This window comes from Pseudomonas sp. RV120224-01b (genome assembly GCF_003208145.1).
Taxonomy (GTDB): domain Bacteria; phylum Pseudomonadota; class Gammaproteobacteria; order Pseudomonadales; family Pseudomonadaceae; genus Aquipseudomonas; species Aquipseudomonas monteilii.
The window spans coordinates 514,789-569,895 of record NZ_QKMQ01000001.1; the positions used below are offsets into that span (position 1 = coordinate 514,789).

At 61.1% G+C, this 55,107-nt stretch carries 61 protein-coding genes (2 of these 61 cut by a window edge); 41 read left to right on the forward strand and 20 right to left on the reverse strand.

The window, feature by feature from the left end:
* Positions 1-1,992, reverse strand: the 5' portion of a protein-coding gene (mfd, locus tag N436_RS02365; protein ID WP_110740319.1) for a transcription-repair coupling factor. 1,458 nt of this gene lie to the left of the window's left edge; 1,992 of the gene's 3,450 nt are visible here — the first part of the coding sequence; it begins with the start codon at positions 1,990-1,992; its stop codon lies beyond the left edge, outside the window.
* A gap of 167 nt (positions 1,993-2,159) precedes the next feature.
* Here mfd and N436_RS02370 point away from each other — a divergent pair, with 167 nt between their 5' ends.
* The 3 genes from N436_RS02370 (at position 2,160) to sthA (ending at position 6,357) form a co-directional block, all read left to right on the forward strand.
* Positions 2,160-3,623 (forward strand): glyceraldehyde-3-phosphate dehydrogenase, encoded by a 1,464-nt coding sequence (locus N436_RS02370; RefSeq protein WP_016714907.1) that lies wholly within the window; start codon positions 2,160-2,162, stop codon positions 3,621-3,623.
* A gap of 136 nt (positions 3,624-3,759) precedes the next feature.
* Entirely contained in the window at positions 3,760-4,758 is a 999-nt protein-coding gene (locus N436_RS02375) for an FAD:protein FMN transferase (protein WP_110740320.1), read from the forward strand.
* Between the two features lie 204 nt (positions 4,759-4,962).
* A complete protein-coding gene (sthA, locus tag N436_RS02380) occupies positions 4,963-6,357 on the forward strand; it encodes a Si-specific NAD(P)(+) transhydrogenase (RefSeq protein ID WP_105945223.1) in 1,395 nt (464 codons plus the stop codon).
* A 48-nt stretch (positions 6,358-6,405) separates the two neighbouring features.
* On the opposite strand, the gene N436_RS02385 is transcribed toward sthA, so the two are convergent.
* Positions 6,406-7,122 (reverse strand): glycerophosphodiester phosphodiesterase, encoded by a 717-nt coding sequence (locus N436_RS02385; RefSeq protein WP_019096214.1) that lies wholly within the window; start codon positions 7,120-7,122, stop codon positions 6,406-6,408.
* 31 nt (positions 7,123-7,153) lie between these two features.
* Positions 7,154-7,738, reverse strand: a complete 585-nt coding sequence (locus N436_RS02390) for a PilZ domain-containing protein (RefSeq protein WP_110740321.1) — start codon at positions 7,736-7,738, stop codon at positions 7,154-7,156.
* Positions 7,739-7,831: 93 nt separating this feature from the next.
* Between N436_RS02390 and N436_RS02395 the strand changes: the two genes are divergently transcribed.
* The 3 genes from N436_RS02395 to N436_RS02405 all read left to right on the forward strand — a co-directional run bounded on the left by N436_RS02395 (position 7,832) and on the right by N436_RS02405 (position 11,076).
* Positions 7,832-9,082: a lipoprotein-releasing ABC transporter permease subunit gene (locus tag N436_RS02395; protein WP_060500413.1), complete on the forward strand. Its 1,251-nt coding sequence runs from the start codon at positions 7,832-7,834 to the stop codon at positions 9,080-9,082.
* Between the two features lie 7 nt (positions 9,083-9,089).
* Positions 9,090-9,773: a lipoprotein-releasing ABC transporter ATP-binding protein LolD gene (lolD, locus tag N436_RS02400; protein ID WP_177410864.1), complete on the forward strand. Its 684-nt coding sequence runs from the start codon at positions 9,090-9,092 to the stop codon at positions 9,771-9,773.
* Positions 9,774-9,834: 61 nt separating this feature from the next.
* Positions 9,835-11,076, forward strand: a complete 1,242-nt coding sequence (locus N436_RS02405) for a lipoprotein-releasing ABC transporter permease subunit (RefSeq protein ID WP_025754455.1) — start codon at positions 9,835-9,837, stop codon at positions 11,074-11,076.
* Positions 11,077-11,116: 40 nt separating this feature from the next.
* Here N436_RS02405 and N436_RS02410 read toward each other — a convergent pair whose 3' ends face one another.
* Together N436_RS02410 and cinR are read right to left on the reverse strand one after the other, a co-directional pair.
* Positions 11,117-12,469, reverse strand: coding sequence for a heavy metal sensor histidine kinase (locus N436_RS02410; protein ID WP_110740323.1), 1,353 nt, complete (start codon positions 12,467-12,469; stop codon positions 11,117-11,119).
* Complete coding sequence (gene cinR, locus N436_RS02415) at positions 12,466-13,146, reverse strand: two-component system response regulator CinR (protein WP_110740324.1); 681 nt, start codon at positions 13,144-13,146, stop codon at positions 12,466-12,468. The genes N436_RS02410 and cinR overlap by 4 nt, the downstream gene beginning before the upstream one ends.
* A gap of 160 nt (positions 13,147-13,306) precedes the next feature.
* Here cinR and N436_RS02420 point away from each other — a divergent pair, with 160 nt between their 5' ends.
* Together N436_RS02420 and queF are read left to right on the forward strand one after the other, a co-directional pair.
* Positions 13,307-13,816: a plastocyanin/azurin family copper-binding protein gene (locus tag N436_RS02420; RefSeq protein WP_105945218.1), complete on the forward strand. Its 510-nt coding sequence runs from the start codon at positions 13,307-13,309 to the stop codon at positions 13,814-13,816.
* A gap of 68 nt (positions 13,817-13,884) precedes the next feature.
* Entirely contained in the window at positions 13,885-14,715 is an 831-nt protein-coding gene (queF, locus tag N436_RS02425) for an NADPH-dependent 7-cyano-7-deazaguanine reductase QueF (protein ID WP_105945217.1), read from the forward strand.
* 143 nt (positions 14,716-14,858) lie between these two features.
* On the opposite strand, the gene N436_RS02435 is transcribed toward queF, so the two are convergent.
* Positions 14,859-15,122 carry a DUF4404 family protein gene (locus N436_RS02435; protein WP_003248815.1) on the reverse strand — a complete coding sequence of 88 codons (264 nt, stop codon included), beginning with the start codon at positions 15,120-15,122 and terminating at the stop codon, positions 14,859-14,861.
* Positions 15,123-15,244: 122 nt separating this feature from the next.
* Positions 15,245-15,811, reverse strand: a complete 567-nt coding sequence (locus N436_RS02440; RefSeq protein ID WP_110740325.1) for a phosphonoacetaldehyde phosphonohydrolase-related protein — start codon at positions 15,809-15,811, stop codon at positions 15,245-15,247.
* A gap of 201 nt (positions 15,812-16,012) precedes the next feature.
* On the opposite strand from N436_RS02440, the gene N436_RS02445 reads away from it, so the two are divergent.
* On the forward strand, positions 16,013-16,720 hold the full coding sequence (locus tag N436_RS02445) for a VacJ family lipoprotein (protein ID WP_110740326.1): 708 nt from the start codon (positions 16,013-16,015) through the stop codon (positions 16,718-16,720).
* A gap of 34 nt (positions 16,721-16,754) precedes the next feature.
* Here the strand turns inward: N436_RS02445 and N436_RS02450 are convergent, their stop codons facing one another.
* Complete coding sequence (locus N436_RS02450) at positions 16,755-17,054, reverse strand: PilZ domain-containing protein (RefSeq protein ID WP_060500429.1); 300 nt, start codon at positions 17,052-17,054, stop codon at positions 16,755-16,757.
* Between the two features lie 281 nt (positions 17,055-17,335).
* On the opposite strand from N436_RS02450, the gene rssB reads away from it, so the two are divergent.
* Entirely contained in the window at positions 17,336-18,517 is a 1,182-nt protein-coding gene (gene rssB, locus N436_RS02455; protein WP_104835474.1) for a two-component system response regulator RssB, read from the forward strand.
* Complete coding sequence (gene rssC, locus N436_RS02460) at positions 18,514-18,996, forward strand: anti-sigma factor antagonist RssC (protein ID WP_019096598.1); 483 nt, start codon at positions 18,514-18,516, stop codon at positions 18,994-18,996. The genes rssB and rssC overlap by 4 nt, the downstream gene beginning before the upstream one ends.
* A gap of 12 nt (positions 18,997-19,008) precedes the next feature.
* On the opposite strand, the gene N436_RS02465 is transcribed toward rssC, so the two are convergent.
* From N436_RS02465 to dusA, 3 genes are all read right to left on the reverse strand, one after another.
* A complete protein-coding gene (locus N436_RS02465; protein WP_110740327.1) occupies positions 19,009-20,859 on the reverse strand; it encodes an alkaline phosphatase D family protein in 1,851 nt (616 codons plus the stop codon).
* Between the two features lie 144 nt (positions 20,860-21,003).
* On the reverse strand, positions 21,004-21,930 hold the full coding sequence (gene tal / locus N436_RS02470) for a transaldolase (RefSeq protein ID WP_110740328.1): 927 nt from the start codon (positions 21,928-21,930) through the stop codon (positions 21,004-21,006).
* 170 nt (positions 21,931-22,100) lie between these two features.
* Positions 22,101-23,111 (reverse strand): tRNA dihydrouridine(20/20a) synthase DusA, encoded by a 1,011-nt coding sequence (gene dusA / locus N436_RS02475; RefSeq protein WP_110740329.1) that lies wholly within the window; start codon positions 23,109-23,111, stop codon positions 22,101-22,103.
* A 101-nt stretch (positions 23,112-23,212) separates the two neighbouring features.
* Between dusA and N436_RS02480 the strand changes: the two genes are divergently transcribed.
* Positions 23,213-24,334, forward strand: a complete 1,122-nt coding sequence (locus tag N436_RS02480) for a site-specific integrase (protein ID WP_110740416.1) — start codon at positions 23,213-23,215, stop codon at positions 24,332-24,334.
* Positions 24,335-24,764: 430 nt separating this feature from the next.
* On the opposite strand, the gene N436_RS02485 is transcribed toward N436_RS02480, so the two are convergent.
* The 8 genes from N436_RS02485 to N436_RS02520 all read right to left on the reverse strand — a co-directional run bounded on the left by N436_RS02485 (position 24,765) and on the right by N436_RS02520 (position 30,621).
* Positions 24,765-25,664 carry a DUF4435 domain-containing protein gene (locus tag N436_RS02485; RefSeq protein WP_110740330.1) on the reverse strand — a complete coding sequence of 300 codons (900 nt, stop codon included), beginning with the start codon at positions 25,662-25,664 and terminating at the stop codon, positions 24,765-24,767.
* A complete protein-coding gene (locus N436_RS02490) occupies positions 25,665-26,984 on the reverse strand; it encodes an AAA family ATPase (RefSeq protein WP_110740331.1) in 1,320 nt (439 codons plus the stop codon).
* A 651-nt stretch (positions 26,985-27,635) separates the two neighbouring features.
* Positions 27,636-27,899: a pyocin activator PrtN family protein gene (locus N436_RS02495; protein WP_110740332.1), complete on the reverse strand. Its 264-nt coding sequence runs from the start codon at positions 27,897-27,899 to the stop codon at positions 27,636-27,638.
* The gene (locus N436_RS28655) at positions 27,896-28,279 is read right to left on the reverse strand and encodes a hypothetical protein (protein WP_256589872.1); all 384 of its coding nucleotides are present in this window, start codon (positions 28,277-28,279) and stop codon (positions 27,896-27,898) included. The genes N436_RS02495 and N436_RS28655 overlap by 4 nt, the downstream gene beginning before the upstream one ends.
* Entirely contained in the window at positions 28,276-28,773 is a 498-nt protein-coding gene (locus N436_RS02505; protein ID WP_110740333.1) for a hypothetical protein, read from the reverse strand. The genes N436_RS28655 and N436_RS02505 overlap by 4 nt, the downstream gene beginning before the upstream one ends.
* Positions 28,774-28,857: 84 nt before the next feature.
* Positions 28,858-29,106: a pyocin activator PrtN family protein gene (locus tag N436_RS02510; RefSeq protein WP_110740334.1), complete on the reverse strand. Its 249-nt coding sequence runs from the start codon at positions 29,104-29,106 to the stop codon at positions 28,858-28,860.
* Positions 29,103-29,612: a hypothetical protein gene (locus N436_RS02515; RefSeq protein ID WP_110740335.1), complete on the reverse strand. Its 510-nt coding sequence runs from the start codon at positions 29,610-29,612 to the stop codon at positions 29,103-29,105. The genes N436_RS02510 and N436_RS02515 overlap by 4 nt, the downstream gene beginning before the upstream one ends.
* A gap of 304 nt (positions 29,613-29,916) precedes the next feature.
* Complete coding sequence (locus N436_RS02520; protein ID WP_110740336.1) at positions 29,917-30,621, reverse strand: LexA family transcriptional regulator; 705 nt, start codon at positions 30,619-30,621, stop codon at positions 29,917-29,919.
* 97 nt (positions 30,622-30,718) lie between these two features.
* On the opposite strand from N436_RS02520, the gene N436_RS02525 reads away from it, so the two are divergent.
* From N436_RS02525 to N436_RS02550, 6 genes are all read left to right on the forward strand, one after another.
* Entirely contained in the window at positions 30,719-30,943 is a 225-nt protein-coding gene (locus N436_RS02525) for a YdaS family helix-turn-helix protein (RefSeq protein WP_016485750.1), read from the forward strand.
* 124 nt (positions 30,944-31,067) lie between these two features.
* Positions 31,068-31,556 (forward strand): phage regulatory CII family protein, encoded by a 489-nt coding sequence (locus N436_RS02530; protein WP_061203477.1) that lies wholly within the window; start codon positions 31,068-31,070, stop codon positions 31,554-31,556.
* Position 31,557: 1 nt separating this feature from the next.
* Entirely contained in the window at positions 31,558-31,761 is a 204-nt protein-coding gene (locus N436_RS02535) for a TraR/DksA C4-type zinc finger protein (protein WP_061203592.1), read from the forward strand.
* The gene (locus N436_RS02540; protein ID WP_110740337.1) at positions 31,758-34,511 is read left to right on the forward strand and encodes a bifunctional DNA primase/polymerase; all 2,754 of its coding nucleotides are present in this window, start codon (positions 31,758-31,760) and stop codon (positions 34,509-34,511) included. Before N436_RS02535 ends, N436_RS02540 begins: the two co-directional genes overlap by 4 nt.
* Before the next feature lie 370 nt (positions 34,512-34,881).
* Positions 34,882-35,385, forward strand: coding sequence for a hypothetical protein (locus tag N436_RS02545; RefSeq protein WP_371920891.1), 504 nt, complete (start codon positions 34,882-34,884; stop codon positions 35,383-35,385).
* A 206-nt stretch (positions 35,386-35,591) separates the two neighbouring features.
* Positions 35,592-35,939: a phage holin family protein gene (locus N436_RS02550; RefSeq protein ID WP_110740339.1), complete on the forward strand. Its 348-nt coding sequence runs from the start codon at positions 35,592-35,594 to the stop codon at positions 35,937-35,939.
* A 22-nt stretch (positions 35,940-35,961) separates the two neighbouring features.
* On the opposite strand, the gene N436_RS02555 is transcribed toward N436_RS02550, so the two are convergent.
* Positions 35,962-36,405 (reverse strand): hypothetical protein, encoded by a 444-nt coding sequence (locus tag N436_RS02555; RefSeq protein WP_110740340.1) that lies wholly within the window; start codon positions 36,403-36,405, stop codon positions 35,962-35,964.
* 401 nt (positions 36,406-36,806) lie between these two features.
* Here N436_RS02555 and N436_RS02560 point away from each other — a divergent pair, with 401 nt between their 5' ends.
* The 23 genes from N436_RS02560 to N436_RS02670 form a co-directional block, all read left to right on the forward strand.
* The gene (locus N436_RS02560; RefSeq protein WP_110740341.1) at positions 36,807-37,328 is read left to right on the forward strand and encodes a terminase small subunit; all 522 of its coding nucleotides are present in this window, start codon (positions 36,807-36,809) and stop codon (positions 37,326-37,328) included.
* Positions 37,329-37,371: 43 nt separating this feature from the next.
* Positions 37,372-39,258, forward strand: coding sequence for a phage terminase large subunit family protein (locus N436_RS02565; protein WP_177410865.1), 1,887 nt, complete (start codon positions 37,372-37,374; stop codon positions 39,256-39,258).
* A 12-nt stretch (positions 39,259-39,270) separates the two neighbouring features.
* Entirely contained in the window at positions 39,271-39,486 is a 216-nt protein-coding gene (locus N436_RS02570) for a hypothetical protein (RefSeq protein WP_085625556.1), read from the forward strand.
* 2 nt (positions 39,487-39,488) lie between these two features.
* Positions 39,489-41,096 (forward strand): phage portal protein, encoded by a 1,608-nt coding sequence (locus N436_RS02575; RefSeq protein ID WP_110740343.1) that lies wholly within the window; start codon positions 39,489-39,491, stop codon positions 41,094-41,096.
* A 2-nt stretch (positions 41,097-41,098) separates the two neighbouring features.
* On the forward strand, positions 41,099-42,319 hold the full coding sequence (locus N436_RS02580; RefSeq protein ID WP_110740344.1) for a S49 family peptidase: 1,221 nt from the start codon (positions 41,099-41,101) through the stop codon (positions 42,317-42,319).
* Between the two features lie 14 nt (positions 42,320-42,333).
* On the forward strand, positions 42,334-42,684 hold the full coding sequence (locus N436_RS02585) for a head decoration protein (protein WP_110740345.1): 351 nt from the start codon (positions 42,334-42,336) through the stop codon (positions 42,682-42,684).
* Between the two features lie 11 nt (positions 42,685-42,695).
* Entirely contained in the window at positions 42,696-43,724 is a 1,029-nt protein-coding gene (locus tag N436_RS02590; RefSeq protein ID WP_110740346.1) for a major capsid protein, read from the forward strand.
* Between the two features lies 1 nt (position 43,725).
* The gene (locus N436_RS02595) at positions 43,726-43,908 is read left to right on the forward strand and encodes a hypothetical protein (RefSeq protein ID WP_110740347.1); all 183 of its coding nucleotides are present in this window, start codon (positions 43,726-43,728) and stop codon (positions 43,906-43,908) included.
* Positions 43,909-43,910: 2 nt separating this feature from the next.
* Positions 43,911-44,234, forward strand: a complete 324-nt coding sequence (locus N436_RS02600; protein ID WP_110740348.1) for a hypothetical protein — start codon at positions 43,911-43,913, stop codon at positions 44,232-44,234.
* The gene (locus tag N436_RS02605; protein ID WP_110740349.1) at positions 44,231-44,899 is read left to right on the forward strand and encodes a hypothetical protein; all 669 of its coding nucleotides are present in this window, start codon (positions 44,231-44,233) and stop codon (positions 44,897-44,899) included. Before N436_RS02600 ends, N436_RS02605 begins: the two co-directional genes overlap by 4 nt.
* Positions 44,892-45,422, forward strand: coding sequence for a hypothetical protein (locus tag N436_RS02610; protein WP_110740350.1), 531 nt, complete (start codon positions 44,892-44,894; stop codon positions 45,420-45,422). Before N436_RS02605 ends, N436_RS02610 begins: the two co-directional genes overlap by 8 nt.
* On the forward strand, positions 45,419-46,021 hold the full coding sequence (locus tag N436_RS02615; protein ID WP_110740351.1) for a phage baseplate assembly protein V: 603 nt from the start codon (positions 45,419-45,421) through the stop codon (positions 46,019-46,021). The genes N436_RS02610 and N436_RS02615 overlap by 4 nt, the downstream gene beginning before the upstream one ends.
* 42 nt (positions 46,022-46,063) lie before the next feature.
* Positions 46,064-46,345: a hypothetical protein gene (locus N436_RS02620; RefSeq protein WP_110740352.1), complete on the forward strand. Its 282-nt coding sequence runs from the start codon at positions 46,064-46,066 to the stop codon at positions 46,343-46,345.
* A 2-nt stretch (positions 46,346-46,347) separates the two neighbouring features.
* Positions 46,348-46,674 (forward strand): GPW/gp25 family protein, encoded by a 327-nt coding sequence (locus N436_RS02625; protein ID WP_110740353.1) that lies wholly within the window; start codon positions 46,348-46,350, stop codon positions 46,672-46,674.
* The gene (locus N436_RS02630) at positions 46,671-47,651 is read left to right on the forward strand and encodes a baseplate J/gp47 family protein (protein ID WP_110740354.1); all 981 of its coding nucleotides are present in this window, start codon (positions 46,671-46,673) and stop codon (positions 47,649-47,651) included. The genes N436_RS02625 and N436_RS02630 overlap by 4 nt, the downstream gene beginning before the upstream one ends.
* Positions 47,648-48,370, forward strand: coding sequence for a phage tail protein I (locus tag N436_RS02635; RefSeq protein ID WP_110740355.1), 723 nt, complete (start codon positions 47,648-47,650; stop codon positions 48,368-48,370). Before N436_RS02630 ends, N436_RS02635 begins: the two co-directional genes overlap by 4 nt.
* Entirely contained in the window at positions 48,367-49,053 is a 687-nt protein-coding gene (locus N436_RS02640) for a phage tail protein (protein WP_110740356.1), read from the forward strand. The genes N436_RS02635 and N436_RS02640 overlap by 4 nt, the downstream gene beginning before the upstream one ends.
* A 4-nt stretch (positions 49,054-49,057) precedes the next feature.
* Positions 49,058-49,789: a hypothetical protein gene (locus N436_RS02645; RefSeq protein ID WP_070087225.1), complete on the forward strand. Its 732-nt coding sequence runs from the start codon at positions 49,058-49,060 to the stop codon at positions 49,787-49,789.
* 7 nt (positions 49,790-49,796) lie between these two features.
* A complete protein-coding gene (locus tag N436_RS02650) occupies positions 49,797-50,252 on the forward strand; it encodes a hypothetical protein (RefSeq protein WP_110740357.1) in 456 nt (151 codons plus the stop codon).
* A gap of 94 nt (positions 50,253-50,346) precedes the next feature.
* Positions 50,347-51,525 (forward strand): phage tail sheath family protein, encoded by a 1,179-nt coding sequence (locus N436_RS02655; RefSeq protein ID WP_110740358.1) that lies wholly within the window; start codon positions 50,347-50,349, stop codon positions 51,523-51,525.
* Positions 51,526-51,537: 12 nt separating this feature from the next.
* A complete protein-coding gene (locus N436_RS02660) occupies positions 51,538-52,047 on the forward strand; it encodes a phage major tail tube protein (protein ID WP_070087228.1) in 510 nt (169 codons plus the stop codon).
* A gap of 48 nt (positions 52,048-52,095) precedes the next feature.
* Positions 52,096-52,392, forward strand: coding sequence for a phage tail assembly protein (locus N436_RS02665; protein ID WP_110740359.1), 297 nt, complete (start codon positions 52,096-52,098; stop codon positions 52,390-52,392).
* Positions 52,393-52,523: 131 nt separating this feature from the next.
* Positions 52,524-55,107 carry the 5' portion of a phage tail tape measure protein gene (locus N436_RS02670; RefSeq protein ID WP_256589873.1) on the forward strand. It continues 1,697 nt past the right edge of the window, so 2,584 of the gene's 4,281 nt are visible here — the first part of the coding sequence; the start codon lies at positions 52,524-52,526; its stop codon lies off the right edge, out of view.

Sequence of the window (55,107 nt, forward strand, 5' to 3'; positions counted from 1 at the left end):
GGCGAGCAGGGTGGTGGGCACCAGCACGGCCACCTGGCGGCCGCTGTGCACGGCGATGAACGCGGCGCGCATGGCCACTTCGGTTTTGCCGAAGCCCACATCACCGCACACCAGGCGGTCCATCGGCTTGGGTGCCAGCATGTCGGCACGCACGGCTTCGATGGCGGCTTGCTGGTCCGGGGTTTCTTCGAACGGGAAGCCGGCGCTGAAGGTGGCGTAGTCGGCAGACGGGTCGGCAAACGCATAACCCTTGCGCGCAGCGCGGCGGGCATAGATGTCGAGCAGCTCGGCGGCCACGTCGCGCACCTGTTCGGCGGCCTTGCGCTTGGCTTTCTGCCAGGCCTCCGAGCCCAGCCGGTGCAGCGGCGCCAGCGCGTCGTCGCTACCGGTGTAGCGGGCGATCAGGTGCAGGTTGGCCACCGGCACATACAGTTTGGCGTTCTCGGCGTATTCCAGGGTAAGGAACTCGGCGGCCTGGCCGTCGATTTCCAGGGTGGCCAGGCCCAGGTAGCGGCCCACGCCGTGGTCGATGTGCACCACTGGCGCGCCTTCGCGCAGCTCGGTGAGGTTCTTGATGACGGCGTCGTTGGCGGTTTCGCCACGCTTGTCGCGGCGTCGGCGCTGCATCACCCGCTGGCCGAACAGCGGGCTTTCGGCCACCAGGGCCAGGCCTGGATCGTCCAGCACCAGGCCGTCGTCCAGCGGGGCAATGGTGATTGCCAGTCGCTCGCTGCCGGTAATGAAATCGTCCCAGCCGTCGACGGTATGCGGGCGCAGCTTCAGCCGGTCGAGCAGCTCCAGCAACACTTCGCGGCGGCCCGCCGATTCGGCGGTGAACAGCACGCGGCCGGGGAACTGGTCGAGAAAGTTGGCCAGTTCGGCCAGCGGCTGGTTGGCCTTGGCCTCGATGGCCAGGTTGGGCAGGGCGCGTGCCGGGAAGCGCTCGCGGCCCGCGCCCGGGTCGACGTCTTCGCTGCTGACCACCACCCGTGGCCATTGCTTGAGCCGGGCGAAGCAGTCTTCCACCGGCAGGAACAGCTCGGCCGGTGGCAGCAGTGGCCGGCTCAGGTCGCCGCGACGGTCTTCATAACGCCCGCGCACGTCGTTCCAGAAATGTTCGGCGGCCTGTTCCACGCCGGGCAAGGAGAACACCTGGGTGTCGGCTGGCAGGTAGTCGAACAGGGTCGAGGTTTCTTCGAAGAACAGCGGCAGGTAGTACTCGATGCCGGCGGGGATGATGCCGCTGGCCAGGTCCTGGAAGATGGCGCTGCGGCGGAAGTCGACGTCGAAGCGCTCACGGAAGCGCGCCTTGAAGCGGGTCACTTCCTCTTTCTGCATCGGGAACTCGCGTGCCGGCAGCAGGCGCACCGAATCCACCTTGTCGATCGAGCGCTGGGTCTCGGGGTCGAAGGTGCGCAGTGTCTCGATCTCGTCATCGAACAGGTCGATACGGTAGGGCAGTTTGCTGCCCATCGGGAACAGGTCGATCAGCGCACCACGCACGGCGAACTCGCCATGCTCGTACACGGTGTCGACGCAGCGATAGCCGCTGGCCTCCAGGCGCGTGCGCATCTGCTCGACGTCGATGGTCTGCCCCACATCCAGCACCAGGCTGCTGCCCAGCAGGAAGCGCGTGGGCGCCAGGCGGTGCAGGGCGGTGGTGACCGGCACCACGAGGATGCCGTGGCTCAGCTCCGGCAGGCGGTACAGGCTGGCGATGCGCTGGGAAATGATGTCCTGGTGTGGCGAGAACAGGTCGTAGGGCAGGGTTTCCCAATCGGGAAACGGCAACACCGGCAGGTCCGGGGCAAAGAAGCGCAGCTCCTGTTCCAGACGGTCGGCGGCCTGGCTGTCGGCCGTCAGCAGCAGGGTGAAGCGGCCAGCACTGCTGGCGGCCTCGGCGATGGCAAGGCTGAGGGCGGCACCGGGCAGGTTGCCCCAGGTTTGTTTGCCGGCCGTGGCCGACATTTGCGGTAGGCGCAGAACTGACACGGGAGATTGCACTCCAAGCGTTGCGGCAAAGAGACCGATTGTACCGGTGCCAGTGCCGCCTGTCAGGCTTGAAAGGGCATGAACGCTGGCTTGCGTGACTGCGACAGGCGCTCATTGCCGGTTCCGCGTTGGGGCGTCATAATGTAGCCCCTTTTTTCTGTCCCTACATGTGGAAGGTTCCCGTGACTCAGAAGCCCGACCAGTGTCTTGGTGAGTGGATTGATCGTGAAGCCCTGGCTGAAGCGATGATCCCGCTTATCGGTCAGCTCTACCGCAACAACAACGTGGTGAGCTCGATTTATGGCCGCAGCCTGATCAACCGTTCGGTTATCTCGATCCTCAAGGCGCACCGCTTTGCGCGTCATCGTCAAGCCGACGAAACCGAACTGTCCGTCCACGAGACATTCCCACTGCTCAAGGCCATGAGCGAGCTGAAACTGGGCGCCGCTTCGGTCGACCTGGGCAAGCTGGCCAACAAGTTCAAGCAGGAAGGCAATGGCCGCACTGCCGAGCAGTTCGTCCGTGAAGAGCTGGCTGACGTGGTTGGCCAGCAGAACGCTTCGGCCCGTAAAGGCACCGACGTTGTCCTGTACGGCTTCGGCCGTATCGGCCGCCTGCTGGCGCGTATCCTGATCGAGAAGACCGGTGGTGGCGACGGCCTGCGCCTGCGTGCCATCGTCGTGCGCAAAGGCGCCGAAAACGACCTGGTCAAGCGTGCCAGCCTGCTGCGCCGTGACTCGGTTCACGGCCCGTTCGATGGCACCATCACCATCGACGAAGCCAACAACACCATCACCGCCAACGGCAACCTGATCCAGGTTATCTATGCCAAGAGCCCGAGCGAAGTCGACTACACCCAGTACGGCATCGACAACGCGCTGATCGTCGACAACACCGGCGTATGGCGTGACGCTGACGGCCTGGGCCAGCACCTGGCCTGCCCGGGCGCTGCCCGTGTGATCCTCACCGCACCTGGCAAGGGCGCGCTGAAGAACATCGTGCACGGCATCAACCACGGTGACATCGCCGCCGATGACAAGATCATCTCGGCAGCTTCCTGCACCACCAACGCCATCGTGCCGGTGCTCAAGGCCATCAACGACCAGTACGGCATCGTCAACGGCCACGTCGAAACCGTTCACTCGTTCACCAACGACCAGAACCTGATCGACAACTTCCACAAGGGCAGCCGCCGTGGCCGTGCCGCGCCGCTGAACATGGTCATCACCGAAACCGGCGCCGCCACTGCTGCCGCCAAGGCACTGCCAGTGCTGAAGGGCAAGCTGACCGGCAACGCCATTCGCGTACCGACGCCGAACGTTTCGATGGCCATCCTGAACCTGAACCTGGAAAAGGCCACCTCGCGCGACGAGATCAACGAGTACCTGCGCCAGACCGCCATGCACTCGGAGCTGCACAAGCAGATCGACTACGTCAGCTCGCAGGAAGTGGTTTCGACCGACTTCGTCGGCTCGCGCCACGCCGGTGTGGTTGACGCTGAAGCCACCATCGCCAACGACAACCGCGTTGTTCTGTACGTCTGGTACGACAACGAATTCGGTTACAGCTGCCAGGTGGTTCGCGTGATGGAAGAGATGGCCGGTGTGAACCCGCCAGCGTTTCCACGCTAATGCGCTTGTAAGGCAATGAAAAAACGGGAACCTTCGGGTTCCCGTTTTTTTTGCCTGATGAACTGATCGGGCATTTAATGTGTCTGTACTGGCCTCATCGCCGGCAAGTCAGTGCAGGCAACCGAGAACCTGAACCTTGCGCACAGCTCTATTGTTCACCCTCATGCTGCTCACCGGCTGCAACCAGGGCCCCACCCTGGAGCGCCTGGGTGGCCCGACCATGGGCAGCAGTTACAGCATCCAGTACGTCCGTGAGCCCGGCGGCCCGGCGCCGGAACAGGTGCAAGCAGCGGTCGAAACCATCCTGGGCGACATCGACCAGCACTATTCGACCTACCGCGCAGACTCCGTCGTCAGCCTGTTCAACCAGTTGCCCGCCAACCAGTGCCTGGCCCTGCCGCCCGACATGCTCGAACTGGTCAACCTTGGCCAGCACCTGGCCGAGCAGAGCGATGGCGCCTTCGACCTCACTGTCGAGCCCCTGCTCGACCTGTGGGGCTTTGGCCCTCAGGCCCGCCACGAGCAGGTGCCGGACCCGCAAGCCCTGGCCCAGGTGCGCCAGCGCGTGGGCTACCGGCACTTGCACATCAAAGGCCCGGCCCTGTGCAAGGATGCCCCGGTGCAGCTCGACTTCAACAGCATTGCCGCCGGCCATGCCGTCGACCTGATTGCCGCTCGCCTGCAAGCCATGGGCGTAACCCGCTTTGTCGCCGAGGCCACTGGCGAGCTCAAGGCGGTCGGCCGCAAACCCGATGGCAGCCCATGGCGCATCGCCCTGGAACTGCCCCGTGAAGACCGCCAGATTGCCCGGCAGATCATCCCGGTCAATGGCCTTTCAGTATCAACCTCGGGTGACTATCGGCACTATTTCGAGCAGAATGGCCGGCGCTATTCGCACGCCTTCGATGCCCGCCTGGGGCGCCCGGTGCAACATGACCTGGCCGCCGTCACCGTGCTGCACGCGTCGGCGCTGCAGGCCGACGGTTATTCGACGCTGCTGCTGATCCTTGGCCCTGAGCGTGGCTGGGATTTTGCCATGGCGCATGGCCTGGCTGCGGTATTGGTGACTCGGGCCGAGGGTGGCTTCGTCTCCCGAGCTACGCCCGCATTCGAACGGGCGGTGAAAGGCGATTGAAAGCGCAGGCAGGGATGATTGCCGCCAGGGAATGGGTAAACCATATGTAGTGCGGGCGAAATTGGCCTACGACGCGACCAAGGGTTAATGTGCGCGGCGTTCACGCTTGATTAGACTGCACCCGAATTTTCTCATGACGCCCCGGCGGCATGATCGCGCCCCGCGAGCGACCGTGGCTTGCGGGCCAGTTCTGAAGGAGTACGCATGGCTGTCTACAACTACGACGTAGTGGTGCTGGGTTCCGGCCCGGCCGGTGAAGGCGCGGCAATGAACGCCGCCAAAGCAGGGCGCAAGGTAGCGATGGTCGATGACCGTCGCCAGGTCGGTGGCAACTGCACCCACCTGGGTACCATCCCGTCCAAGGCACTGCGTCACTCGGTGCGGCAGATCATGCAGTTCAACACCAACCCGATGTTCCGTGCCATCGGTGAGCCACGCTGGTTCTCGTTCCCGGACGTGCTGAAAAGCGCCGAGAAGGTGATTGCCAAGCAGGTGGCATCGCGCACGGGCTACTACGCCCGTAACCGCGTTGACGTGTTCTTCGGCACCGGCAGCTTTGCCGACGAGCAAACCGTCGAAGTGGTGTGCCCGAACGGCGTGGTGGAAAAACTCAACGCCAAGCACATCATCATCGCCACTGGTTCGCGCCCATATCGCCCGGCCGACATCGACTTCCACCACCCGCGTGTGTACGACAGCGACACCATCCTCAGCCTCAGCCACACCCCGCGCAAGCTGATCGTGTACGGCGCCGGCGTGATCGGTTGCGAATACGCCTCGATCTTCAGCGGCCTGGGCGTGTTGGTAGAGCTGGTGGACAACCGTGGCCAGCTGCTGAGCTTCCTGGATTCGGAAATTTCCCAGGCGCTGAGCTACCACTTCAGCAACAACAACATCACCGTGCGCCACAACGAAGAGTATGAGCGCGTCGAAGGCCTGGACAACGGGGTGGTCCTGCACCTGAAGTCGGGCAAGAAGATCAAGGCCGACGCCTTGCTGTGGTGCAACGGCCGTACCGGCAACACCGACAAGCTGGGCCTGGAAAACATCGGCATCAAGGTTAACAGCCGTGGCCAGATCGAGGTCGACGAGGCCTACCGCACCAGCGTGCCGAACATCTACGGTGCAGGCGACGTGATCGGCTGGCCAAGCCTGGCCAGTGCCGCCCATGACCAGGGCCGTTCGGCGGCTGGCAGCATCGTCGACAATGGCAGCTGGCGCTTCGTCAATGACGTGCCGACCGGCATCTACACCATTCCGGAGATCAGCTCGATCGGCAAGAACGAGCAGGAGCTGACCCAGGCCAAGGTGCCGTACGAAGTGGGCAAGGCCTTCTTCAAGGGCATGGCGCGTGCGCAGATCGCCGGCGAGCCGCAGGGCATGCTGAAGATCCTGTTCCACCGCGAAACCCTGGAAATCCTCGGCGTGCACTGCTTCGGCTACCAGGCTTCGGAAATTGTCCACATCGGCCAGGCCATCATGAACCAGCCGGGCGAGCTGAATAACCTGAAGTACTTCGTCAACACCACGTTCAACTACCCGACCATGGCCGAAGCCTATCGGGTAGCTGCCTACGACGGCCTGAACCGGCTTTTTTGAGCGGCTCCGACCGGTGGCCTGAGCCGGTCGGAGAGACCGATTTCAACCCTACCCGAGGGTGGTCTTGGCCAAACCGGGAAAGTCTGTAATCAGGCTGTCCACGCCAAAGTCAGCGAGCCGGCGCATCAGTGCCGGTTCGTTGACCGTCCACACCGACACGTGCAAGCCCTGGCCCTGTGCTTTGAGCAGGCGCTCGGGGGTGCACAGTGTCCAGTTCAGGGCCAGCATCTCGCAGCCGTAGTTCTGTGCCACCTTCAACGGGTCGAGCCAGGCGTATTCGGCTACCAGCCCGCGTTTCACGTCCGGCACCAGTTCCTGGGCTGCGCCCAATACTTCGCGTGAGCTGGAGGTGATGGTGACCTTGTCCAGCAGGCCGTATTGCTGGGCCAGTTCGCGGATCGCCAGCACGGTGGTGGCGGCTCGGGTGCGCGAAGCGCTCTTGACTTCCAGCTGCCAGTGCTCGAACGGGCACTTCTCGAACAGCTCTTCCAGTTTTGGAATAGGGCAGGGCTGCACATGGCCCGGGCCGCCTTTGCGTGCGTCGATCTTCACCAGGTCGGCGGCCGGGTGCTCGACCACCTTGCCGCGTTTGCCGGTGGTGCGCTTGAGGGTAGGGTCGTGGATCACCATCAGCTCGTTGTCGGCCGACAGGTGCAGGTCCAGCTCGCAGCGGGTGACGCCGTGGGACAGGCACTGGCGAAAGCTGGTCAGGGTGTTCTCGGGTGCTTCGCCCTTGGCGCCGCGATGGCCGTAGATCAGGGTCACGTTCGTTCCTTCAAATCAGGGGGAAATGGGCTCAGGAGGCGGGGTCGTTCTGTTCCAGCTGCTGGCGCCGTTGTTGTTGCTGGCGCTGCAGGATGTAGCGGGCCAGCAGTTGACGCTGGGCGTCGGTCATGTCGGTAAACTCGGTGCCGACCTCGAAGCCGCCCTCCGGGCGCGGGTCGCAATGGGTGACCTTGCCGCGCAGCAGCAGGCCATGAGCACGCGGCATCAGCACCATTTTCACTTTTACCCGGGTGCCGGGATCAATCTGCGTGGCCTGGGCGAATTCGATACCGCCTTCGGAGATGACCACCGGCAGCGGCTGGCCGACTTCGCCAAGCAGGGTTTGCGCAACCACCGCGCTAAGCAGGTCGAGGCGCTTGTTCTGCGCCCGCAGGAAGGCAGCGAGGGTGCGGTCCTTGTCACTCAGCTGGCGCAGCAGGTGCTGCGACTCGAAGTCGGACAGATGCAGTTCGCTGAGCAGGTTGAACAGCGGGGAATCATCTTGCAACACATCTGGGTCGAGGGCTTCGGCCGCGCTGAGGGGGCTTATTTGAAGTGCGATCCGATCTTCGATGCGGTAGTATTCGCGGCGATCTTCTTCGTCTAATGTCGTCATGGCGAACCCAAGGTAGCGGCGGTGGTCCGAGTGTAAAGCCGCCGTAGGCGCCTCGCCACAAGGACGTTCCCTTTCATCCGAACAAGCCCCGACATGTTCAGACCTCTTTTCGCATTCATCGGTACGCGTTATACCCGTGCCAAACGCCGTAATCACTTCGTCTCGTTCATTTCCCTGACCTCGATGATCGGCCTCGCCCTGGGCGTGGTGGTGATGATCGTGGTGCTGTCGGTGATGAACGGTTTCGACCACGAGATGCGCACCCGCGTGCTCGGCATGGTCCCGCATGCCACGCTGGAGAGCGGCCAGCCCATTACCGACTGGCCTGCCCTTGCCCAACAAGTAAAGCAGAATCCGCAGGTGGTGGCGGTAGCGCCCTTCACCCAGATGCAGGGCCTGCTGACCCATGACGGCAAGGTGCAGAAGGTGCTGCTCAACGGCATCGACCCGGCCCGCGAGCGCGAGGTGTCGATTATCGACAACTTCATCTTGCAAGGCCGCCTCGACCAGCTGGCGCCGGGCGAGTGGGGCATCATGATCGGCGACAAGGCTGCGGCCAAGCTGGGTGTGGCCATTGGCGACAAACTCACCTTCGTCGCCCCGGAAGTCAGCGTGACGCCTGCCGGCATGTTCCCGCGCATGAAGCGCTTCACCGTGGTGGGCACCTTTCATGTGGGCGCGGGCGAGATCGACGGCTATCTGGGCCTGACCAACATCAGCGACCTGTCCCGCCTGCACCGCTGGAAGCCCGACCAGGTACAGGGCCTGCGCCTGAAATTCGACGACCTGTTCCAGGCGCCACGGGTGGCCTGGAGCATTGCCCAGCAGCTGGGTGACCAGGAGTACTACAGCCGCGACTGGACCCGCACCCACGGCAACCTGTACCAGGCCATCCGCATGGAAAAGGCCATGATCGGCCTGCTGTTGCTGCTGATCGTCGCGGTGGCGGCGTTCAACATCATTTCCACGCTGGTAATGGTGGTGAACGACAAGCGTGGTGACATTGCCATCCTGCGCACACTGGGCGCCACGCCCGGGCAGATCATGCTCATCTTCATGGTCCAGGGCACGGTAATCGGGGTGATCGGTACCCTGATCGGCGCCGTGGTCGGGATTGTTGCCGCGCTGAACGTGAGTGCGGCGATCGCCGGCATCGAGAAACTGATCGGGCACAAGTTCCTCAACGCCGACGTGTACTTCATCGATTACCTGCCCTCGCAGATCCAGGCCCAGGACGTGTACATGGTCTGCGGTGCGGCGCTGGTCCTGAGTTTCTTCGCCACCCTGTACCCGGCCTGGCGTGCGGCCCGCACCCAGCCTGCAGAGGCGCTACGTTATGAGTGAGTCGCGCATGAGTGATAAAGCCGTTCTGAGTTGCCGCAACCTGGGCAAGTCCTACGACGAGGGCCCGGAGTCGGTGCAGGTGCTGTCCGGGCTCAACCTGGAGCTGCACGCCGGCGAGCGGGTGGCCATTGTCGGCAGCTCCGGTTCGGGCAAGAGTACCTTGCTCAACCTGCTGGGCGGCCTCGACCGGCCGACCCAGGGCAGCGTCTGGCTGGCCGGCGAAGAGCTGTCGGCGCTGGGCGAGCGCGCCCGTGGCCTGCTGCGCAACCGTGAGCTGGGCTTTGTCTACCAGTTCCACCACCTGTTGCCAGAGTTCACCGCCATCGAGAACGTGTGCATGCCGCTGCTGATCGGCCGCACGCCCATCCCCGAGGCCCGTGAGCGCGCCGAGGCGCTGCTCAAGCGCGTGGGCCTGGGCCATCGCCTGAACCACAAGCCGGCCGAGCTGTCCGGCGGTGAGCGCCAGCGTGTGGCGATTGCCCGGGCCCTGGTCAACCGCCCTGGCCTGGTGATGCTCGACGAGCCGACCGGCAACCTCGACCACCATACCGCCCAGGGCATCCAGGAGCTGATGCAGGAGCTGTCCAGCGCCTCGCGCACGGCGTTCCTGGTGGTGACCCACGACCTCAAGCTGGCGCGGCAGATGGACCGTGTATTGAAGCTCGACGACGGCCACCTGGTGGCCATCTGATCGACTGCCCGGGGTGGCAGGTGCCGCCCCGTTTTCCTGTTTTCACTGGGTGATTCCGTACATGTTCAGACCCTTGCCCATTTTCATCGGCGCGCGCTACACCCGAGCCAAGCGTCGCAACCACTTCATCTCGTTCATTTCGATGACCTCGATGATCGGCCTGTCGCTGGGTGTGCTGGCGATGATCGTGGTGTTGTCGGTGATGAACGGCTTCCAGCGTGAAATGAGCGCGCGCATTCTTGGCCTGGTGCCGCATGCCGCCATCCTGGGCGTGCAGCCGATGGACGACTGGCACAAGGTGGCCGACGCAGCCCTGCAGAACCCGGCGGTGATGGCGGCCGCGCCGATTACCGAAATGGAAGGCATGCTGTCGTACAAGGGGGCGATGCAGCCGATCCAGGTGGGCGGTATCGACCCGGCCGAAGAGGGCAAGGTCTCTATCGTTGGCCAGCACATCGTGCAGGGCCGCTTGCAGGACCTGCAGCCGGGTGAGTTCGGCGTGGTCATCGGCGAGCTGACGGCGCGCCGCTTCCGCCTGAACACCGGCGACAAGCTGACCCTGATCGTGCCGGAAATCAGCAAGGAGCCGGGCGGCATTACCCCGCGTATGCAACGCCTGACCGTGGTCGGTATTTTCAAGGTGGGCGCCGAGCTGGATGGTTCGCAGGCTTACATCCACGTGGCTGATGCCGGTGAGATGCAGCGCTGGGCGCCGGGCCAGGTGCAGGGCGTGCGGTTGAAACTGCATGACCTGTATGCCGCGCCGCAGGTGTCCAAGGCCATCGCTGCCGGGCTGGGCGATGCCTACCGCGCCGATGACTGGTCGCACACCCAGGGCAGCCTGTTCAGCGCCATGAAGATGGAAAAGACCATGATCGGCCTGTTGCTGATGATGATCATCGCGGTGGCCGCGTTCAACATCATCGCCACCCTGGTGATGGTGGTGAACGACAAGGGGCCGGACATTGCCATCCTGCGTACCCTGGGCGCCACGCCGGCGCAGATCATGGGCACGTTCATGGTTCAGGGCAGCCTGATCGGCATTGTCGGCACGTTGATTGGTGGCGTGCTGGGGGTGATTGCGGCGTTCAATGTCAGCCAGATCGTTGGATGGCTGGAGCGGGTGAGCGGGCAGCACATCTTTACGTCGGATGTGTACTTTGTCAGCAGCTTGCCGTCGCAGTTGCAGTGGGGCGATGTGGCGATCATCTGCACTGCGGGGTTGGTGATGAGCTTTTTGGCGACCATTTACCCGGCATATCGGGCATCGCAGGTGCAGCCGGCGATTGGCCTGGCGGTTTGATGTTTACCTGAGAGTCTGGGGCTGCGAAGCAGCCCCAATTTCACTGATTCTGAGTGAATTCGATCAAAAACCGCGTCCACCCAGCCTCGCATTCCGCCCGGATGCACCCGCCATGGGCCTGCACGATCGACCGGGTAATCGCCAAACCCAATCCCGCATGCTCGCTGCTGCCTTCCCGCCGCGCAGGGTCGACCCGGTAGAAGCGGTCGAACAACCGTGGTAGCGCCGCAGGGTCGATAGCCTGCCCGGTATTGGCCACGCAGATTGTAGGCCCCGGCTCCAGCGTCACCCTTATCTGCCCGCCCGCCGGCGTAAAGCGCATGGCGTTATCCAGCAAGTTGGACAACGCTCGCCGCAGCATATGCCGGTCGCCCTGCAGCACCGCCTCACCCTCGCGCAGCATCTGCACACCGCTGTCCTCGGCCAGCGGCGCGTAGTACTCCAGCAGCGCATCCACTTCATCATGCAACGCCAGCGGCGCCTGCCCCGGCACCAGCAGGCCGTGATCGGCCTTGGCCAGAAACAGCATGTCGTTGATCATTTGCGCCATCCACTGCAGCTCTTCCAGGTTGCCATGCAGCGCCTCGCGGTACTCCTCCAGGCTGCGTGGGCGGGTGAGGGTGACCTGGGTGTGGGTCAGCAGGTTGGACAGGGGGGTGCGCAGTTCGTGGGCGATGTCGGCTGAAAACGCCGACAGGCGCTGGAAGGCATCGTCCAGGCGTTGCAGCATGGCGTTCATGCTGGTGGCCAGCTCGGCCAGCTCTTCGGGCATCTGCGCCACCGGCAAGCGGGTGGTGAGCGAACGTGCCGACACGCCGGCGGCCACCTGGCCCATCTGCCGCAAAGGGCGTAGCCCACTGCGTGCGGCCCAGGCGCCGAGCAGCGCGGTGGCCAGCGCCGACAGGCCGACGGTTAGCCAGATCAACCGTTGCATGCCTTGCAGGAAGTGCTGGTGGTGGGTGATGTCGAGGTAAAGGGTGAGTTGCGGCGACGGTGTTGTGCCTTGTGCCAGGTGCACGGCCAGGCTGCGGTAGTCGGTACCTTGCGCGTGCAGGGTAGCGAGCCCGGCAGGCCGTGGTGCCTGTGGCAGCCCTGTGCGGCTTTCGAACCAGGTGGTGCCGTCGTTGCCGCTGATGCGCAAGGCCAGGTCGGCCTGGTGGCTCAGCTCATCGTGCAGGGCAGGCAGGCGGGCCTGTAAATCTTCCGGCGTGCTGATGCCGGCCAGTTGTGTGCGGAACAGCGACAGGCGCGAGTCCAGCAATTGTTGGTCCAGCTCGACGAAATGCTGCTCGCTGGCCTTGCTGAACAACAGGCCGGCGCCAAGCGAGACGGCTGCTGTGCAGGCGGCGAACAACAGGGCCAAACGGCTGCCGAGGGAAAGCCTGCGCATCAATCTGCACGCTCTTCGAGTACATACCCCATGCCGCGTACGGTGTGGATGAGCTTGTTGGGGTGCGGGTCGTCAATCTTCAGGCGCAAGCGGCGGATCGCCACCTCGATCACGTTGGTGTCGCTGTCGAAGTTCATGTCCCATACCTGCGAGGCAATCAGCGATTTTGGCAGCACCTCGCCCTGGCGGCGCATCAACAGTTCGAGCAAGGCGAACTCCTTGGCGGTCAGGTCGATGCGCTGGCCGGCGCGCTCGGCGCGGCGTCGGATCAGGTCCAGGCGCAGGTCGGCCAGGTTCAGGGTGGTGTCCTGTCCGGGGTGGGTGCCACGGCGCAGCAGGGTGCGCACCCGGGCCAGCAGCTCGGAAAAGGCAAAGGGCTTGACCAGGTAATCGTCGGCGCCCAGCTCCAGGCCGTGCACCCGGTCTTCGACGGCGTCGCGTGCGGTGAGGAACAGTACCGGCGTGTCCAGGCCGGCCTGGCGCACCGCTTGCAGGATTTGCCAGCCATCCCGGCCGGGCAGCATCACGTCGAGGATCAGCAGGTCATGGTCACCGGTCAGCGCCAGAAACTGGCCGGTTTCGCCATCGGTGGCCAGTTCGGTGGCGAAGCCGGCTTCGCTCAGGCCCTGGCTCAGGTACTGGCCGGTGCGGGCCTGGTCTTCGACGATCAGCAATTTCATTGGGTAGCTTGCCTCCAGCAAGGGCCGGGTGATGCTTGAAATGATACGTGACTATCCCGGCCGTCACTCAAGCTGACAAAGTTGTAATCTCCCTGTCAGGTTGCCGCCAGCCGTCCCTGACTAAGGTGGCCTCATACTGTTGTGCATTCCCGGAGTCATCATGAAACACCTGTTTATCGCCGCCACCCTTGCCTTGGTCAGCCTGCCGGCCTTTTCTGGCGAGGCGCAAACCTTCGCCTTCGGCGAGCCGGCCCCGGCGGCCAAAGCCACCCGCACGGTGGATGTGGTGCTCAAAGACATTGCCTTCGAGCCCAAGAGCCTGCAGGTAAAAGCCGGTGAGACGGTGCGCTTCGTGCTGGTCAACGAGGGCAAGCTGCCGCACGAGTTCAACCTGGGTGACAAGGCCATGCATGCCGAGCACCAGAAAGAGATGGTCGCCATGCAAGGCAAGATGTTCACCCAGGCCATGAACCATGAAGGCATGGATCACAGCCAGATGATGGATCACGGTGGCGGCCATGGTCACGGTGGTGGCAATACCGTGCTGGTAATGCCCGGCCAACGCGCCGAGCTGACCTGGACCTTCCGCCAGTCGGCGCCCATCGAGTTTGCCTGCAACGTACCAGGGCATTACCAGGCCGGTATGGTCGGGGCCTTGACCATCGAGTGACTTGCCCTGCAAGGCGGGGTGCAAAACCGGTAAACTAGGGGCAATTTCGAACCTCTAGGTCAGTTTCCATGCATCCCGCTGCCGAACACTCCCCGCTGGGCAAATCCAGCGAATACATTGCCACCTACTCCCCGGAGCAGCTGTTCCCGATCCCGCGTACTGCCAAGTGGGCCGAGCTGGGCGTCACCGCGCAGACCTTGCCCTGGCAGGGCGTGGACTACTGGAACTGTTTTGAGTTGAGCTGGCTGCTGCCGTCGGGCAAGCCTGTGGTGGCGATCGGCGAGTTCGCCATTCCGGCTGATTCGCCGAACATCATCGAATCCAAGTCGTTCAAGCTGTACCTCAACTCGCTGAACCAGACGGTGTTCGCCTCGCTGGGCGAGTTGCAGGCGTGCCTGGAGAAAGACCTGTCCGCTGCTGCTGGCAAGCCGGTGGGCGTGAAGGTGCGGACCTTGGCCGAGGTCGAGGCCCAGGGTGTGGTGGCTTTGCCGGGGCTGTGCATCGATGCGCTGGATGTGGCCATCAGCAACTACGAGCAGCCGCAGCCAGAACTGCTGCGCTGCAACCCGGAGCGGGTGGTGGAAGAAACCTTGCACAGCCACCTGCTGAAGTCCAACTGCCCGGTTACCGGCCAGCCAGACTGGGGCAGCGTGGTGGTCGAGTACAAGGGCAGGGCGCTGGACCACGCCAGCCTGCTGACCTACCTGATCAGCTTCCGCCAGCATGCCGACTTCCACGAGCAGTGTGTGGAACGCATTTACCTGGACTTGAAGAACCTGCTGCAGCCGGAGCACCTGACGGTGTATGCGCGCTATGTGCGCCGGGGTGGGCTGGACATCAACCCATACCGCAGCACCGGGGCGATCAGCCCGCAGAACACGCGGCTGGTTCGGCAGTAAGGTTCAAGTACGCTGGGGGCGCTCTGCGCCCCTTTCGCGACACAAGGCCGCTCCTACAGGTACAGCGCAAACCTCTGATCTCGCGCTGTACCTGTAGGAGCGGCCTTGTGTCGCGAAAGGGCTGCGAAGCAGCCCCGGCTATTTCAGATCCCCATGCTGTGCAGCGAGTTGGCAATGCTGCGCAGGGTGGCGGTGAGGTCGGGGTGGTCGGCCTCGAAGCGTTCGATCGCCAGGTTCACGCCATCCACCAGATTGTTGTCCGGCGTGGCTTCCTCAAGTTTCAGTTGCGCCTCGATCTGGCGCGCTTCTTCGTGCAGCGCGGCCAGCTCTTCTTCCGAAAGCGGTACGTTGCGGTCCAGTTGCTCGCGCAAGCTGTTCAGGCGCTCTTGCAATTCGCGGGCAGGCATTGGCAGTTCTCCATCAATGGCTTGGCAAGCCATGGACCTCAGCGAAGCGGCAAAGGTTCTGGCCTGTCTTCAGCGTAATCCACCTGCCGCCGCTTTGCATGATCCGTGTCAAAGGTGCTGTATCAGGGTTTTTCACCTTTGCGCCGGCGCTGCGCGATGTCCTGCAGGCAGGTATCCAGCGCTTCGAGGTGGTCGATTACCGAATGCACGCCCAGGCTGAACAGCTCCAGCGTCGCCTTGCCGCGGGCCAGGTCCTGTTCCTGCGTGCTCATGGCTTGCCAATGCTGCGAGCTGCGGTCGCAGAGCGGGCTGCAGGCGGCCAGGCCCACCGTCCACAAGCCCGCGTTAAGGCCCGACTGCAGCAGGCGCGGGTCGCCGCTGACCAGCACGCAGCCGTCCAGGCGTTCGCTGTCCAGGCTCATCAAGGCCTGCCAGCAGGCGTTGGGCGCTGGCCAGCGGACGCCGTTGACCAGGTGCCCCGGCAGCCAGTCGGGCAGCACATGGGCCAGGCGTTTGCTGTGGGTGGCGGTGAGGTCATCCAGCCAGATGCATGGCACCTGGCGATGACGCAGGCTGGCGAGGGTGGCCAGTGCGCCGGGGGCGGGTGAGGGGGCGCCGCCATTGGCAGCCTGCACCAGGCAGCCGCGCAAGCCGAACAGCACAGCAGTGAAGGCGGGTGCAGCGTCCATGGCAACTTCCCCCAAATAGCCCGCAGGCTATTCGCTGATTGTTACCGGCCTGTGACAGGCTCGCCCGCGCAACAGTTGTTCACAAAATATTGAGCAAAAATGTGTAAAGCTGTTTATCAGGCCGCAAGCCTCTATACTGCCGCCTTACCAGCAGCGCGCCCCGTTGCGCGTGCGGCCGAGAAATTCGATGGAGAGACATCTATGCGTAGGATCGGTGCCAGTGTGCTCGAACGAGTCACCCAGGCCTGTGTCTGCGCCAGCTTGCTGCTGGCGCCCGTGGCAGCCACCCAGGCCGCCACCGAGGAAGATCCCTGGGAAGCGGTCAACCGCCCGATCTTCCGTTTCAACGATACCCTCGACACCTATGCCCTGAAGCCATTGGCCAAGGGCTACCAGGCGGTCACCCCGCAGTTCCTTGAAGATGGCATCCACAACATCTTCCGTAACCTGGGTGACGTGACCAACCTGGCCAACGACCTGCTGCAGCTCAAGCCTCATGCAGCGGGCGTGGACACTGCGCGGCTGATCGTCAACACCACGTTCGGCCTGGGCGGCTTCTTCGATGTGGGCACCAAGATGGGCCTGCAACGTAATGACGAGGACTTTGGCCAGACCTTGGGTTATTGGGGCGTGCCGAGCGGCCCGTACGTTGTCATCCCGCTGCTGGGGCCGAGCACCGTACGTGACGGCGTAGCCAAGTACCCGGACACCTACACCAAACCTTACCGCTACATCGACCATGTGCCGACGCGCAACTCGATCTTCGCCCTGGACGTGATCGACACCCGTGCCGACCTGTTGTCGGCCGAGAAGCTGATTCAGGGTGACAAGTACATCTTCATTCGCAACGCCTACCTGCAGAACCGCGAGTTCAAGGTGAAGGACGGCGAAGTCGAAGACGACTTCTGATCCGTGAGCCTGGGGCTGCAACGCGGCCCCAGGTTCAGTGCATCGCCAGAATCCGCAGCCCGAACTTCTGCTGCCCGCCGGGCTGGTCGGCAATCCATACCACTTCGGTGCTGGCATGCAGCCCTTTCAGCGCCGGGTGGTCCGAGTCGATCCGCACCTCGATATGATCCCCCACCAGAAAGCGCTGCGGTGCCTGCACCTGCATGCCGCCGCTGGAGAGGTCCAGGCACACCGCCGCAATCACCTGGCCTTCATGCAACAGGCTCACCTCGGTGTCGATGCGCATCCGGATAAAGTCGCGTTTCTCGCTGTGGCTGGAGGGCGTGTGGGGCATGCTGCATCCTTCCCATCGGGTTGCGCTGGTCGACTTTCTTATAACTCCCGGTGATTTGCCCTGTAAAGAGCGGCGAGGTCGACCCTTACATGCTTGAAACCCCTGCCGGATGGGAGTACCGTCTGCGCCTTACAAGGTAGCGCTCACAGTTGCCGGAGAGTTGCCGGGCAGGTGTTCTTGTCCTACAACTCAAGTAGAGTGTGACCATAAAGAATTCCCGTAGCTGGCCGTCTGCCTTGCCGACACCGCTGCACCAACCTAAATCGGCGCCGTTCGCCCACATGCAGAAAACCAGTGCAACGCTGCTGATCATCGATGACGACGACGTGGTCCGTGCGAGCCTCGCCGCCTATCTTGAAGACAGTGGCTTCAGCGTCCTCCAGGCCGGTAATGGCCAGCAGGGGCTTCAGGTCTTCGAAGAACACCAGCCCGACCTCGTGATCTGCGATCTGCGCATGCCGCAGATGGGCGGCCTCGAACTGATCCGCCAGGTCAGCGAGCGCGCGCCGCAGTTGCCGGTGATCGTGGTGTCGGGTGCCGGCGTCATGAGTGATGCGGTGGAAGCGTTGCGCCTGGGCGCCGCCGACTACCTGATCAAGCCGCTGGAAGACCTGGCCGTACTCGAACATTCGGTGCGCCGCGCCCTCGACCGTTCGCGCCTGGTGCTGGAAAACCAGCGCTATCGCGACAAGCTCGAAGCCGCCAACCGCGAACTGGAAGCCAGCCTGCACCTGCTGCAGGAGGACCAGACCGCCGGTCGCCAGGTGCAGATGAACATGCTGCCGGAAAGCCCCTGGGCAGCCGGCGAGTTCGCTTTCGCGCACCAGATCATTCCGTCGCTGTACCTGTCGGGTGATTTTGTCGATTACTTCCGCGTGGACGAGCGGCGCATTGCCTTCTACCTCGCCGATGTTTCCGGGCATGGCGCGTCGTCGGCCTTTGTCACCGTGCTGTTGAAGTTCATGACCACGCGGCTCATGTTCGAGCTCAAGCGCAGCAAGATGCGCGAGTTCAAGCCGTCGGAAGTGCTTAGCCATATCAACCGCGGCCTGATCAACAGCAAGCTGGGCAAGCATGTCACCATGGTCGGCGGCGTGATCGACGAAGAGTCCGGTCTGCTGACCTACGCCGTTGGCGGCCATCTGCCGCTGCCGGTGCTGTACACCCCCGATCACGCCCGCTACCTGGAAGGCCGCGGCCTGCCGGTGGGGCTGTTCGAGGAGGCCACCTACCAGGACCTGGTAGTCGAGCTGCCACCGCAGTTCAGCCTCAGCCTGATGTCCGATGGCATTCTGGACCTTTTGCCGGGTGACACGCTCAAAGATAAAGAAACCGCCTTGCCGGAGATCGTCAAGGCAGCAGGTGGCAGCCTGGATGGGCTGCGTCAACGATTCGGATTGGCTACGCTTGGGGAGATGCCGGATGATATCGCCCTATTGGTGTTGAGCAGGAACCTTCAATGAGTACCGGTAGAATCCAGTTCGCCGAGCAGAGTGGCACCTTCGTACTGAAGTTCGTCGGTGAAGTGCGCCTGACCCTGTGTTCGGCGCTGGATGCGACGATCGAGAAGATTTTCACGGCGCTGAACTTCTCGGCGATTGTCATCGACCTGACTGAAACCGAAAGCATCGACAGCACCACCCTGGGCCTGCTGGCCAAGCTGTCGATCCTGTCGCGGCAGAAGGTGGGCCTGCTGCCGACCGTGGTTACCACCAACCCGGACATTTCCCGGTTGCTTCAGTCGATGGGCTTCGATCAGGTGTTCAACATCGTCGATCGCCCAATTCCGTGCCCGGAATGCCTGACCGACCTGCCATCGCAGGACCAGAACGAAGACGTGGTGCGCTCCAAGGTGCTGGAGGCGCACAAGATCCTCATGGGCCTGAACGACTCCAACCGCGAAGCGTTCCATGACCTGGTCAGTGCGCTGGAGCGAAGCTGACCTGTTGCCAGGCTAGCGCCCGGCAACAAACTCGGTCGCTTCAGCGCCGCCGGCATCCAGCTGAAATACACGCACTGGCCGCCCCTGTTCGTCGAAGAACACCTGCCCCAACCCCGCCCCATTCCACAGCCGCTCTCCAGCCTTGCTGTGGCTGGGCGTGCGCGGTACCACTTCCATCTCCCGGCGCCTGGTGAGCCAGTTCAGCGGCGAGCGTGGCGAATACAGCCAGCGGTTGAGCCGGTCGAGCACATCCAGCAAACGCCGGGGGAACTCGTTCTTGATCCCGCTGCTGGTCACCTGCCATAAGTGCGGGCTGCGCTGGCGGTGGCGGATCAGCACTTCATAGACGAACGAGTAGTGCACATCCCCGGACAGCACCACGTAGTGCCCTGGTGTACGGGAGTGGCGGAAGATGTTGAGGATGACCTGCGCCGCCCCCCGGTGGGCCATCCAGTTTTCGGCATCGACCAAGAGTGGATAGCCCAGCCAGCTGAACACCTTTTGCACCGTCTCGATCAGCTTCACGCCAAAAATCGGCGCAGGCGACACGATGACCGCTGACGGGTGGTCGAGCAGTGCTTGCTGCAGCTCGCTCAGCGCCTCCCAATCGAGCAGGCCGGACGGCTTGGCCAAACTGCTTTCACTGCGCCAGCGCCGGGTGCGGGTGTCCAGCACCAGCAGGGGCGGGTTTGTGGGCAGGCTGAATTGCCAGCCCTGGAAGCGCAACAGCTCGCCGATCAGCTCATCCTGGTGTTGGCCGGTCAGCGCCTGGCATTGCTCGGTCAGTGGCTTGCAGCCGTCCGGGTTGTTACCCCAGGCCTGGCACAGCAGGTAGCCGAGCAGGGCGTTGCCGATGATGCGCCGCGAGAACGGATGGCCGTAGGCGGTTTCTTCCCACTGTGCCGAGAGGTTCCAGTCGTCGGTGATGTCGTGGTCGTCGAAAATCATCAGGCAGGGCAGGTGGGCCATCACCCGCGCCACCTGGCCGAGGTTGTCGGCAAACGCCTGGATCAGTGGCAGCTCTTGCCGGTAACGGGCCTGGCGCTGGTCGGTAAGGCCGGTGGGCATGTCCAGGTTCACCAGTTGCCAAGGCACCGGTGACCACACCAGCAGGTACATGGCCATGACCTCGGCGAAGGTCACCAGGTGGTTGTCGGCGTTGCTGGACGAGAAAATCGGCTTGCGCTTGCCGCCGAAAAAACGCTCGCGCAGGGTGTCGTTGTGCTCCTGCGCCGGCAGCAGGTCGGCGCGGTGGTAGTAGCTGGCCGGGTGCTGGTAAAGCGCCTGGCTATCAGGCACCACCGCACCCTCCAGTTGCTCGTCGAACAGGCCCAGGCGCGCGATCAGGCTATGGATGGCGCGCAGCATGGGGCCGGCGACATCGTCGGCGTACACCTGGTCGCCGGTCATCAGCAGCACGGCCGGGCGGTCTTCAGGTTGCTTGCAGGTTTGCAGCAGGCGGTCGGCGCACAGCAGGCCATCGGCAGCGGGGTGGTGCGGCTTGCGGCAGGAGCCGTGCAGCAAGTGATCGAGGCGATCGCGCAGCACCAGGCTTGGACGCAGGGTGCCGGGGTAGAGCAAGTGTGGCGCCCAGCTGGCGATGCCTTGACCGTTGATCATCAGATCGTAGTCAAGCAGCTGGTTGCAGGGCAGGGGATTTGTGAAGTGGATATCCAGCAGGTGAATGAAGGCCTGCTGGCCGACCGGGATAACCTGGCAATCGACCTGGGCCTCGCCTGCGGGGCAGATGAAATCGGGTTGCAGCGGTTGGGTGGCGACCAGCCAGATGGCCAGGCGCTGGGGCTCCAGGCGGCGCAGTACCGGGCCGGCGAGCACGAGGGGCAACGGCGTAGAGGGGGTCATCGACAGCTCGGGTGGCTATGCGGGCCTCTTTGCGGGCAAACCCGCGAAAAGGCCCTGGAATTCATTACACAACTAAAACAGGGCAAAACAAAACGGGCGGAAAATGCTGAACACTTCCCGCCCGTCAGGCAAACCCGAACTGTATCAGGCCTTTTCAGCCATCAACTTCTCCAGTTTTTCCTGGTCCCGCGCAAACTGGCGGATACCCTCGGCCAGCTTCTCGGTGCCCATGGCATCTTCGTTCATCGCCCAGCGGAACTGGCTTTCATTCAGCTGCTGCTTCGCCTCACCCGCATTGCCCGGTTTCAGCACCTGCGGCAGCTCGCCCTGGTCATCGCTCAGTTGCTGCAACAGCTCCGGGCTGATGGTCAGGCGGTCGCAGCCAGCCAGCTGTTCGATCTGGCCGATGTTGCGGAAGCTGGCGCCCATGACCACGGTGTTGTAGCCATTGGCCTTGTAGTAGTTGTAGATACGCGTGACCGACTGCACGCCCGGGTCCTCGGCGCCGACGTATTCCTTGCCGGTGCTCTTCTTGTACCAGTCGTAGATGCGGCCCACGAACGGCGAAATCAGGAATACCCCGGCATCGGCGCAGGCTTGTGCCTGGGCGAAGGAGAACAGCAGGGTGAGGTTGGTCTGGATACCTTCCTTCTCCAGCTTTTCGGCGGCGCGAATGCCTTCCCAGGTGGAGGCCAGCTTGATCAGCACACGCTCACGGCCAACGCCGGCCGCTTCGTACAGCTCGATCAGCTTGCGCGCCTTGGCCAGCAGGGCCGGTTCATCGAACGACAGGCGCGCATCCACTTCAGTGGAGATGCGCCCCGGGATGACCTTGAGAATGCCCGAGCCCACGGCCACTGCGAACTTGTCGCAGGCCAGGTCGACATCGCCCTTGGCATCGGCCTTCACCTGCGTGAGCAGATCGGCGTAGCCCGGGATGGCGGCGGCCTTGAGCAGTAGCGACGGGTTGGTGGTGGCATCGACCGGCTTCAGGCGGGTGATGGCGTCCAGGTCCCCGGTGTCGGCGACCACGGTGGTGAACTGCTTGAGTTGTTCCAGCTTGGAGGTCATGGGCGTGCTCTGTCCTGTGCAATGACTCGACATTACCCGAGCCCCGACGGCCGCTCAAGGGCCGTCGAAACCATGCAGGCAAGCGGTGGAAGCAGGCTTGCCCGCGAAGGGCGGTGCGAAAGGTGAAGATTCGAGTCGCAAGCCGGCCCGAGGTTCCCAATCCCGCGTTGTCACCGCCCCTGCAACAACTCCACTGCCTGATCAAACACCGCCAACGGCTCAGCGGCCTTGTGGATATCCGCCGACAGCAACTGGCGGAAGCGCCGTGCGCCCTTGAACCCTTGGGCCAACCCCAGAATGTGCCGGGTAACGTGGTGCATCGCGCCACCACTTGCCATATGCGCCACGATATAAGGCCGCAGCTGTGCCAGCGCCTCGCTACGGCTGACCACCGGCGCCGCGCTGCCAAACAGCTGCTGGTCTACCTCGGCCAGCAGGTAAGGGTTGTGATACGCCTCACGCCCCAGCATCACGCCATCGAAGGTTTCAAGGTGCGCCTGGCATTCGGCCAGGGTCTTGATCCCGCCGTTGAGCACGATCTCCAGGTCCGGGAAGTCGGCCTTCAACTGCGCTGCCACGTCATAACGCAGCGGCGGGATTTCGCGGTTCTCCTTCGGCGACAGCCCCTCCAGAATCGCGATGCGCGCATGCACGGTAAAACTCCGGCAGCCGGCCTCGCGCACCTGGCCGACGAAGTCGCACAGTTCGGCGTAGCTGTCGCGGCCATTGATGCCAATGCGGTGCTTGACCGTCACCGGCGTCGACACCGCATCACGCATGGCCTTCACACAATCGGCCACCAGCGCCGGATGCGCCATCAGGCAAGCGCCGATCATGTTGTTCTGCACCCGGTCGCTCGGGCAGCCGACGTTGAGGTTGACCTCGTCGTAGCCAGCTTCCTCGGCCAGGCGTGCGCAGGCAGCCAGGTCGGCGGGCACACTACCGCCCAGTTGCAGGGCCAGCGGGTGCTCGGAGACGTCGTGGCGCAGGAAACGGTGGGCGTCGTTGTGGAGGAGGGCACCGGTGGTGACCATCTCGGTGTAGAGCAGGGTTTGGCTGGAGAGCAGGCGCAGGAAGAAGCGGCAGTGGCGGTCTGTCCAGTCCATCATGGGTGCAACGCTGAAGCGGCGTGACGGCTCAGGGCGCGTGGTTTCTGGCTTGTAGCCTGATTTTGCGGTCATTTCGTTCAACGTGTTTTGTACCAATTTTCGGGGTTTTGGGGCGTTTTTACCAAGCGCTTGGTACAATGTACCAACCGACAGACGACGTGTACCAATCTCAGATGGCAACGATCAGAACGCGTAAAAAGGCTGATGGCAGCAGCAGCTACCTCGTCCAGATCCGCATTAATCGCGACAAGGTGACAGTTTACCAAGAGAGTCAAACGTTCGCCCGCAAACAGGCTGCAGTGGCCTGGGCGAAGCGGAGGGAAACCGAGTTGGCTGAGCCTGGTGCTATCGAGCGCGCCAACCGGGTAGGGCACACAGTCAAACATATGATCGATCGCTATCTGGTTGAGGCCGAGAAAGCTCGGCCTCTGGGCGAGACTAAGCGACGCACGCTGAACGCCATCAAGAACAGCTATCTGGGTGAGATGGTCGATTCTGACATCAGCCAGCAAGCTCTGGTGGACTATGCCCTATGGCGTATGAGTCCTGCAGGTGGTGCCATCAAGCCGCAGACAGCCGGCAATGATCTGGCTCACTTGGGTTCAGTGTTGTCGCTGGCCAGGGCAGCGTGGGAGTACGAAATCAACCCCCAGGCTATGCCCGACGCACGCCTTGTCCTGAAGCGACTCGGCTACAACATGAAAAGCCGGGAGCGGGATCGTAGGCCAACGCTCGAAGAGCTCGACAAGGTGCTTGAGCACTTTTTCGAGATGCTTGCACGGCGTCCGACAGTCATTCATATGCCGAAGGTCGTGGCGTTTGCCATTTTTTCTACGCGCCGCATGGACGAGATCGCTCGCATCGTGTGGGAGGATCTGGATGAGCACCGCCAGGCGGTTAAAGTGCGGAACATGAAGAACCCCGGGCAGAAGATCGGCAACGATGTGTGGTGTCATCTGCCGGATGAGGCATGGGCGATTGTGCAAAGCATGCCGCGTCAGTGCGCTGAGATCTTCCCTTACAACACCGACTCAATCGGCACGGCCTGGTCCAGGGCGTGCAAAATGGTTGGCGTGGAGGATCTGCATTTTCACGATCTGCGCCACGAAGGTGTGAGCCGGTTGTTCGAAATGGATTGGGACATCCCGCGTGTATCGAGTGTTTCCGGTCATCGTGACTGGAACTCGCTGCGGCGTTACACCCATCTGAGGGGGCGTGGTGATCGATATATGGAATGGAGTTGGTTAGAGCGGATTATCCAGGCCTCAGTCACCCTAGGCGCACGGATTGAGTAGTTGGTCGGGGTATGCGCAGATTTGACCATCACTTGTACTCGTCTTGACGAATCGGCCGCATCGGACCTCCTAGTACATTGCATGGTTTTACCGGCACGAAGCGTCCATGTTCGGCACTGCGCATAACACTGCCTTGGATGGATCTGTCAGGCAGGAGTGGCCGCTTTAGGCCCATTACTGCCGTCCGCAACGGGTAGCTAACGGTCACAAGTAGCAACTCTTGCTTGGCGAAGAACGACAAAATCTGCCAGCGGTGGCATACACAATCGGCCATGCGCAGATATTCCTGTGTAAGGAGGCACATGATAAAAGTTAAATCGCATGACTGCCGGAGGATAATTGCTGTACCAAAACAGCAATTTATCCAGGGTTTCCAGAGGTGGCGCTATAGCAAAAAAACCAACCTCGCAACGCCAGTGCTCTCTATTTGTTATTCTGAAAATAAACCCACTAGATTACGTCCATCCTGCCATCGATTAATATCCTGAAACAGGTTGGTTTTTCTAAATTTGACGCGATCAAAGGAAAGCGCTAATGACTCTTCAACTCGGTCTGGGTGTTGGAAGATGTTGCTCTTGCTTTTCAATGCTCCAGAGGCAATAATGCAGACGATTTCAGCAACGTCATGCCCATTGATCATATCTTCATAGTTATTTTCCTGTAGAAGAATTTTGTCGAATGCAGCACGTATCACCTGCTTGGTGCTGACTATCTTTTGTCTGTTCTTTGAATACTCCCAGATGATATGAATCATCTGATCTATGTTTAAGGACAAGGTTTTTTCGCATATGAATTTTCTAAATTTTATTCTATTTCCATCTGATGACGCTGGCTTGAAAGATAGACCAAGGTTTTCTCTTTTATCAGCAAGCCGAAGGCAGCCGGTTAGATAGGCGAGGTCTAGTACTACTTTCTTGATCGTAGAGTTCGTTTTTTCCTCAAAAGAGCATAATGCTTGTTGGTCTGCTCCGACCGATAGTAAATCTTCCAATGTATCAACCATGATCATCATTACTTCCGAGTCATGACCATCTGTCACAAAGATATCGTCTTTGAAGTCCTGTTCAAATTTTGCATTTCCTTTGATACGTAAAAAATCAGCGTCCCTTATCGCGATTTTTCTCGTGAACCCTCTAGAAGATAAAATCCCATACGCTTCTCTAAGTTTATATTTCCCTGTTGTTTGCGTTAATCTTACTGTTTCGCGATTGAAAAACTTTGTGTAGACCTTCAAGTCTTTGGTACCCTCCACTAATATGTGAGTACCTTTAAATCGTGTGTCCTGCATAAGCGAGTTGGCAATTCGCTCAGGGGTGATGTACTGTTCCAATTACTCAATCCCCTCTAGCTCGACTCGCAGATCCCAGTTGGAGGAAATAATGTCTGGTGAATGTGTTGCAATTACTGCAGTGAATTTATTGATTTCAGCGACGCGCTTCAAATCGTCAATAAATTGATTTTGCCATGAGATATGTAATGAAAGCTCAGGCTCATCGATGAGGATTAAGTCCCCGGGAGTTGAGTTGAAGATGAGTTTGTAAAACAAAACTAGCTCATGCTGCTCCCCTGAAGATAACTTTGTTAGATCAATTCCTATCGGCTTGTCTCTTTTGTCGTTTATAATTGATGAGAATTCTAGCCCGTCTTCTTTACTCACTTTTAATCTTTTGTGCTTGAAGCGATTACTAAGAATGCTCATGAACAGACTTATCTTTTTCGCAAGGTTCTCGTATGGTTCAAGTTTTAATTTGCTATCCTCGACGTATTGTTTCATTGATATGACTATGAGGTCGTTATGTTCGTCCTGAATAACTGCAAGCTCTGAGTCTTGTGCGTCTACCACTAACCCTGCCGCTGATAAGTATTTTCGTTTTTCATTTAAATCTGACAGCTCCTCATTCAGCTGAGCATATGTGTAATCCGTTTTTTCCCTAAGGTTTTTTACTAGTCTATTGGGATACGTACTGTCGAGTGCTGAAGTAATATCCGCAGATGATTTAATTGCATTTGAAATAAGATCTTTTAGCTCGTTAGAGCATTGCGTGACCATACTCCTGTATGAGTCTTTGGCGCTTTCGTTGCGCGTTATTATGCGCTGGGTTTCAATTAATCTAACATTTATCTTGTTCGATTCGTCGATTAGCCACTTTGGAGGCATTGTTTTTTCACGATTGCGGCCTAGATTCCTTTCCATATAATGACGCTCTATCATAAGCCTTTCCAGATCTCTGGCTTCGTACATGCGATGACTATGTATCATCTCATTGCGCAGATGCTCTAGTTGTATTTCAATAGCGCGCAGATTTCGATTGTCGTAGCCAGTCTTTCTTCCATAGCTAAAAAATTTCTCAGGCTTGAATTTTGCGTTCGTGCTTCGTCTGTATACGTAAAGAGCGGAATCCTCATCAGATAAAGCCTTGGAGAACTCCCAGGACTCTTTATTGTCGAAGTGTATGGTTAACTTCTCAAAATCTAATTCGCTTAGGAAGTTGTAATCGTTATTAAACACAGCGTTTACGGCTTCAAGTATTTTTGTTTTACCAATTCCGTTTTCCCCAATAACTATAGTTACGCCGCTTTCCTGATTGAATGGGATTTCATGGTTAAAGATGCCGAATAGCTTTGCTATGGAGACACTTGTAATGTTCAATTTTTATCCTCTATTAGCAGGAAGTTTCTAAAATAAGAGTCATAGGTGAGCGATGGTTGCTCGTCGGGAGAGCAGCCATCTTCGCGGCGATAAGCACTGCCAAGCCATAGTGTGCAATGTAACCAAATCTTTAGCAGTACTGTTGGGCACGCCCACTGTGTGTTCTCTTTTTAGGTGTTTTTAAGGCTGCAACCCTCTTACGATACCGCTTTGCCATCATCGCGTCGATGGTTTGAAAAACTACCAGGTAGATAGGGTCGTGGTGTGGGGGGGTAGGACACCCGCCACATAATTTGAGGCATCATTCCATAGACGACAAATTAGTGCTTCGTTGAGAGCTGACCATCACAACCGTCAACGATAGATCGTTTCTGACTTTCCCTTAATGACCGCTTTTGGCTGGGCTGTGTAGTTGCTGACTGGCAGCTTCGGGTCGGAAGCGGTCACTATCGCGTAATGGATTTGGGCATTCCTGCCGTTCCGATCTAGCCGATTTTGGGGTGCGTCGATAGCCGCCGATTGTAGGCGGCCATTGACGCAAGGTGGCCAAGGCGATTTCGACTGGGTGGAAGGGGGCGGATGTTGCGAGATGTTCCGGACGGACGTCCGACACTGATAAATTGGGGTGTAATTCCCGTATCAGCTTGCCCGTCACCTCTTGTTCAATTGCGCACACTCTTTGCGCGCAGCATCCCTCTGTTGGTCTAGGTATAGGGCCAGATCGGCGATGTGTATGCCTCGGGCGCTCTTCTGGCTCGGTTCAAGTCGGGTGATAGGCAGCTTGATCTCCCCGGCCAGCACCTTGCGCTGGAATACGAGCGGCGTGAGGTGCGTGAAGTAGTCCGCGCATACCTTTTCGAGCGAGATAATCGCCATGCCGTTGTACTGTGCCATCAAAACAAAGGCTGTGTTCACGCATGGCCCTCCTGTTCCTGTGAATTCGGCACTATGCTGTTGGGGCGGGCCGATTGCCGACCCTCATTGAGCTGGCTTAGCACCTGCTCGCTGGCAAGGTTGAACAACTCCTCGGCGGTAACCGGCGCTACGGATTGTTCAAAGTTGCGCACGGCCTCAAATCGAGTTCGGTACAGCCCGGCCTGGCCGAGCCAAGCGACGGCGTGATACTCGGCGTCGGATACGGGGCAAGGTGTTGCAAGGCGCTCGCCTTGAGAGCCGAGTTTGCACTTCTTGCAGATGTGATAACCGCCGTCGTATGGGTCCACTGTTTCCCAGAGATGATTGTGCTTGGTTATGCGGCCATCAACGAGGCAGCTTCGTTGGATAACGGTGGTCATGCTGCAGCCTCCGCAGTCGATGCCGTGGCAAGCGTGCCGCGCAACTGGGCGTGAATGCGCTTGGCGAGCGAATCAACACAGAGCGCCTGTGCGGCAGCTCGGCTCGCCTGCTGATCCGACTTCAAGGCTTTCATGGTGCGATGCGCGAGCTGCAGTGTTTCGCCGACCTTTGTCAGCAGCTCGTAATCGGCCCTGGTCACCGGCATGCAGGTGTAGGACATGATTCGCTCCTCGAGCTCACTGATGGTGAGCTTGAGGTTTGCCACGGTTTTGAGGTGTTTGCGCTGGTCGGCTTCGCGTTGTACGGCGAGTTCTGCCAGTTCTTCGTTCAGCATTCTGAGCCGTTGGGCATGTGTGGCGTTGTGTTCCGCCAAGCCAATTTCCTTGCCTTCTTCATGTGCCCGGCGACGGGCTGCAGCGAACAAGTAGGGCAGGACCGCCAAGACGAAGAGTAGGACAATCCCGGCGCTGAGTGCGTATTGGAAGGGTTGCATGTGCTGTGCTCCGAACTGCCCGCCATCGGTGTAAGTGAGAGGTCGACGGCGAGCTGGTTGCCCCTGTAGACCGGGGCCGTCTGGTTAAGCCGACTGCTTTGTCTCTTCCGCCTGGCGGTCGAGGTACTCGGCCAGGTCGTGGAGGTAGATCACGTGTTGTGCCTTTGCCGAGTTGTGCAGCTTCTTGAGCTTCAACTTGATCTGGCCTTTATTGATCAGCTCCCGGAAGCGGCGGTCAGTCCCGATGTGGGAGAAGTAGTGCTCCCTTACAGCCGTCAACGTGGGGCAGGGCGTGCTCCACTGGCTGCGCAATTGCTCCAGCGTGCTGCTCATGCGCGCTCCCCGAGCCCCTCTTGGGCGGGCCGGAGCTGGGTGCGGATGACTTGAGCGAGGTGCTCTTTGCAAGTGCCGGTGGCGGCAGCGCAGATCTCTCCCAGGTCATTGGTCACTACTGCGCCAACCGGTAACTCTGGGTTGGTGGTGGCGGTGATGTAGGCGATCTGATCGGCACGGATGACGGTGTTTACGCTGTCTAGCGCCTCCCTCAAGTCGATGTCTTCCTGCGACAGCTGGCCAGAATCGGTCCGGCCGTTCGCCACGTCTTGTAGGAAGTCACGCAGGGCCATGTACTTGGCAGAGTCGCCACGCTTGAGCGTGATCGAGCTGGTGAGCGGGCCAAAGCGAACGCTCAGGCGGTGGGCCTGGCTGTCGTTCTCGACTTCAATCTCCGCGTCCATCGTCGTTTCTGGTCGGCGCAGCGGGCAGGTAGTAGTGCCGCCGTCTTCCAGCGTCTTTTGCAGCAGCATCACTCGTTTCAGAGAGAGGGTGTATTCGCTCATGCGGCACCCCCTGCGGATTGAGAGGGGACGGCTTGAACGGTACCGGTGCCGGTGATGACTAGCTGCAAGCCGGTGCGGCGCTGGAAGGCAAGGATTTTCTGCAAGCTGCTGCAGGCTGTGGGGTGGATTAGAACCGTTCCCGGTCCTTTGTGCTGTGCTGTTCTCATTGTCCGTGTCCTTTGCGTGAGAGGGTGACACGGGTCGAAATTAGCAAAAGCTAAAATACAAGACAATAGCAAATGCTAAATATTTTTAGCGTAGCAGTACCTGCCTGATGGCCGGTATCTGCGGAAAGAGGCGGGCGTTAGAGCTTTTTAGCGTTCCAGGCGAGCAGCACGCGGGCCTGAATATGCATGCGGTCGATCATCGATAAGTCGATGGTGATGGGAGGATAGATCGGGTTGTCCGAGATCATTCTCAGCTGACCGCCTGTAAGCCGCTGCAGGCGCTTGATGTACAGGTCTCCGTCCAGAGTGAAGACGTAGATGGCGTCTGTTTTGACCTCGGTGATTCCGCGGTCAACCAGCAGCGCGTCACCATCGGCAAACGTCCCAGTCATGCTGTCGCCGTTGCCAGAGATGATCGCCAGGTTGTCGACTTTAGAGAACGTAAGGCCCTGCATCCTCAGCCAGTCGAGGTGCACGGTCATGTCGCGGATCACTTCAATGTGCATATAGGGGGCTGCCTTGCCATGCCCCATCGATGCCGCAATGTCGAGGTACGGGATCAGGACGAAGTTCTTGTCTTTGGTGGCTCGCGCCGAGAGCTGAACGACGTTATCCAGGGCTTTGTGAGTGGGACCCTCCGGTTGCGGAGAGGTTAGCGTCCCTGCAGTAAGCCCGATCTTGAGCTCTAGATTGAGCGCAGCCTTCTCCCCCAGCTTGCGATGGCCGTTCAACAGTTGCGACAGATACGACGCGTCCAGGTCATGAGCCTCGGCAAATTCCTTCTGGCTCATGGTCCCCATGATCTTGCGGAGGGAGGCGATACGCCTTTCGTTGATATCCATCCGGTGATGATTGCTTTCCGTTAGCAAACAGTAAATTACAAGATGCTATTGTTTTGCTGATTAGCAATTGCTAATCTCGCCGCCAATGGAGGTGTGTATGACGCTTAGCGACTACTTGAAAACGATGGACAAGGAAGGGCTTGCGGCCTTTGCACGCCGCTGCGGGACGTCTGCGGGCCAGCTGAAACAAGTGGCTTATGGGAATCGTCGTGCGAGTGCCGGTTTGGCGGTAAGCCTGGACCGGGAAACGAACGGAGTGATCCGTTGTGAAGTGATGCGGCCTGATATCGATTGGGCCTACTTGAGAAAAGCCAGAAATTAAGGTGCTGGACCGGGGCCTCTCACCTCCCCAGTCCAGCGACGACGACGCACAGCACATCGGTCGTGGTTGTAGGATAGGTCCTACCTGTTCCTGTGACTACACCGTAAATCGAGGTTTTACGGTTATGAGTCGCATCGATCTATTGCCGGGCGCTGGCCCGGTCCTCACATTGCGGCAGGCGCTTTACCGCGCAGGTCGTGATTATCGCGGTGGTATCACCAAGTTGGCCTTCGACATGGGGCTTGAGGTGGATACCCTGCAGAAGAAGCTTCACCACAACGAAGAGCGTCGCTGGCCAACCCCTGACGAGCTGGAAGAGATCGTGCAGTGGACCGCGGATCCGCGCCTGCTCGACGCCTTGGTTCGTCCGGCAGGAGCCGTGTGGTATCGCCCTGAGCCCGTGCCGGCAACGAATGATGCACTGAAGGCGGTCGCCAAGCTCCTTGAGGAGTCGGGTGAGTTCGTAGGTAGCCTGCACGATGGGGCCTCCGACAACGTCTGGACTCCGGCAGAGGTACTGGACCTGGAGCAACGGGGGATGGATGTTATCCGCCAGGTGTTATCCATCATGGCCGGTGCGCGCCAGGCGATGGAGGATCGTTGCAATGGCTAACATTCCCGATCCGTTGGACATGGCCAGCGAACAGGCCGAGTACTTGCTGCAGGCTGCGCTTCGGCGGCATGCGAACCGCCCCGTTAAGCCAAGCGCCCAGTTCTGTGATGACTGTGGTGAAGCCATACCTCTGAAGCGGCAGCAACTGGTACAGGGCTGCGAAACCTGCATCAGTTGCCAGGAGCTGCGGGAGCGCCGGCGATGAGCGAGCGCCCAACTCCTACCACAGCTGATTGGGCGCGGCGTTACATTGAAACCTTCGGTCTTGCCCTGGTTCCCATCGAGCCGGGCAAAAAGGGGCCGACGGGTGACGGCTGGAACAGGCCTGGTGGCTACTTCACTGATACCGCGAGTGCTCATCAGTTCTGGAAGGCTAACCCGAGCCACAACCTTGGAGTTGTGCTTGGGCCAAGTAATGTCTGCTCGCTGGATGTAGATGATGTCGAGTTTACGCGGTTGGTTTTGCAGCAGACGCATGGCCTCGATGTCGATGCGCTCGCTGCTGCCTACCCGACCTCGGTGGGCAATCCCGCGCGCTTCCGTATCATGTTCCGCGTCCCCGAGGGCGTGGAGCTGAAGAAGCACGCATTGGTGTGGCCTAACCAGAATGACCCCGATGGCACTATCCATAAAGGGCTCATGGTTCAGGTACGGGCTGCTGTTGAACAGAGGGACGCGGGCCGTGAGGCGGCTTTCCGCTTGGCGGCGGAGCCGTTCAAGAAGCTCACTGTGTTCGAGTTGCGCGCCGGCTTGGTGCAGGACGTGCTGCCGCCATCCATCCACCCTGGCACCGGTAAACCGTACACGTGGCGTAATGCACCAGATGCAAAGGGCCTCCCTGAGCTACCTCCTGAGCTGCTGGCTATCTGGCAGGAGTGGGAAGAATTCAAGTCGATAGGAGAGGCGCTTTGCCCGTGGAGACCTAAGCAGGCCGCATCGGCTCGGCCAGCCACCATGCCGAAGCCCGCAGTTGCCCGAACGGGAGACTCACTGCCAGAGGTGATCCCCGAATTCAACCGCCGCCATGACATCGCCACGATCATTGAAGCGCATGGCTATAAGCGTGTGGGCGGGAAGTGGTTGTGCCCGCAAAGCAGCTCGGGGCTGCCGGGCGTGAGCATCACGGATGACAAACTCTACTCCCACCATACCTCGGACCCGCTGGCCAACGGGCACAAAAACGATGCCTTCGACGTCTTCTGCATCTTGGTGCACAACGGTGATCAGCGTGCAGCGACCAGGGCGGCTGCGCAGATTCTCGGCATCGATGCCAAGTCACGCCCGCCTGCGCCGCCGACGCTGGGTGAACTTCCCCGTGCCCCATCAATGGGAGAGCAGGCCGGGCACGACGAAACCGCTGCTGATGCAACTGTCCAGCCTGACACTAGCGTTCCGACCGTTGCCAGCTCGGCCGGCTCCTCGGCCGATGGGGGGGCAGGGGGAGAGGGCCTGGTATTGAAGAGTGCTATGCGTCGATTCGCCCTGGTCGAAGGCACCACGAATGTGTGGGACATGGACAAAGGTCAGTCGATGAAGCGATCAGGCTTTGAGGCGCTGGTCGGCAAGCCCCTTGCGAAACAATGGATGGAGAGGACTGACAAAAAGTTGGTCTCCGCCGAGCAGGTCAAGGAGCTCGAACAGGGCCGCAAGATGTCGAGCAAGAAGGGCGGGGCGCTGAATCTTGACCCGCTGGATCGCTATGTCTACATCGACGGCACCAAAGAGGCTTGGGACCGGGAGAAGAAGCGTCGTCTACCTGAGGGGAGCGTCAAGATGGCGCTGGGCGATGCTTATCAACTCTGGCTGAACAGTCCGAATCGTCGAGTGGTTGATGTCGACCATATCGTGTTCGACCCGACGATGACCAAGGACCCAGCCATCTACATCAACACCTTCGAGGGCTTACCTCATCAGCCGGTGCGGGATGACGCCGCCTGTGAGAACTTGCGCTGGCTGATCTCGTTCCTCTGCAACCATGACGCTGAGGCACTGGAGTGGCTGGTGAACTGGCTCGCCTATCCGCTGCAGAACATGGGGGCGAAGATGGATACCGCGATCTTGTTCCATTCCACCATGGAGGGCTCAGGCAAGAGCCTGCTGTTCGCGGACATCATGGGGGAGCTCTACGGGCGTTACGGCGCCACGGTTGGGCAGACGCAGTTGGAAGGCAACTTCAACGCCTGGCAGAGCGGCAAGCTGTGGGCCGTCTTCGAAGAAGTCGTTAGCCGCGACCAACGTTACAACCAGGTCGGCAAGATCAAGCACATGATCACCGGCAAGACGGTCCGAATGGAGTCGAAGTTCATCAACGGTTGGGAGGAGGCCAACCACATGAACTCGGCGTTTCTGAGCAACGAGATTATGCCGTGGCCGATCAGCGAAGATGATCGCCGAATGCTGGTGATGTGGCCGCTGGAGACCTTGCCTGCCGAGCGGCAGAAGGCGATTGCGAGAGAGCTGGCCAACGGCGGGGTTGCGGCCCTGTACGGCTGGCTGCTGGACGTGGACCTGGGGGACTTTAACCAGCGCACACGCCCACCCAAAACAGAGGCCCGTCAGCGGTTGGTTGAGCTGAGTCGCACTGCCTGGCAAACCTTCTTCTATCTCTGGCGAGCGGGCGAGCTCGGGCACGGCCTATGGGGCTGCTGCCTGACTTCGGACGTGTACGCCATGTTCCTTGAGTGGTGCTCTCACAACAAAGAGAACGCAATGAGCCACACCAAGTTCTCGCTGATGCTCAGTGCGAAGGTGGAGAAGACACGCGCTATCCCCTGGACGGATGGCAGTGCGCGGCGTTTCGCGGCGTTCTTCTTTCCCAACGACGGTGATCCTTCCCTGCCCCCATCCATGAAGTCGGCCGAGCTGGGCAAGAACGTCGTCGAGTGGCGTGCTCGAGCCAAGCTAGCGGGATGGAGCGTGGACGGTTGGGACCACATCAAGAGGCTTGCAGCATGACTACGCCGGTAAGTGTGTTGGGTGTGTTGGGTTGGTGTTGGGTTGGTTCCTGCAAGCCAACACAATTCAAAGCCCCGGATTTCTTGGCGTCGCGGGTGTGTGTGTTGGGTGTGTTGGGTTTTCGCACGCGCGCGCGCACGCGATTTTTTTCTAACAGCGTTTTCGAGGGGGTAAGAAATCTCTATGTGAACCCTGAAAAACCCAACACACCCAACACACTCAACTCGGATAGATCTAATCCATTGAATTTATTGGGTTTCGAGTGTGTTGGGTTTGTGTTGGGTTGGCTAAATATGTGTTGGGTACTGCTTGGGGAGGGCGGGCAATGACGAAAGATCTTGAATTGCGCATGCAAAGCCAGGTGCAGCTCATGCTTCACCAGGTCGAAATGGCGCAGCTCATCGATCAAGCCGAGCGCCTGCGCCTGATCGGAGAGCTGATGAAGCATTGGGGGGAGCGCCGAGCACAGCTTGGGCTGGAAGCCAGCCTTAGTAGCCAGATGGGCAGCATCATGGAATGGAAGGGCGCTGCACCGCGTGGTGGATCGTCAGGGTCGCGCATCTTGGTCGGTGGTGCTGGTCTTGATCACGCAGCAGCAGAAGTCGACGCAGCGGTAGTCCAGCTGGAGCGGCGTGATGGGCGAGGGGCAATCCTGGCCAAGCTGGCACACCTTCGCTACCTGCATGGAGCAACGGTACGGGAGCAGATGCGCGAGGTTGGGCTGGCTGAGGACGCCGACCGAACCTACCGGAACTGGGTAAAGGCCCTGCACTTGCAGGTCTTTGCCATCTTGGCAGCAAGGGCTGGACGGGTACGTGAGCAAACCGTTCGTCGGGTGACTATGCGACATGTGAGCAACATCGACGCTCCATAGCCACCACATTGCGACGAACCGAAAATAGCCCCTTTTCGGTTTTTCCGGTGGCATGTAAAAAGGCCCCACGATATCAAAAGTGCGCTTAGGCGCTTCCCCACAAGCACTGTGCTGTGCAACCCGCTCCGACCTTTCGGCGCATTGAGAACCCTGCCACCCGGCGGGGTTTTCTATTTCCGGTGCTGTGCTTTGCCAACGAGGCTTACATGAACAGCGAGCAACAAACGTTAGCCGAACTGCCGATCTGGATGGTGATCGTGCTGTCCCTGGTCGGCGGTGTTTCGGGAGAGATGTGGCGGGCGGACATGGCGGGCGCTCGCGGTTGGGGGCTGATGCGACGGCTGGCGTTGCGCTCTGGTGCCTGTGTGACCTGCGGGCTTTCGACCAACATGCTGCTGTACGCCCTCGGTGTTTCGGTGTGGGCGGCGGCGGCTGTTGGTTGCTTGGCTGCGATGGCCGGTGCCGATGTCGCGATCAACCTCTACATGCGCTGGGCTGCCAAGCGGCTGGGCGTCAGCGAGATGCCATCGCCCAGCCAGTCTAGTGCCGATTAGGACAGGAACATTTGGTGGCCGATTAGCTCGGTAGCCCAAAGTGAGCGGTCACGAGGCGAGAACCGACGGACAGCACCTCGCCTGCCAAGCTACCGAGAACACTCTTGGTGCCGTTCTTTGTGGCATTCACGAGTTGGTCGCCCAGGGATGGACCTACGGAAAGGCTTGCAGGCACCGCCTTAAGGGCTTCCAGCCCTTTGGCAGTCAGCACAGCATTTACAACACCATTGCCGTGGGATCGATCTTTAAAAGTCAGATAGCCCGCATCGGCCAGCCATTCGATACAGGCTAAAAAAAACTCACCTCTCTCATTCGCAATGTTCACCCCCGTGTGTTCATCGGGGCTGAGACCATCCTCAATGAACTCCTTGATCAGTAGATGGCGGGGGACAGGGAACTCTGCGTAGAGCGCACCGAGCACTTGTCCGGTGATCTCATCAAATTGTTGGATATTGGAGGTAGTCATGTCCTTGACTCCTAAAGAAGAGAAAAAAAGCCCCCAAAGCTGGGAGCAAGTTCTGCGTTACATCGACATGCAGGTCCGGCGAGATTGTGACCTGACGCGTGCGCGACATTACTGGGCGAAGACCCTTGATGAAACCCCCAAAGACGTAATCGCAGAGGCATTGAGCATTGCATTGGCCTCGGGACGTTATCAGGAGAAGCCCCGCAGCCGGTGCTGCCGGTGCTGCCGGTCTTGCTGAAGCTGAGGCGATACCCTGGGGCAGACTGCCGGTGCCCAAGGTCGGAGCTTGGTGACAAATTTGGGTCCTCCCCCCGGGCCGCCCCCTACACGGGTACGCAGACTCGCGGTTTCCCTGCAGCTGAAATTCCTGCAGGGATGTCTGTCTTTTCAAGGACTTAGTGATGGGCAAGACAGTCAGCAAGCTCGAACTGGGCGAGATCATCGGCCGTGATGAGCGGACCCTGAGCCGTTGGCAGAAGGACGGCATGCCAGTGATCGAGTTCGGCGTTGGCCGAGGCAACGAAAACCAGTACGACACCCAGGTGGTGATCGAGTGGCTGATGCGACAGGCCGCCTTGAACGGCAAGAAGGAATCGACGCGCGACCGCCTTGATCGGTTGCGCGGTGACCGCGAAGAAATCGCGTTGGCCCGTGAGCTGGGCGAGGTCGTGATCGAGGCCGAAATGGTTGAGCGCTTTGAGGCGGTGATCACTGCCGCAAAGATCGAACTGCTCAATACCTTCCCTGATGAGCTGGCGGCGACCTTGTCGGCCAAGTACGGCGTGCAGGTCGATGACCAGCTGATCCGCGAGCCCATCGAATCAATACTGAGGAGGTTGTCCGCGTATGACGAGGACGACGATCTCGCTGGGGATTCTGACGAGTCGGACGACGAGGAGGGCTCTGAAGAAGACGGCGAGTAAAGCCATGGGCCGGGTCTGCCGTAAGTGGGCGCCCCCGCCAAGAATGACCATCGCCGAGTGGGCCGACCGGTTTCGCTGGCTCGCTCCCGAAGAGTCAGCTGCACCAGGTAAGTACCGCTTCGACATGACTCCGCACCTGATCTGGCCGGGTGGACCGCTCGAAGCGCTGGACGACCCGAACGTGTTCGAGATCGTGGGGCGCAAGTCGGCCCAGGTGGCCTGGACTTCGGGTGTGCTGGGTAACGCCATCGGCAAGTGGATCGATCTCGACCCTTCGCCCATCTTGATCTTGTTCCCCAAGGCTGAAGCGGCCAAGCAGTACGTCGCGGAAAAGCTGGAGCCGATGATCGAGGCCACCAAGCGGCTGCGGAAGAAGGTTGACCTGCGTAGTCGCAAGCTGCAGCAGCGCCAGGACTTCAAGCGCTTCCCCGGCGGCTTCCTAAAAATGGTGGGCTCCAACAGCCCGGCCAGCGTGAAGTCCACGCCGGTGCCACGAGTTGCCATTGAAGAGCCTGATGACTGCAACCTCAACCTGCGGGGGCAGGGGGACAGCATCAAGCTGGCCAAGGAGCGTCTCAAGACGTTCCGCCGGTCGAAGATCATCATTGGTGGCACACCGACCATCAAGGGCTTGTCTGCCATTGACGCCGAGCTTGAGCTATCCGACAAGCGCGTTGGGTTGGTGCCGTGCCACGGCTGCGGCCAGTCGCACGCGCTCAGCTTCGATCATCTGCACTGCGACGAGGACGAGCACTACTTCCACGAGGTCTACGGCAAGCGCCGACCGGAAACGGCTTACTACGCGTGCCCGCACTGCGGTGAGATCTGGGATGACCATCAGAAGAACGCCAACCTCGCGCATGGTTACTGGGAAGCGACGGCTGAATTCCGTGGTATCGCCGGCTACATCCTCAATGAGCTGTATGCCAAGTTCCATGGTTCCCGCTTCGAGGTGCTGATGGAAAAGAAGCTGCAGGCGGAATACGCCACGCGGCTGGGCAACATCGGTCCGATGATTGCCTTCACCAACAGCTCAATGGGTGAGAGCTACGAGTACAAGAGCGACGCGCCCAAGACGGACGAGCTGGAGAAGCGTGCCGAGCCCTATGCCGAGCTGACTGCTCCGAAGGGCACGCTACTGGTCACGGTCGGCGTCGACGTTCAGGGTGATCGACTTGCCCTGGTCATGGTTGGTTGGGGGAGGGGCGAGGAGTCTTGGCGATTGTACTGGGGCGAGCTTCCAGGCAACCCCATCGATCCGCACGACCCTGTATGGACTGAGCTCGACAAGATCATCGCAACGCCCATACCCACCGAAAGCGGTGCGCAGCTAGCCGTATCAGCAGTCAGCATCGACAGCTCTGACGGTAACACCAGCGATGCGGTGTACACCTACGTTCGAGATCGTCAGCGCTTCAACATCATGGCGATCAAGGGCGCGTCCATCGACAGCCGGGACCGGGAGATATTCACCAAGCCGGCGCAGTCTGCGGACACCAGCCAGGATAACACCAAGGCGTCGAAGTACGGCCTACGCGTGTACATCGTCGGTACCCACAAGGCCAAGACGCTGATCGATGGCCGGATGAAGCTCAAGGGTGCAGGGCCGGGGCGGATGCACTGGTACAGCGAGATTCGCTCGGACTACTACGAGCAGGTGACCAACGAGGTGCTGGCGCCGCACCCGCGTAACCCCAGCAAGATGGTCTGGCAGAAAAAAGCAGGCCGACGCAACGAAGCGCTGGACTGCGAGGTGTACGCCTTGCATGCGGCTCGCAGCCTGAAGACGCACCTGCTGCGTGATCACGAATGGGACCAGCTGGAGCAGCAACTGCTTCAGCCCACCCTCTTCACAACTGAGCAGGCGGTGGCGCCGGTTCCCCGCCGTGCGGTTGCGCGTGGCAGAGGCACTCGGAGCCGCGTCAGCTAACCGAGGTTCACCATGACAGATGCACAACAACGTCTCGACGAGGTCCGAGCGGCGATCTCGAATGTCCTGAAAAACGGGCAACGCTTGCGCCGACAGGATCGAGAGGTCCAGCTGGCTGAGCTGAACAGCTTGCGCTTGCTGGAGAAACAGTACGCCACCGAGGTTGCTGCGGAGACGGCTGCCCGGCAGGGCCGTGGCCGTAACCGCGTTTCTTACGTGGGGATCTGACCATGTGGCCGTTCCGAAAACGGGATTCGGCTGCCGAGCAACTGATGACCGAAGCCATTCGTGTGGCCAGAGCATCAGTCGAGGGGCAGCAGATCGTCGCCCAGGGCGGCGGCGGTGGCGTCGAAACCCGCTGGCGTGGCGCCTCTCGGGTGCTGCGCAGCGTTGCCAGCTGGATCCCTGGCCTGGGTAGCCCTCGGCGTGACTTTAACTACAGCGAGCGTCGCATGCTGGTGGCCCGCTCCCGCGACGCGATGCGCAATCACTTGATCGCCCGCGCGGCGATTACCCGGTTGCGCACCAACGTCGTGGGTACCGGGCTGGTCTGCCGTGCTCAGGTCGATCATGAAGCGTTGGGCTTCACCGAGGAAGAGGCAGAGCAGCTCAACCGCCAGCTGGATCGTCTGTGGTCGCTATACGCCGATGACCCACGAGAGTGCGATGCCGAAGCGTCGCTCAACCACTACCAACTGCAGGCGTTGGTGCTTGTCTCTTCAATGGTGGCAGGTGACGTATTTGTTGCTAGCCCCGATCAGGAGCGGCCTGGTTGCATCTTCAGCACCCGGTTGCAGTTGATTGAGTCGGACCGCGTAGGCAACCCGAACGGCGGAATGGACCGGGCGGACCTGGTAGAGGGCGTGGAGTTCGACGGACTGGGGGCGCCAGTGGCTTACCACGTATGCACCGGCTACCCCGGTGAGCATGTGCTGGGCAAGTCGCTGCAGTGGGAGCGGCTGACGGTGTTCGGTGCTGAAACCGGGCGTCGTCGGGTACTACATGTCATGGCTGACAAAGAACGGCCAGGGCAGAAGCGTGGCGCTCCATACCTGTCCCCGGTGCTTGAGCCGCTGCAGAAACTGGAGCGATACAGCAGCGCCGAGCTCATGGCGGCGGTGATCTCGGCAATGTTCACCGTGTTCATCAAGAAGGGCGACAACTTCAACAATAACAACCTGCCCATGTCCGCACTGACGGAAGAGCAGCCGGGCGGTGATGACACCTCCGACGGTGCAATTGCGCTGGGCGAGGGGGCCATCGTTGACCTGGGCGTGGGTGAGGAACCGGTGGTGGCCAACCCCAGCCGGCCCAACGCCCAGTTCGATCCGTTCTTCACCGCAGTGGTGAAGGAAATCGGCGCTGCGCTGGAGCTGCCTCTGGAAGAGCTGCTGTTGCATTACAGCAGCAGTTACAGCGCCGCCCGAGCAGCAATGCTCCAGGCCTGGCGCTTCTACAGCCTGCGCCGCTGGTGGCTGGCCTGTGACTTCTGCCAGCCAAGCCGCGAGTTGGTCATTGATGAGGCCGTGGCTCGGGGGCTGGTCGATCTGCCGGGTTACAACGACCCGGCCAAGCGCAAGGCCTATTGCCAGTCGATCTGGATCGGGCCGGCTCGGGGGGCGATTGATGAGCTCAAAGAAGCGAAAGCAGCCCGCGAGCGTATCGACATTGGCGTCAGTAACGAAACGCTAGAAACAGCAGCCATGACCGGTGAGCCGTGGCAGCAAGTTATCCGCCAGCGCACCCGTGAGGTGACCTACCGGCGGGAGCACAACATGCAGCCGCTGCCCAAAGGTGGGCTTGAGTCCCCGCCTGACCCCAACCCCAAAGAGGAATAAGCATGCCTCGAGCACTTGAGCTGGCTGCCTCGCAGCCCTGGCTGATGATGCCCGACGCCTTGGACAACCTGCTGACCATCTCCGACCGCATGGGCGATCCGGTGGCGCTGGCGACCAAGCGCGGCGAGCGGCTGGACGAAACCCGACGAGTCACCATGCGCGGCAGCGTGGCGGTGGTGCCTATCACTGGTCCGATCTTCCGGTACGCCAACCTGTTCACCGAGATTAGCGGTGCAACCAGTACCCAGATCCTGGCGACTGACATCCAGCGTGCGCTGGACGACCCCAAGGTCAAGTCCATCGTGCTCAACATCGACAGTCCAGGTGGTGTGGCATCCGGCATCAACGAACTGGCCGAGATGATCTACGCCGGCCGGAATCGCAAGCGGATCGTTGCCTACATCGGCGGCATCGGAGCCAGCGCCGCTTACTGGATCGCCTCGGCGGCGAGCGAGATCGTCATCGATGAGGCCAGCCTGGCAGGCAGCATCGGCGTCGTTGTCGAGGCTGTGATAGAGGACGAAAAGAAGACCGGTCGCACCCGCTACCAGATCGTCAGTCGCAACGCGCCGAACAAGCGGCCCGACCTCGGTACTGAAGAGGGCCGCGCCAAGATGGGCGAGACCATCGACGCGATGGCCGAGGTCTTTGTGGGCAAGGTTGCTCGCAACCTCGGCGTGGCAGCCGAGAAGGTGCCCGATATGGGCGACAACGGCGGCATCCGCGTTGGCGCTGACGCCGTCAAGCACGGCCTGGCCCATCGCGTGGGCTCGCTGGAATCCCTGATCACTGAACTGGCCAAGCCGGCCACTACCTTCCCAAGGACAAACACCATGACCACCGTCAAGACTACGGCAGAACTACGCACCGCCATTGCAGCAGGCACTGATCCCAACACTATTGAGATCGCCCAGGCCGATCAGCCTGATACCGCCGCGATTCGCACCGAGGCCGCCACCGCCGAGCGTGAGCGCATCAAGGGCATCAATGCCTTGGCCGTCAAAGGCTTTGAGAAGGAAATCGGCGCGGCGATCGATGACGGCAGCTCGGTCGAGGCCACTGCACTGGTGCTGTTCAAAGGCTCGCAAGATCGCGGGATTTCGCTTGCCGGCATCAAGGGTGATGCGCAAGGCGTCACCGGCACCATCCCGCCGGAAGGCGGCCAGGCTGGCGAGCGCAAGGCCGTCGTCAGCGCAATCGTCTCTGGCGCCTCGCGCCGCTAACCAGGAGCCCCCTCATGCCGAACCCTCTTACCCACACCTTCACACCCTCCCAACTTGAGGCCGGCGACTTCCCCGTCGTGATGGACTCCGGCGTCATTGCTGCTGGCCAGCAGTTGCTGCGCGGTGCAGTGCTGGGGCAAGTCACCGCATCTGGTGAATACCTGTTGTGCAAAGTAGCTGCCGAGGACGGCTCGGAAGCGCCGAAGGCAATCCTCGACCGCGATGTTGACACCACTGATGGTGCTCTTAGCGCGCCGATTCGCCTGACTGGTCAGGTGTTGGGCAGCCAACTCACCCTCGGCGCTGGGTTAACCCTGGCAGTTGCGAAAGCTGCCCTGCGTCCTCTCTGCCTCTTTGTTCGTTAATTGGAGCATCCATGAACATCTTTGACACCCTTACCATGCTGGAAGCCGTCGAGCAGCTGGCAACGCCGCGCCGCTTCCTCATGAACACCTTCTTCAATGCCGGTGCCCCTGAAACGTTCCCCACCGAGACCGTGACCATCGACATCGTGAAGGGGCAGCGCAAGATGGCACCCTTCGTTCACCCCACGCTGCCTGGCAGTGTGTCGCAACGTACTGGCTTCGCCTCGTCGACCTACCAGCCGCCGTACATTCAGCCCAAGCGTGTCACCCGCGCAGAGCAGATCCTGAAGCGAGGCGCAGGTGAAACCCCGTTCTCGACGCGCACCGCGCTTGAGCGAGCGGGCGAGCGGCTTGGCCGTGACCTGGTGGAGCTTGAGGGCGAGATCATTCGCCGCGAGGAATGGATGTGTTCTCAAGCCCTGACTACTGGCCGGATCCGGGTTGTCGGCGATGGGGTTGATGACACCATCGACTTCCTGATGGAAGACACCCACAAGGTTTCCTTGGCCACTGGCCGTTGGAATACCGCCGGATCCGACCCCATCGGTAACCTGCGTCAGTGGCGGCGCCTGATCGCCAAGGACTCAGGCCGTTCGGCCAACGTCGCGGTGTTGAGCGCGGAGGCGCAGGATGCCTTCCAGAGTAACGATGCGGTTCTCAAGCAGTTGAACACCCGCCGTGTTGACCTGGGCCTGATCAAACCGGAAGAGCTCCCCGATGGCGTGACTTACCTCGGCTACCTCAATGATCCGGGTGTGGACCTTTACGCGTACGACGAGTGGTACCTGGACGATGAGGCTGGTGAAAAGCCAATGATTCCTGCCGGGGGCTTGATCCTGGGCTCTACCGCCACTCGCAACGCCATGCTGTATGCGGCGATTCAGGATCTTGAAGCCATCGAAAGCGGCCTGGTTGAAGCCGCGCGCTTCCCCAAGAGCTGGGTCACCCAGGAGCCAAGCCAGCGCTGGCTGAAGGTTCAGGCGGCGCCGTTGCCTGGTCTGTTGGAACCGAACGCCTTCCTCTTCGCCAAGGTGGTGTGACATGGCTGCCAAGATCGAGTACGTGGTGGTGGATGGCTGCATTCAGGATGGGGCCAAGATCGTCAAAAAGGGCGAGGTCTTCATGTCGTCCGACAAGGAGGTGCTGGAGCAGCTTGTCGAAGAGCGAAAGATTGCTCCTCGCGGCAAGCTGCCCGGCAAGGACGAACAAGATGACGGTGACTGATCATGGGCTTCCGTGAGCAGGTGGCGTTCATGGACCGTGCGCTACTGGATGGCCTGGGTGACGAGGCTGAGATCGAAGGCGTGGCTGAGCCGGTACCGGGGTTCTTTTCGGCGCCGTGGCTCCAGCCCAAGCTCGGTCAGATCAACACCGGGGTGCGCGAGCCTGTTTATGCCGTACGTATCGTCCACGCGAATGGCATCAAGGAGGGAATGCACCTGGTGATCAGGCTTGCGCCCGAGGATGGTGGTGGACGTTACGTCATTGCAGGCAGGAAGCCTGACGGGACTGGCTGGATCAACCTGACACTGCGTGAGGTGCGTTCATGAGTGTTGGCAGTTACCACAAGGAGTCGGCCAGCAGCGGCTTAATCACGCTGCAGGCAAGGCCCCAGGACGTGAGAGGCTTTGAGCAGTTCGCTCAGTTGGTACCGAAAGCTATCGCGGCAGCGCAACGGCGAGCCATCAATAAGACACTTCGCTGGCTCAGAGGCAAGATTGCCCGTGAAGTAGGTGTTCAGGAGCGCATCGCCATATCTGCCGTGCGAAAGCGCTTGATGGCTTACCCCATGGGCAGCAACGGTCAGGGCAAGCTCTGGTTCGGGATCAAGCCAATTGAGGCTAGCCGTGCAGGTCGAGCTCGGCAAACCCGCTCCGGGGTATCGGTAGCGGGGCGGCATTACAAAGGTGCTTTCTACCGTCGGGTTTATGGCGACCAGGCTGACATCTGGATCCGCGCCGGCAGCAAGCATTTCACGGATGAAGACTACCCCGACAGCATGATAGAGACGCGTCGAAAGGGGCGCTCGGGTTGGATTGCTGAATCCAGCAGCATTGGTCGCTTCCCGCTTGCCAAGGCAAAAATCTCGCTTGAAGACGTCCGGCCTCATTTTGAGGCCTGGACCAATCGCGCTCACGACCGGTTGCTAGTGGTCATGAAGCAGGAGTTGAACTTCGAGCTGCAAAAAATCTTGCGGAGGACAGGCAATGGCTGATGAGCCGATACCGCTTTCCCAGATTTACGCTGCGATTGAGCAGCACATCGGGGCTGCAATACCCGGCCTCGCTTATGTCGGAACGATGCCAGCTGGCATCGATGTTGTTCCGGTGCCTGCCGTCGTGTTGGAGCTGGCCGGGTTTGATGACGCGGACAAGGATCCGGGTACCGGCGAGACCGCAGTTGATGCCCGTTTTGAGGCGCGCGTCATCGTTGGGGCCGAAGAGGAAAACTGCCTTCGCGTAGCCGCGTTCGTCGCCGCTCAACTGGCTGTGTTGCTGCGTATGCAATCGTGGGGGTTGGCTGTGGAATTCGCCCAGTTTGTGCGGGCGGAGCGGGACTGGAGCCGGCCCGAGCTGGACAGCTTTGCAGTCTGGGTCGTCGAGTGGACTCAGGTCATCTACCTGGGCGAGGAAGAGTGGCCTTGGCCCCGAGAGCCCGGCCCATTGAAGTTCGCATTCGACCCAGATAGTGGTCCGGGCAATGAAGGCCTGTATCAGTCGCCCGAGGCGCTGGGATGAGCTACGCGGCCGCGCAGATGGACCGCATGCTGGCCGGCCTCTTGATCCCCTGTTACGTCGTGGCGGTCGACCTGGTCGACGCCAAGGTGCGAGTCACCGACGGCGGCGACTGGACGAGCGCCTGGGTGCGCTGGCATTCCCTGGCCGCCGGCAAGGCCCGCCATTGGCGTGCGCCGAGCATTGGCGAGCAGGGCATGCTGGTGAGCCCGAGCGGCGAGCCTGCGCAAGGGACGTTCGTTCCTGGGCTGTACGGCAAAGCCGGCGACCGGCCGGACAACCGCGACCATGTCGAGACATGGCGCTTCGATGATGGCGGGTCAATCGTCTACGACTGGGCGGCCAATAGTTACACCATCAAGCTACCCACCGGCACGGTCAACATCGAGGTCGGTAGCAGCAAGGCGACCATCACCGACGATGCAATCAGCGCGAAGTCAAAGGCGATCACCGCCGAGGCCGAGACGTACACGGCTATAGCGCCTGAGATTCTTCTGCGAGGCAATGTAAAGATCGACGGCGCGTTACTAGTAACGCTCGACATTCTTGGCCTCGGAAAAATCATCGACACCACCGGCAACACGCCGAACCACAAACACTGACAGCCCGCATTCGCGGGCTTTGTCTTTTCTGGAGCATCACTTATGGCAGCCAAGAAAACCGCCGCGACTGACGCGGCAGCGAGTGCGGACGAATCCGCAGTTTTACCTGGTGCCGAAGGCGTCGACACCACCGCTGTAGAAGCTGAGCCGGCCGGCGTGACCTTCACCGACCGCGCCTTCACTTCGCGCTCGCTGTTCCTGCAGGCCGGTGACGACCTGCGCGAGTTCAAGGTGCTGGCCGGCCGCGTGACCGTCCAGGCCGACGACGCCGAGGCGCTGGCGTTCCTGCGTGACCATGCCGACCTGCAGCAGCTGGACGGCTAAGCATGATTGGCCTGGACCGCAGGACCGGCCAGCAGTCCACCGGGCTCGACCACTTGAAGCAATCGGTCGAGGACATTCTTACCACGCCCTTGGGCAGCCGGCGCATGCTCCCCGAATACGGCAGCAGCCTGCGCCGCTTTGTCGACATGCCGGTTACCGAGGGTTGGAAAAGCGCCGTACAGGCCGAGGTGGCCCGCGCCCTGGGCCGCTGGGAGCCGCGTCTGCAGCTGGAGCGCGTCAAGGTCGTTTCTGTGATCGACGGCCAGATTGGCCTGTTGCTGACGGGCGAGTACCTGGGCAGCTCGGCCGTCGTGGAGGTGAGCGCATGATTGACCTATCTTTGCTGCCCCCACCCGACGTGGTGGAAAAGCTGGACTTTGAGACGCTGTATCAGGAGGTGTTAGGCGTCTTCCGCGCCCATATGCGTGACCAGTGGACCGCGCTTTTGGAGTCCGATCCGGTGGTCAAGCTGATGGAGGTCATGGCCTACCGCGAGCTGGTCATGCGTGCCCGCGTCAATGCGGCGGCCAAGGCCAGCCTGTTGGCTTATGCCACTGGCGCCGACCTGGACAACCGCGCGGCTGACTACGGTGTGCAGCGGCTGACCATCCGGGCAGCTGACCCTGACGCGGTGCCGCCGGTAGCGGCGCTGATGGAAAGCCACGACGCGTTGCGCTACCGCACGCGGCTGTCGCTGGAGGCCCTTTCGGTCGCCGGCAGTAGCGGGGCGTATGAGTATCACGCGCTGAGTGCGTCGGCCGAGGTGGTGCATGTTTCGGTCGATTCGCCCCGGTTTTCCGGGGTGGCAGTGCCAGCCGCGGTTAAAGCGCAGTTACCGGCCGGGGCCATTGTCGTGGTCTGTGACTACGACGCCGGCCTGGCCAATCCACTGCCCGGCGACGTGTCACTGGCGTTGCTGGCCGGGCCGACCAGCACCGTGCCCGAGGCGCAGCTGGTGGCCACCGTGCTCAAGGCGCTGTCGGCCGAGGACGTGCGGCCGGTGACGGATCGGCCGCGCGTGCAGGGCGGTATCCCGACCGACTTCAAGGTGGAGGCGGTGCTGTGGGTGGAGGATGGGCCAGACCCTGACGTTGTCCTTGCGGCAGCCAGGGCTAGCCTGGAGGCCGCCATTGCCGACGCCCGCCGGCTGCAGGGACAGCTGCCCGTCTCGGCCATCTACGCCGCGTTACACGTTACGGGGATTAGCCGCGTCGACCTGGCCAAGCCGGTGGAAGGGGTGGTGTGTGACAAGCGGCATTACCCGCGCGCCACGTCCATTGCCCTGACCACCAAGGTGGTCACATGAGCCTGCTACCGAACAACTCCACGCTGCTGGAGCGCTCGCTGGAGCGCGCCGGGGAGCTGGACGTGGACCCGGAAATCATCCGGGGGGTGGCCGACTCGGCACGCTGCCCGCCCAACTTCCTGCCCTGGTTGGGGTGGGCGCTCAAGGTCGAGGGCTGGGAGGCCGCTTACACCGACGACCAGCGCCGCGAACTGATCCGCGAGGCGATCCCGGTTCACAAGACCAAGGGCACCGTCGGCGCAATCCGGCGGGTGCTCAGGGCGGTGCGGGTCAATGCGGAGTTCAAGGACTGGCACCAGATCCCGAACGCCGCGCCGTACACGTTCCAGGTCACAGCCTGGGCCAACGACAACCGGGCGGGTGAGGGCTCGATCATCTCGCCCGAGCTGGGGGCGCGCTTACGTGCCCTGGTCGACGCGGCGAAGAACGAGCGCAGCCACTACGAGTTTCGGCTGGGGGCGCGCTTCGACGGCGGCTTGGTGCTGGGTAACGCCTTTCAGGCGCGCGCGGTGCAGCATCGATCCATGGATGCCCAGGCGGTGCCCGTCGACCTCATGGCGCAGACGGTGCTGTTTGCCAATGCGCTCAACGCGTCCAGCGTATCCCGGCGATTTGCCGAGGCGCAGGGCGTACCCATTCAAGCAGAAGGCGCCCCGCTGGTGGCTAACGCGGCGCATGTGCGCACGGTCGTCCGGGGCTACATGGAGGCTGTTCTATGAGTACAGGCTTGCAACCTGTCATCACCAAGGCCGGCCTGGCGGCGATCCTGACGGCAACGAAAACCGGCCTCGCGGCCGAGATTAGCCATATTGCCCTGGGCAGCCAGGCTTACACCCCCAGCGCTGAGCAAAAGACCCTGCGCAACGAGGTGGCGCGCTTCCCGATTTCCAGCGGCGAGAAACTGAGCAGCACGCTGTTACACCTGACCGCTGTCGCGGACGGCGCGACGGCGTACTGGGTGAAGGAGGTCGGGATTTTCCTCAAGGACGGCACCTTGTTGGCGGTCTGGTCGCACCTGACCGAGGCGCTGGCCTACAAGGCCGCCAACATCGACCTGTTGCTGGCCTACGACCTCTCACTGGCGGCGCTGCCGGCTGACAGCGTGACCATCGTCAGCTCGGCCGCCGGCCTCAACCTGACGCTGGCCGGCCCCCTGGCCGCGCTATCCACTGCGTTGATTGCCGAGCAGGTGCGCGGCATGGAGAAGGGTGACCGCCTGGATGGCCTGGAGCGCTTGGCGCGAATCGCTGGCGAGCAGATCGGCGGCTTGCTTGTGCGAGTGGAGGCCGCAGAGAAAGCGGCCACTGAAACACGGGATGGCCTGTTGAGCCTGGCGGTGGCCAACGCAACCGGGCTTATGACCATACAACTCAACCAAATTCAGAAACTACTCGGAGCTTAAAAGCATGAGTCTCGAAACCGAACTTGCCGCGCTGACGGCGGTTAACAACAAGCTGGTCGATACCGTCAACGGCAAAATGGCTGGCATCAACGCGGCCGTGTCAGCGGCAGTTGCTGCAGCGCCGACAATGGTCCGTGCCTACTGGGTGGACTCGCAGCTGGGCGACGACAGCGGCCTTGGCAGCGAGGCCGCCCCGTTCAAAACCCTGCAGCGGGCCGTGGATGCCACCCCGGACGGCGGGCGGGTCACGGTGTGGCTGGCTAAAGACTATGTTCTGGATAGGAGCATCACCACGAGCGGCCGCAAGCTAGTCCTTGCAGGTGTTGCGGGGGCGGGCCGGCGGTTGGTGATCAACGAGTTTATTCCGGAAGGCGGCGACAACCTGATGCGCATGGGGTCGTTCTGGGCGTCGACCGATACCAACATTCAGTTCTTGAACCTGACGATTAGCTTCCCGGCTTCGAGTGCCGGCGACCTGAGCGCCTACTATGCGCTGGTCTTTGCCAGCGGATCGTCGGCGCCGACTATCCAGCAGGTGCGCATGTACAACTGCGCGTTTGAACTGCGTGGCACCTTCCGGGGCAGGTTGCTCGGGCCGGGCTCTGTGCTTTTCGCGCTGTCGATGACCGGCACGGCGGTGCCTTCTGCGCTCAATGGTTTGCTCATCACTGGCATCGCTGCGGGCACGCTTTCCAAGGACGTGGGCCACGTCATCACCAACCTTTCGAGCCTGTGAGGCGATCATGCAAAAGACCTTTCTGAATGTCGTTTTTGGCGACACCACCTATAACGGCTTCGACTTTGAAGCGCTGCCCATTGGTGCCGCGCTGCTGGTGGCCCAGCAGCAGATCGAGCAGGCCGCCGACCAGGCGCGTGCGGCAGTGCTCGGTGATCCGCTGCGCGCTATCGAGAGCCAGCTGGCCGAGGACGAGGCCAAGGCCTTCAAGCTGGCCGGTTATGCCGGCGACGTGCCGCCGACCGTACAGGCGCTGGTCGATGCCCAGGGCATTGAGCCCATGGCGGCCGCCGAGACGATCCTGCAGGAGGCGCAGGCCTGGCATGAGTCGGTGTGCTCGATCCGTGCGGCCCGCCTCAAGGGCAAGGTCGAGGTGCTCAAGGCAACCACCCATGCGCAGGCCGAGGCCTATGCCGACACGGCAATCAACGCCATCCGTGCGAGCGTGCCCGGCGTCGTCTGATCCTCTTCCCGCATTCCCTTGAGCGCCCCGATTTCGGGGCGTTTTCGTTTCTGTTGGGCCGCCGTGTGCGGCCCTTTCTTTTGGAGTATTTCCAATGGCTGCAAGCTTCTTTCACGGCGTCACCGTAAAGGCCGTCGACACTGGCACGCGCACCATTTCGCTGCCGTCCTCCTCGATCATTGGCCTGGTCGACACCTTCACCGAGGGCGCGAACGCCACGGCCAAGGTCGGCGACCTGGTACTGATCACCACTGAGCGCGAAGCCATCGCCGCATTCGGCACCGGCGCTGCCATCACCAAGGCCTGCCAGGCCATCTACGCGCGTTCCAAAGCGGTCATCGTCGCCTCGGGCGTGGCCAAGGGCGCTGACGCCGCCGCGCAGACTTCCGCGATCATCGGCGGCGTACAGGCCAACGGCAAGCGTACCGGCCTGCAGGCGTTGCTGGACGGCAAGAGCCGTTTCAACGCCCAGCCGCGCCTGATCATCGCGCCCAAGCACAGCGCGACCCAGGCGGTGGCCACTGCCATGGGTGCCATCGCGGCCAAGCTGCGCGCCGTGGCTATCATCGACGGCCCCAACACCACCGACGAGGCGGCCACCACCTACGCCAAGTTGTTCGGCTCCATGCGCATGTACATGGTCGATCCGGGCGTGCAGTTCTGGGATACCACTTCCGGCGCGTCTGGCGCGACCGTCGATGCGCCGGCATCGGCCTGGGCTGCTGGCGTGTTTGCCTGGACCGACAGTCAGTACGGTTTCTGGGCCTCGCCATCCAACAAGGAGTTCGTCGGCATCACCGGTACCACCCGCGCCATCGAGTACCTGGACGGCGACGAGACCTGCCGGGCCAACCTGCTGAACAACGCCAATATCGCAACCATCATCCGCGACGACGGTTTCCGCCTGTGGGGTAACCGCACGCTGTCGAGCGATTCCAAGTGGGCCTTCGTCACCCGTGTGCGGACCATGGACATGGTCATGGACGCGATCCTGTATGGCCACAAGTGGGCGGTTGACCGGGGCATTACCGCGACCTATGTCCGCGACGTAACCGAGGGCCTCAACGCCTTCATGCGCGACCTGAAAGCCCAGGGCGCAATCATTAACTTCGAGGTCTACGCCGATCCAGACCTCAACACCGCCAGCGCCCTGGAGCAGGGCAAGATTTATTGGAACATCCGTTTCACCGACGTTCCGCCGGCTGAGAACCCCAACTTTATTTTCGACGTAGTCAACGACTGGTTGACCGAAGTCCTCGACAAGACCGCCTAAGGAGCGCATCAAATGGCAATGATTCCCGAAATTCTCGCCAACCTGAACCTGTTCGTGGATGGCATCAGCTTTCAGGGCGATGTCCCGTCCCTGACCCTGCCGAAACTGGCGCTCAAGATGGAAGAGTACCGCCCCGGCGGCATGGATATGCCGATTGAGATGGACGTGGGTATGGAGAAGCTGGAGTCCAGCTTTACCACCACCGGCATGCGCAAAGAGGCGTTGAAGTTCTTCGGCCTTGCCGACGGTAATGCCTTCAACGGCGTTTTCCGTGGCTCGCTCAAGGGTCAGAAAGGCGAAACCAAGGCCGTCATCGTCACACAGCGCGGCACCTTGAAAGAGCTGGATATGGGCGACTGGAAGCCGGGCGACAAGGCCGAGCATAAGCACGGCATTGCCCTGACCTACTACAAGCTGGAGGTCGGCGGCGAGACTATTTACGAGATTGATCCGGCCGGCATGAAGCGCGTTATCAACGGCGTCGACCAGTTGGCCAGCCAGCGCCGCGACCTCGGCCTGTAACCCTCTGCAACCTTTCCGCATTTCTTTCCGATTCAAGGATACCGAGTCATGAGCAAGCCCGCCCCGAAGTACCTCAAGCTGACCGCTGAGAGCGTCACTGTGACCCTGGCCAAGCCAACCGAGATGAACGGCATCAAGGTTGACACCATCACCCTGCGCGCGCCGACCGTGCGCGACATGCGCATTTCCAGCCAGACCTCAGATGGCGACGACGAACAGCGCGAGCTGAACCTGTTCGCCTCCCTGGCCGAGGTCGGCGTCAAAGACCTGGAGGGCCTGACGTACAAGGATTACAACCGCGTCTCGACCGGTTACACCTTTCTGGTGCGAGAAGACGAACTGTAATCCCGAGAGCATGAAGACGGCCGCCAAGCGACTGGCGGCCGAACTGAATTTCTCGGCCGAGGAAATCATGACCATGCCGTATGCCGACGTGGTCTGGTGGCTTACAGACTGAGTTTGCATAGGGGGCTCCGATGGCAAGCAAACTAGCGTTAGCGCTGGTGATCGGCGGCACGGTCGCCTCATCGGTAGGCGCCGCGTTCAAGACGGTTGAAAATGGCATCCAGAAGCTGGAGGCCAAGGGCAACCGGGCCAAGGTGTTGAAAAGTACCATTGGCGAAACCATCAAGCTGCGCGAAGAATGGAAGCGCGCGCACGACAGTGGTGCTGCAGGCGCCGACAAGCTGTTACGCAAGCTGGACAGCAATCTGGATGCCCTGCGCAAGCAGGGTGTCGAGGTTGGCCGACTCAGTCGCGAGTATCAGCGCCTAGGCCGAGAGGCGCGAGCTGCCGATCTGCAGGTGAAGGGCCACCAGCAGTTGCAGGCGGGCAAGGATTCGTTCAAGTCAAACATTGGCAAGACGGTGGCGGCCACGGCCGCTGTCGCTGCGCCAACGATGATTAGCGCGAACTACCAAGCGATCATCCGTGACATTGCGATCAAGGCTGACATTGCCAACAAGCCCCAGGAGCAGCAGCTCACCCGGACGGTGATCGATACGGCGGCCGATACCGGCATGGCCCGTAACGGCGTTGCCGACCTGGTCAACCAACTGGTCGGCGCCGGCATGGAGCTGGATAAGGCGCTGTCTTATGCACCGGTGGCGGCTAAGTTCGCCATCGGTCAAGGCGCGTCGGGTGTTGATACGGCGTCGATGATTCAGGCGCTGGAGCAAAACGCCAAAATCAGCGACCCGAAGGTTATGCAGCAGGCGCTGGAGGCCATCGCCTACCAGGGCCAGGCGGGGAGCTTTGAGGCCAGCGACATGGCCCGATGGTTCCCGCAGCTGCTGGCCAACATGGAAAAAAGCGGCATCACCGGGATAGACGCGGTGACTTCGCTGGGCTCCATGCTGCAGGTGCAGATGAAGACCGCCGGTAGCTCGGACGAGGCCGCCAACAACCTCAAGAACTGGATTGAGAAAATCGGCGCCGGCGACGTGGTCAAGGCCTACAAAGACGCCGGCATTGATTACCAGGGTTCGCTGAATACAGGCCTGCAGAAGGGCATGAACGTCATTGAGGCGTCCATGGCCCTGGCCATGAGATACGTCGAGGCGACCGATCCGGCTAAGGCCAAAAAGATCGAGGCGGCCAAGGCCAGCATCGATAAGGAAGTCGACCCGGAGAAAGCCAGGGCCGCGCTGGAGGCTCTGGAGAAGACCCTGCGTACCGGCGATATTTTTGCTGACATGCAGGTCAAGGCGGCGTTGACCGCTTACGGGCAAAACCGGGGGCTGTATGAGGAACTAAAGGCCGACTCCCAAAAAGCCTCGGGCATCCTCGACAAGAACCTGGCCGAGCGCCGCGAAACCTCGGCCCAGCAATGGGCAGAGACGGTCCAGGCGGCCGACGACGCCATGCGCAGCATTGGCGATGCCATCCGCCCGGCCACCGACATGGCGGCCAAAGGGCTGACCGCTGTTGCCCAAGGCATTACGAAACTGTCGGACGGGTTCCCGGCGGTAGTGATGGGAATTGGCGGCGTTGTGGCGGCCATTTTGGCGTTCAAGACGGCGTCCAGTGCGTTCAAAATCGGGCGTGGTCTGCTCAATATCGCGCGCGGCCGCCGGCTGGGGCGCGCCGGTAGTGAAGACAATGTGGCTGCTGACTTGCCCAAAACCGGCAGCAAGGTGGTTGACGCTGGCCTGGATGTATTGGGCAAGGTGTTTGCCCCTCGCTCGATAGGTGCCGAGGCGGCAAATGATCCGGCGGTGGGTGGTAACGACCCGCAGCGCGTGTTTGTGGTTAATGCCGATGCTTTTAGCAAGATCGGTGGGGCTGTCGGCAGTAGCGGCCCTGCCGGGCCTGCTAGGGGTAGTCGCAGAAGTCGTCGCCGTGAACGCCGTCGAGCGAAGAAAGGCGTACCAGCCCGGCCTGCTGTAAAGGCCGACTTGCCTCCGGTACCTGCCGCTAGATCATCGACTCTTCCGGTGGCCACAACCGTATTGGCTGAAACCAACGAGCTGGGGAAAGTCGCTCGCTCGGTTCGAGGTGTGGCACGTCTCGCAAGGCGATTGCCTGGCGGCAATGTCGTGGATGCGGGCGCAGCGGCGATCGATGTGGCACTCAATGCAACGACCAAGGACGAAAGGGCCGAAGGCTACGGCGGAGCCGCTGGCAGCCTGGCAGGCACGCTTGCGGGAGCAGCTGCAGGGGCTGCCATCGGTTCGGTGGTACCCGTCATCGGGACGGCGGTTGGCGGCGCTGTTGGTGCTGTGTTGGGCGGCATGGGTGGCGAGTCGTTGGGTGGTTGGCTCGGCAAGCGCTGGTTTGGTGATGAGCAGCTCGAAGGGGAGGGCAGGCAGGTTGCCCCCGTGTTAGATGCTGCGGAGCGTGATCAAGCCAAATCTGTTTCGCCGGCGGCTACGCCGGTGGTGGTTCCACCTGCAGCGCCGCCTGCCGTACGCGTGGCAGCGCCCAATGCAACGCCGGCAGCCCCTGTGGTGGTCGACAACCGGGATACGGTCGTCGTGCCATCGCGAGTGCCGGCGGCACCCGCTTTGGGTGATGTCGTGCGTGCCCAGGCCAACCCTGTTCCGCCCGCGACCGCGCCGG

Excerpts from the sequence above, each read along its gene's own strand:
- N436_RS02370 (WP_016714907.1), top strand. The coding sequence starts at position 2,160 with ATGTGGAAGGTTCCCGTGACTCAGAAGCCCGACCAGTGTCTTGGTGAG.
- sthA (WP_105945223.1), top strand. The coding sequence starts at position 4,963 with ATGGCTGTCTACAACTACGACGTAGTGGTGCTGGGTTCCGGCCCGGCC.
- N436_RS02390 (WP_110740321.1), bottom strand. The coding sequence starts at position 7,738 with ATGACGACATTAGACGAAGAAGATCGCCGCGAATACTACCGCATCGAA.
- N436_RS02395 (WP_060500413.1), top strand. The coding sequence starts at position 7,832 with ATGTTCAGACCTCTTTTCGCATTCATCGGTACGCGTTATACCCGTGCC.
- lolD (WP_177410864.1), top strand. The coding sequence starts at position 9,090 with ATGAGTGATAAAGCCGTTCTGAGTTGCCGCAACCTGGGCAAGTCCTAC.
- N436_RS02405 (WP_025754455.1), top strand. The coding sequence starts at position 9,835 with ATGTTCAGACCCTTGCCCATTTTCATCGGCGCGCGCTACACCCGAGCC.
- cinR (WP_110740324.1), bottom strand. The coding sequence starts at position 13,146 with ATGAAATTGCTGATCGTCGAAGACCAGGCCCGCACCGGCCAGTACCTG.
- N436_RS02420 (WP_105945218.1), top strand. The coding sequence starts at position 13,307 with ATGAAACACCTGTTTATCGCCGCCACCCTTGCCTTGGTCAGCCTGCCG.
- queF (WP_105945217.1), top strand. The coding sequence starts at position 13,885 with ATGCATCCCGCTGCCGAACACTCCCCGCTGGGCAAATCCAGCGAATAC.
- N436_RS02435 (WP_003248815.1), bottom strand. The coding sequence starts at position 15,122 with ATGCCTGCCCGCGAATTGCAAGAGCGCCTGAACAGCTTGCGCGAGCAA.
- N436_RS02440 (WP_110740325.1), bottom strand. The coding sequence starts at position 15,811 with ATGGACGCTGCACCCGCCTTCACTGCTGTGCTGTTCGGCTTGCGCGGC.
- N436_RS02445 (WP_110740326.1), top strand. The coding sequence starts at position 16,013 with ATGCGTAGGATCGGTGCCAGTGTGCTCGAACGAGTCACCCAGGCCTGT.
- N436_RS02450 (WP_060500429.1), bottom strand. The coding sequence starts at position 17,054 with ATGCCCCACACGCCCTCCAGCCACAGCGAGAAACGCGACTTTATCCGG.
- rssB (WP_104835474.1), top strand. The coding sequence starts at position 17,336 with ATGCAGAAAACCAGTGCAACGCTGCTGATCATCGATGACGACGACGTG.
- rssC (WP_019096598.1), top strand. The coding sequence starts at position 18,514 with ATGAGTACCGGTAGAATCCAGTTCGCCGAGCAGAGTGGCACCTTCGTA.
- N436_RS02465 (WP_110740327.1), bottom strand. The coding sequence starts at position 20,859 with ATGACCCCCTCTACGCCGTTGCCCCTCGTGCTCGCCGGCCCGGTACTG.
- tal (WP_110740328.1), bottom strand. The coding sequence starts at position 21,930 with ATGACCTCCAAGCTGGAACAACTCAAGCAGTTCACCACCGTGGTCGCC.
- dusA (WP_110740329.1), bottom strand. The coding sequence starts at position 23,111 with ATGACCGCAAAATCAGGCTACAAGCCAGAAACCACGCGCCCTGAGCCG.
- N436_RS02480 (WP_110740416.1), top strand. The coding sequence starts at position 23,213 with ATGGCAACGATCAGAACGCGTAAAAAGGCTGATGGCAGCAGCAGCTAC.
- N436_RS28655 (WP_256589872.1), bottom strand. The coding sequence starts at position 28,279 with ATGACCACCGTTATCCAACGAAGCTGCCTCGTTGATGGCCGCATAACC.
- N436_RS02505 (WP_110740333.1), bottom strand. The coding sequence starts at position 28,773 with ATGCAACCCTTCCAATACGCACTCAGCGCCGGGATTGTCCTACTCTTC.
- N436_RS02510 (WP_110740334.1), bottom strand. The coding sequence starts at position 29,106 with ATGAGCAGCACGCTGGAGCAATTGCGCAGCCAGTGGAGCACGCCCTGC.
- N436_RS02515 (WP_110740335.1), bottom strand. The coding sequence starts at position 29,612 with ATGAGCGAATACACCCTCTCTCTGAAACGAGTGATGCTGCTGCAAAAG.
- N436_RS02520 (WP_110740336.1), bottom strand. The coding sequence starts at position 30,621 with ATGGATATCAACGAAAGGCGTATCGCCTCCCTCCGCAAGATCATGGGG.
- N436_RS02525 (WP_016485750.1), top strand. The coding sequence starts at position 30,719 with ATGACGCTTAGCGACTACTTGAAAACGATGGACAAGGAAGGGCTTGCG.
- N436_RS02530 (WP_061203477.1), top strand. The coding sequence starts at position 31,068 with ATGAGTCGCATCGATCTATTGCCGGGCGCTGGCCCGGTCCTCACATTG.
- N436_RS02540 (WP_110740337.1), top strand. The coding sequence starts at position 31,758 with ATGAGCGAGCGCCCAACTCCTACCACAGCTGATTGGGCGCGGCGTTAC.
- N436_RS02545 (WP_371920891.1), top strand. The coding sequence starts at position 34,882 with ATGCTTCACCAGGTCGAAATGGCGCAGCTCATCGATCAAGCCGAGCGC.
- N436_RS02550 (WP_110740339.1), top strand. The coding sequence starts at position 35,592 with ATGAACAGCGAGCAACAAACGTTAGCCGAACTGCCGATCTGGATGGTG.
- N436_RS02555 (WP_110740340.1), bottom strand. The coding sequence starts at position 36,405 with ATGACTACCTCCAATATCCAACAATTTGATGAGATCACCGGACAAGTG.
- N436_RS02560 (WP_110740341.1), top strand. The coding sequence starts at position 36,807 with ATGGGCAAGACAGTCAGCAAGCTCGAACTGGGCGAGATCATCGGCCGT.
- N436_RS02565 (WP_177410865.1), top strand. The coding sequence starts at position 37,372 with ATGACCATCGCCGAGTGGGCCGACCGGTTTCGCTGGCTCGCTCCCGAA.
- N436_RS02570 (WP_085625556.1), top strand. The coding sequence starts at position 39,271 with ATGACAGATGCACAACAACGTCTCGACGAGGTCCGAGCGGCGATCTCG.
- N436_RS02575 (WP_110740343.1), top strand. The coding sequence starts at position 39,489 with ATGTGGCCGTTCCGAAAACGGGATTCGGCTGCCGAGCAACTGATGACC.
- N436_RS02580 (WP_110740344.1), top strand. The coding sequence starts at position 41,099 with ATGCCTCGAGCACTTGAGCTGGCTGCCTCGCAGCCCTGGCTGATGATG.
- N436_RS02585 (WP_110740345.1), top strand. The coding sequence starts at position 42,334 with ATGCCGAACCCTCTTACCCACACCTTCACACCCTCCCAACTTGAGGCC.
- N436_RS02590 (WP_110740346.1), top strand. The coding sequence starts at position 42,696 with ATGAACATCTTTGACACCCTTACCATGCTGGAAGCCGTCGAGCAGCTG.
- N436_RS02595 (WP_110740347.1), top strand. The coding sequence starts at position 43,726 with ATGGCTGCCAAGATCGAGTACGTGGTGGTGGATGGCTGCATTCAGGAT.
- N436_RS02600 (WP_110740348.1), top strand. The coding sequence starts at position 43,911 with ATGGGCTTCCGTGAGCAGGTGGCGTTCATGGACCGTGCGCTACTGGAT.
- N436_RS02605 (WP_110740349.1), top strand. The coding sequence starts at position 44,231 with ATGAGTGTTGGCAGTTACCACAAGGAGTCGGCCAGCAGCGGCTTAATC.
- N436_RS02610 (WP_110740350.1), top strand. The coding sequence starts at position 44,892 with ATGGCTGATGAGCCGATACCGCTTTCCCAGATTTACGCTGCGATTGAG.
- N436_RS02615 (WP_110740351.1), top strand. The coding sequence starts at position 45,419 with ATGAGCTACGCGGCCGCGCAGATGGACCGCATGCTGGCCGGCCTCTTG.
- N436_RS02620 (WP_110740352.1), top strand. The coding sequence starts at position 46,064 with ATGGCAGCCAAGAAAACCGCCGCGACTGACGCGGCAGCGAGTGCGGAC.
- N436_RS02625 (WP_110740353.1), top strand. The coding sequence starts at position 46,348 with ATGATTGGCCTGGACCGCAGGACCGGCCAGCAGTCCACCGGGCTCGAC.
- N436_RS02630 (WP_110740354.1), top strand. The coding sequence starts at position 46,671 with ATGATTGACCTATCTTTGCTGCCCCCACCCGACGTGGTGGAAAAGCTG.
- N436_RS02635 (WP_110740355.1), top strand. The coding sequence starts at position 47,648 with ATGAGCCTGCTACCGAACAACTCCACGCTGCTGGAGCGCTCGCTGGAG.
- N436_RS02640 (WP_110740356.1), top strand. The coding sequence starts at position 48,367 with ATGAGTACAGGCTTGCAACCTGTCATCACCAAGGCCGGCCTGGCGGCG.
- N436_RS02645 (WP_070087225.1), top strand. The coding sequence starts at position 49,058 with ATGAGTCTCGAAACCGAACTTGCCGCGCTGACGGCGGTTAACAACAAG.
- N436_RS02650 (WP_110740357.1), top strand. The coding sequence starts at position 49,797 with ATGCAAAAGACCTTTCTGAATGTCGTTTTTGGCGACACCACCTATAAC.
- N436_RS02655 (WP_110740358.1), top strand. The coding sequence starts at position 50,347 with ATGGCTGCAAGCTTCTTTCACGGCGTCACCGTAAAGGCCGTCGACACT.
- N436_RS02660 (WP_070087228.1), top strand. The coding sequence starts at position 51,538 with ATGGCAATGATTCCCGAAATTCTCGCCAACCTGAACCTGTTCGTGGAT.
- N436_RS02665 (WP_110740359.1), top strand. The coding sequence starts at position 52,096 with ATGAGCAAGCCCGCCCCGAAGTACCTCAAGCTGACCGCTGAGAGCGTC.